A 51,807-nucleotide genomic window follows, 5' to 3' on the forward strand; every position below is an offset into this window, starting at 1 on the left:
CGGCGGAGCTGGCCGATCGCTATATCACCGATCGATTCTTGCCGGACAAGGCCATCGACCTGATCGACGAAGCCGGCGCCAGCCGTCAGTTGTTGCCTGCAAGTCAGCGCAAGAAGACCATCGGCGTGCAGGACATCGAGACGATCGTGGCCAAGATCGCACGGATCCCGCCAAAGTCGGTGTCCAGCTCCGACAAGGAGACCCTGCGCAACCTCGACCGCAACCTGAAGATGACCGTCTTCGGGCAGGACGAGGCCATTGGCACGCTCGCCACGGCCATCAAGATGGCGCGTTCGGGCCTCGGGGACATGGACAAACCGATCGGCTCGTTCCTGTTCGCGGGTCCGACCGGGGTCGGCAAGACGGAGGTGACCCGGCAACTGGCACAACAGATGGGTATTCACCTGGCCCGCTTCGATATGTCGGAGTACATGGAGCGGCACACCGTCTCGCGTCTCATTGGGGCGCCGCCCGGGTATGTCGGCTACGACGAAGGCGGACTGCTGACGGATGCCATCCTCAAACATCCGCACTCGGTGCTGCTGCTGGACGAGATCGAAAAGGCCCACCCGGACGTGTTCAATGTCCTGCTGCAGGTTATGGACCACGGCACGCTAACCGACACCAATGGCCGCGAGGTGGACTTCCGCAACGTGATCCTCGTCATGACCACAAATGCCGGTGCCGAACAGGCGAGCCGTCCGTCGGTGGGCTTCACCCAGCAAGATCACTCCAGTGATGCGATGGAGGCCATCAAGCGCACCTTTACGCCCGAGTTCCGTAACCGCCTGGATGCAACCATCCAGTTCGGACCGCTGGATGAGGCAACCATCCTGAACGTCGTCGACAAGTTCCTGATCCAGCTGCAGGCGCAGCTCGACGAAAAGAAGGTGCACCTCACCGTGGAGCCAGAGGCCCGAGCCTGGCTCGCCGAGCATGGTTACGACGTCAAGATGGGTGCGCGGCCGATGGCGCGTACCCTGCAGGAGCACATCAAGAAGCCACTGGCCGACGAACTGCTATTCGGACGATTGGCGCATGGTGGCGGGGAAGTCGTTGTGCGCCTGGGCGAGTCCGGTCTGGAGCTGGATATCCAGGAAACCGCCGTGTCTTCCTGACGCAGAATCGGGACCAACACATCGGCCACGGAAGGCCCACAAACGAAAAAGCCCCGGTCTGGCCGGGGCTTCTTCGTGGCCGAGGGACTTACTTGTTGCGGTAGACGATACGACCCTTGGTCAGATCATAGGGCGTCATCTGCACGATCACCTTGTCACCGCGCAATATCCGGATGTAATGCTTACGCATTTTTCCGGAGATGTGCGCTGTGATCGTGTGCCCATTTTCGAGCTCCACCCGGAAGGTGGTGTTCGGGAGCGTCTCAACGACGGTACCCTCAAGCTCGATTTCGTCTTCCTTCGCCATACAGTCCCTCTCGTATTGAATCAAGGTGGCGACATTATCCGGATGCACCGCCGGAACACAAGTCATGCCGCGGGCTGCGTTGGTTTCCAGTCGTTCAGGGGCCGCAAATGAATGGGGCCGGGGGCAACCACCCAAGACCTTGGCGGTTTGCCGACCTTTCCCCGACCGCCTACACTACGCGCGCTTTCACGCGCGAGATTATTGACGAATGACGATGACTTCTTGGGCCGCCGTATTTCCAGGACAAGGATCCCAGTCCACCGGCATGCTGGCCGATCTGGGCGATGATCATGCCATTGTCCGAGACACCTTCCAGGAGGCCTCGGACTGTCTCGACGCCGACCTCTGGAGCTTGTGTCAGCACGGCCCGGTGGAGCAACTCAACCAGACCGAGTGGACCCAACCGGTGATGCTGGCCGCTGGCGTTGCCACCTGGCGCCTGCTGTGTGAACACACCGATGCACGCCCGCAAGCCGTGGCCGGCCACAGCCTCGGGGAGTACAGCGCACTGGTCGCTTCCGGCGTGCTCCGTTTCCCGGATGCCGTGCGCCTGGTGGCCGAACGGGCCCACGCGATGCAGGCGGCCGTTCCGGAGGGCGAGGGTGCGATGGCGGCCGTCCTCGGACTCGACGACGATGCCGTGCGAGCCCTGTGCGAGACGCATGCGAATGGCGAGGTCTTGGAAGCGGTCAATCTGAACGCGCCCGGTCAGGTTGTGATCGCTGGCAATGTCGCCGCGGTGGAACGCGCCGTGGGTGCGGCGAAGGATGCCGGTGCCAAGCGCGCCCTGAAGCTGCCTGTGTCCGTACCCTCTCACTGCGCCCTGATGCGTCCGGCGGCCGAGCGCCTGCAGGCCGCGCTGGACAACACCACCTTTAACTCGCCTACCATTGCCGTCTGGCAAAATGCGACAGCGGCACCGGCCGAATCCGCGCAGGCGATCAAGGCGAACCTGGCCGCCCAACTCTATCGTCCGGTACGCTGGGTCGAGACCATCCGCGGATTGCGCGAGCTTGGGACGGGCGTGCAGGTCGAGTGCGGGCCGGGGCGGGTATTGACCGGGCTGGCCAAGCGCATCGACCGCGATCTGGAATTGTTCGACGTAGCCGACCGCGACACGCTGCGGGCCACGATCGACCGTCTTGCGGCGAACTGACCGCAAGCGACCGCTCATACCGACTATTCAATTACGTAAAGGCGAACCCCATGTCCGACAGCAAACGTGTAGCCCTAGTGACTGGTGCGAGCCGCGGGATTGGCGCGGCCATCGCGCGACGCCTGGCTGAACAGGGTCTGCAGGTGGTGGGCACCGCGACCAGCGACGGCGGCGCAGACCGCATCACCGAGGCCCTGCAGGCGTGGGGAGGGCGTGGTATCGCGATGGATGTAACCGACGCGGAATCGGTCGCCGCAGGGTTGAAGGCCGTCCAGGAGCAGGAAGGGCCCATCGAAGTGCTCGTGAACAACGCGGGTATTACGCGCGACAACCTGTTCATGCGCATGAAGGACGAGGAATGGGATGCGATTATCGAGACCAACCTCTCCGCCGCCGTGCGTCTCACCCAGCGATTGATGAAGGGCATGATGAAGCTGCGCCGCGGGAGAATCATCCTGATCGGGTCCGTGGTGGGCTCCTCGGGCAACGCCGGGCAGACCAACTACGCTGCGGCCAAGGCCGGGCTGGCCGGTTTTGCCCGCTCCCTGGCCCGTGAGGTGGGCAGCCGCAACATCACGGTGAACACGGTGGCGCCGGGGTTCATCGATACCGACATGACCCGTGAGCTGGGTGATGACACCAAACAGGCCCTGTTGGGCCAGATCCCGCTGGGACGCCTCGGCGCTCCGGAGGAGATTGCTGCCGCGGTGAATTTCCTTGCGTCAGAGGAGGCCGGGTACATCACCGGCGAGACCATGCACGTGAATGGCGGCATGTTCATGCACTGATCACGGCGGGTCGGCCGAGGGCCGCCCGCACGTCCCGCGGCGCTTATCGCTAGATCGCGGCGGGGCTTTTCTCTAGAATGGCGGACCTTTCAACGAAGCCGCCTCACACCGAAGGGGATTTCTGAACCATGAGTAGCATTGAAGAACGCGTCAAGAAAATCGTTGTCGAGCAACTGGGTGTCAAGGAAGAGGACGTGACCAACGCGGCCGCCTTCGTCGACGACCTGGGCGCCGATTCGCTGGACACGGTGGAACTCGTGATGGCGCTCGAAGAGGAATTCGAGACGGAGATCCCCGACGAGCAGGCGGAGAAGATCACCACCGTGCAGCAGGCGATCGATTACATCAACGAGCACATGAAGGATTGATCCCCTTCGCCTTCGGGCGTTGGGATAGAACGCGAACGGGCCTTCCTGTGCGCAGGGCGGCCCTTCGTCGTTTCGCTGACCGCGTATTTCAGTCTTTCGAGGAGAACATCATTGGCTAAACGACGTGTCGTGATTACCGGATTGGGGATTGTCTCCCCGGTCGGATCCACCATCGACAAGGCCTGGAACAACATCAAGGCCGGCAAAAGCGGCATTTCCTCCATCGATGTATTCGATGCCTCGGAAATGCCGGTAAAGATTTCCGGCGCCGTCCGGGACTTCGAGGCCAACGACTACGTTCCGACGAAAGACCAGAAGAAGATGGACACCTTCGTCCTGTACGGGATCGCGGCCGGGCTACAGGCCCTGGACGATTCCGGACTCGAGGTGACCGAGGAGAACGCCGATCGAATCGGAGTCGCGATCGGCTCCGGCATTGGCGGTCTGCCGTACATCGAACGTTCCTATGGGGCATACCTGAAGGGTGGGGCCCGAAAGATCTCTCCCTTCTTCGTGCCCAGTGCCATCATCAACATGGTGGCGGGCAATCTTTCCATCATGCGTAACCTGCAGGGGCCGAATATCTCCATCGTCTCGGCCTGTGCGACGGGTACCCACAACATTGGGGACGCCGCGCGCATGATCGCCTATGGCGACGCCGACGCAATGGTGGCGGGTGGCGCCGAGATGGCCACCACCCCGCTGGGCATTGGCGGCTTTGCCGCCGCGCGGGCGCTCTCCACGCGCAACGATGACCCGCAACGCGCCTCGCGTCCCTGGGATCAGGAACGCGACGGGTTCGTGCTCAGTGACGGGGCCGGCGTGATGATGCTGGAAGAATACGAGCACGCGAAGGCACGCGGGGCCCATATTTACTGCGAACTGGCCGGGTTCGCCTGGAATGCGGATGCGCATCACATGACACAGCCGATCCAGGATGGCTCGGGTGCCGCCAAGTGCATGCACCGCGCGCTGAAGGATGCTGGCGTCAATCCGGAAGAGGTCGGGTATATCAATGCCCACGGCACCTCGACCCCGGCCGGCGACCTGGCGGAGACGCAAGGCTTGAAAAAGGCTTTTGGCGACCATGCCCGCAAACTCCTGGTGAACTCCACCAAGTCGATGACCGGGCATCTTCTCGGGGCTGCCGGGGGCATCGAAGGCGTCTTTACCGCCCTGGCGCTGCGCGATCAAGTGTCACCGCCGACAATCAACCTGGAAAACCCCAGCGAAGGGTGTGACCTGGATTATGTGGCCAATGAGGCACGTGACATGAACACCAAGGTCGGCCTGTCCAATTCCTTCGGGTTTGGCGGCACCAACGGCACTCTGGTGTTCCGCAGCATCTGACGGCGGGTCGCCGCCATGGCGGTCCATCGGCTGGCCGCCGGGGTCGATCTCGCGACCCTGGCGCAGCGGTTTCCTGAACGCTACCCACACCTGCTTGAATCGGCCCTGATTGGGCAGGCGCCGGCGCGCTTCTCGATCCTGTTCGCGTTCCCAGGTTGCACGCTGTCGACTGCAGATGGGGACGACGTCCTTGGCGCACTGGACCAAGACCTTTCAGTCTCCAAGGCGTTGGCGCCGGAATTCGCCGCACATGCCCATCTCCCGTTCCTTGGGGGGTGGTTTATCTATGCCGGGTATGAACTGGCCTGGCGTCTGGAGCCGGCTTTAGGCCGATGCCGCCCGGACCCATGGCTCCCGGATGCCCTCGTGACCTATTTCCCCGCCGCGGTCATTCGGGATCACCACGAGGACGTGACGTGGTTTGTCGATGAGGACGCGACAGACCATAGGTTCGAACAGGTGAGCCAGGACCTGTCGATGCTGCAGCAACTGCCCGATACGCTCGACCAGCCGCTGCCCTCGTTGCGTCTGACGGAAGACAATCCACAGGTCTATCGTGACGCCGTCAGCCGGGCGCTGGAATACATTGTCGCCGGGGACACGTTTCAGGTGAATCTCTCGCGCGAATGGCATGGGGTGGCCGAAACTACCCTGGAGCCGGCCGTGCTATACGCGCGTCTACGGGAGGCCAATGCGGCCCCGTTTGCGGCCTGGCTTCAGTTGCCGGGCGCCGACGTGATCAGCTCATCGCCAGAGCGATTGGTATCGGTAGATGCAGGCATCGTAGAAACGCGGCCCATCGCCGGAACCCGGCGGCGTGATGCCGACGAAATTGAAGATCAAAAGCTTTTCAGTGAGTTGGCCTTCAACATTAAAGAGCGTGCTGAGCATGTAATGCTGGTGGATCTGGAACGTAACGATGTCGGGCGGGTCGCGGAGATTGGTAGCGTCCGGGTCGCCGAACTCATGACCATTGAAAGCTATCGCCGCGTGCATCACATCGTTTCGAGCATTGTCGGTCAACTCCGGCCCGGCATCACGGCGGCCGATATCCTGCGCGCGGTCTATCCGGGGGGCACTATTACCGGTTGCCCAAAGATCCGCAGCATGCAGATCATCCAGGAACTGGAGGGTCATGCCCCCCGTGGCGCCTATACGGGCGGCTGCGGCTACGTCAGTCGTCACGGAAGGATGGACACCAATATCTTGATCCGCACGTTGGTGGTGAAAGGCCACGAACTGCGTTTTCGTGCCGGGGCCGGGATCGTCGCCGATTCGGACCCGCAGCGTGAACTGGAGGAGACGCGGCACAAGGCGCGGGGGCTGGTAGAGGCGCTGCGCGGTGACCGGGAGACGATTGGATGATCCTGATTAATGGGGAGCCAGGAATGGCCATCCGAGCGCAGGACCGGGGCTTGCTGCTGGGTGACGGTCTGTTCGAGACCCTGCGCGTGCAGGCTGGACGTCCCCAGTTATGGCGCTATCACTGGCAACGCCTGACGCAGGGCCTGAACCGGCTCGGCTTCCCGGAATTGGCCGAAGGCCAGTTGCTCGAGGAGATCGCCCGGGTGGGCGGCAATGCGGATTGCATGGTGCGGCTTACCGTGACCCGCGGCGAAGGCCCACGCGGCTACGCGCCGCCCGAAAACCCAACAGTGACCCGAATTGTGAGCGGCGGCCCCGCGCTGGAGATGCCCAAGCCAAAGAGTATCCGATCACTGACGCTGGGGTGGGCGGACGTGCCGATCGGCATCAATCCGGCGCTGGCCGGGCTCAAGCACACGAGCCGACTTGAGCATGTGTTGGCCCGTCGCAGCTGGAGGTCCGGCTGGGACGAGGCCATCCTTTGCGATGCACTGGGGCGAGTGGTTAGCGCGACGCAAGGAAACCTCTGGCTACGCAGGGGCCAGAAGCTGATTACCCCACCAGTGCGCGAGTCGGGCATCGCCGGGACACGGCGCGCCTGGGTGCTCGACCATGCCGCCGACTTCGGATTTGAAGGGGTGGAGGCCTATCCCGATCCGGCCGAGGTTCGTGGTGCGGACGCTCTGTATGTAAGCAACGCCCGGATCGGGATGACCCCGGCCAACCTGGCTGAAGCGGACAAGGCGGTGCCCGCGTGGCAGGATGATCCGCTGTATCCAATGGGAATCGCACTGCATGAAGCGGATTAGTCTCGCCGTCCTGACCCTGGTGGTGGTCTTGGCCCTGGGCGCTTCCTGGTGGCTGAGCGAGCACTATCGCGCCCAGCTCAATGCGCCGGTCGAGCTTGAGATGGCGGAGCGCTTCGAACTCGCGTCCGGGCAGGGCCTGCGCCAGGTCAGCCGCCGCTTTGCCGAGCGTGGCTGGGTGGAATCCGCTTGGGCGCTGGAGTTGTACGGCCGGCGGCAGGGCATCGCGCCCCGGCTACAGGCGGGCGAGTACGCTGTCACCCCGGGTATGACGCCACGCGACCTGATCCACGCCATGGCTCGTGGGGATGTGGTGCAGCACCGCCTTACCATTCCCGAAGGATGGACGGTGCGCCAGGCACTGGCCGCCCTGCGCAGCCACCCCGAGCTCGTGGGTCCGCCTGAATCGGTGGGAGTACATAACCTCCTGGAGGTCCTCGAGCTGGACGATTTGGAGCACCCGGAAGGCTGGTTCCTGCCGGACACCTATTTCTTCGGCTCTGCAACGGACGCGCTGACGGTGCTGCAACGCGCCCATCGTTCGATGCGCATGCAGCTGGAACGCGCCTGGGAAGATCGCATTGAGGATCACCCGGTGGAGTCGCCCTACGACTTGCTGATTCTGGCCTCGATTATCGAACGCGAGACCGGCCGTGGTGACGAGCGTGACCGAGTGGCCGGGGTCTTCGTGAACCGCTTGCAACGCGGCATGCGTCTGCAAACCGACCCGACACTGCTCTATGTACAAGAACCGGGAGTGCAACGCCTGACCCGAGCCGAGCTGGATCGTGACCACCCCTACAATACCTATACCCGTGCCGGACTACCGCCCACGCCGATCGCATTGCCTGGGCGTGCCGCCCTGCAAGCCGCGGCCCGGCCCGCCGAAACCGATGACCTGTTCTTTGTCTCGCGCGGGGATGGCAGTCATCATTTCTCGGAGACCTATCGCGAACACCGCGAGGCCGTGATCCGCTATCAGCTGGGCGGTGATGGCACTCGCTACGGTATTCGCAACCGCCGCTAACCGGAGTCGTGCTGACCATGGAATGCCCGTCCGACCCTGGCCGTTTCCTGGTCCTCGAAGGCATCGAGGGCTCGGGCAAAACCACCCAGATTGAACGACTGGAGACGGCACTGGGTGCCGCTGGGCGGTGCGTACGCAGTACCCGAGAACCCGGTGGAACCGCTCTGGGCGAACGTTTGCGGGGTCTGCTGCTGGACCCGGACCTACCGGGGATGTGCGCAGAATCCGAGCTGCTTTTGATGTTCGCTGCTCGCGCACAGCATCTGAGCGAGGTGATCCTTCCTGCCCTGAACGCGGGCGAGTGGGTCCTCAGTGACCGTTTCACCGATGCCTCCTACGCCTATCAGGGAGCCGGACGCGGTCTGGGCCTGGAGCGCATTGCGCCGCTCGAACAGTGGTTGCAGGGGGAGCTACGCCCAGATCTGGTCATTCTGCTGGACATTGATGCCGAGACGGGGCTCTCGCGTGCGGTGCAGCGGGGGCGCAGAGACCGGATTGAGCGCGAGGCACTGGATTTCTTCGAGCGCGCCCGCCAGGCCTATCTGAAGCGGGCCGCCGAGACCCCCGATCGGTACCTGATCGTGGATGCAGCAGCCGATCCGGATACGGTGGCCGGGGACATTATTGCGGGCGTTCGCGAGCGCCTGCCGCTACCCGCGTTGCGAGGGTAGGGCGACCATGGATGCACCGGTCGTCGTGGAGGCGCTACCGCCCTGGCTGGAGAAACCGTGGGAGGGCCTGGTTCAACGCGGGCGCCAGGGCCGCTTGCCGACCGGCTTGCTGATCCACGGTGCCACCGGGGTGGGTAAGTCGCTCCTGACGCGGGCCCTGGTCCAGGCACTGTTGTGCCAGCGTGCCCAGGGCTCCGAACCCGCTTGCGGGGAATGCAATGGCTGCCGCAGCTTTCTGGGCGGCGTGCACCCCGAGGTGATGAGCCTGGAACCGGAGGAGGCGGGCAAGGAGATCCTCATTGCCGCGGCCCGCGAGGCAATCGAATTCTTGGGGCTCTCCGGATCCGGTGACCTTCGCAGCGTGATGATCCGCCCCGCCGATGCATTGAACAGCAACGCAGCAAACGCCCTGTTGAAGACCCTGGAAGAACCCCCCTCTGGTGCGGTCCTGATCCTGGAGGCGGCGCAGCCGGCCCGCTTGCCCGCCACCATCCGCAGCCGTTGCCAGATGATCGAGGTGCCCACGCCAAACCCTGGCGAGGCCAAGGCGTGGTTGCGGGGATTCGCCGAGGACCCCAATGCGGTGGACGAGGCCTATGCGGCCAGCCTCGAGAGACCACTCACCGCCCGCGACGTGCTCGTCGACCCCGAACGCATGGCGCAATGGGCACAGGACCGCGAGGCCCTGATCACGCTCTTGCGCGGCCCCGGGATGACGGCGATGGCCGCGGCGATGCAGCGCTGCCTGCCCGAATCTTTGATTCCCCGGCTACAGGCCTTGCTGGTTGCCGCTCAACGTCTGTTGGTGACCGGCGAGCCGGATGCCTTCGGCCAGCAGTTTCCGCGCGAGCTGCTGGAGCCATTCGCTCGTCACAAGGGGGCGCGTCGCCTCGCCCAACTGTCGGCCGAGGCGCTTGTATGGCAACGCCAGGCCTCTCGCCAGCTGAACCCGCAGCTGCGTATGGAGGATATCGCGCTCGCGATCCTGCGGCGGTAATACCCCCATCTCACGCCGCCTGTCGGGCCGGGGTGGCGCGCGGTTGGTCCGATGGGTGATACTCATCGACCCAGCAGTTTTCTGGTCACTCAGGAGGGTCTATGGCCGGGCAGGGCATGCTCACCTTGGCAATCAAGGAAAAACCCGCGCTGTATGCCGCGTACATGCCGTTCGTGACCAATGGGGGTCTGTTCATCCCTACGGACAAGGCCTACAAGCTGGGAGACCAGGTGTTCCTGCTGCTGTCGTTGCTGGAAGACTCGGACCGGCTGCCGACCCCATGCACCGTCGTCTGGATCACGCCACCCCGGGCCCAGGGCAATCGCCTCCGGGGAATCGGCGTGCAATTCAACAAATCGGACAAGGGAGTGACCCATCGTCGGATCGAGGAACACCTGGGCGGGATGCTGAATTCCGACCGCAAGACTCATACCTTCTAATTCTCGCTTTGTCTGGGGGCCGCACGGGTTCCGTGGTCCCCATTCGGTCAGCTTGTACGAACCGTCCTAGTCGTGCGCAGCGATTCCCTCAGAAACTCCAGCGCGTGATCAATCTGCTCCCGCGTCAGATAGAAATGAGGAGAGAAACGGATGCCTCCGCCGCGCAGGGCACAGAGAATGCCGTGTCCCTGCAACGATGCGTAGAGGGCGTCGAGATCCTCCACCGGGGGGCGGAAGGTCAGGATGCCGGCCCGCCGACCCTTCGGTGTCAGAATGTGACAATCCAGCGAACGCAGACCATCCTCCAGGTGGAGCCAGTGTTCGCGGATATCGTGGTCGACCGTGTCCAGGCCGGTCTCCAGCAGCAATGACAAGCTCGCGTGCAGGGCATGAATACCGAGCATGTTCGGGCTACCCGGTTCGAAGCGCCGTGCACTGGCTGCCGGTTCGATCTCCGGGTTCGAGAAATCACCCGCGTGGGCCAGCATGTTCCAGCCATACTCCTGCAGCGTCAGCCGTTCACGGATCTCGGGGTTCACGTAAAACACCCCGATACCCTCCGGTGCCAACAACCACTTGTGCGCGTCGGCCATGACGAAATCGGCGTGGCAGCCCGGCGCATCAAAGGGCAGGGCGCCAAGATGCTGAATCGCATCGACACAGAACAGAATGCGGCGCGCACGGAGTTCCGCCCCCAGCGCCTGGATATCAATCCGCATCCCGCTGTCGTAACGCACCGCGCTGGCGGCTACCAGCTTTGTCTGAGCATCGCAGGCGGCGAGCAGATCGCGCTCCGGTTCTTCACCGATCGGTACTTCCCGCGCCTCGATTCCGAAGCGTTCGGCGGCGGCTAGCCAGACGACACGGTTGGAAGGGAATTCCCCAGCCGGAAACACGACATTGTCTCCCGGCTTCCAATCCAGCCCGAAGGCCACCATGGAAAGGGCCTCGGAGGTGTTCTTCACGAATGCGATGTCGTCGGCAGCGGGCGCGCCAATCAGGGCCCGGGCGAGTTCCCGTGTGGCATCTACGTGTCGCATCCACTGCAGGTAATCACGGGAACCATGCCCCACGTTCTCACCCGCAAAACGGCAAACGGCCTCTTCGGTACGCCTGGGCCAAGGGCCGACCGCGGCATGATTCAGATGGATAATCCCTTCCTGCGGAAATTCGGGGTGCATGCGTTCCTCCTGTGCGGGAGCAAAAGGGTAACCCACTCGAAATCGTGTTGGGAGCGCACGAACCCATCCGACCAGACGGTTTGGCCGGAGAAGGCCATGTGATCCGGACTGGTCACTAGACAGACAAGCCGTTCCGATCCCGCGCATTCGGTGTCCGATTGTCCGTCCAAGCGGCAAAATCCGCCGATGAACGCCGCGTACCCAGCCTGCTTTGGCACAATACCCGCCATGGACAACGAGACCCTCAAGAAGCGCGACCTGCGTGCCCTGTGGCACCCCTGCACCCAGATGAAGGATTACGGAGAAGAAGGGACGCTGCCACTCCTTCCGATCCAACGCGGGGAGGGCGTCTGGCTCTACGACTTTGATGGCAACCGTTACCTCGATGCCATCAGCTCCTGGTGGGTCAACCTGTTCGGCCACGCCAACCCCCGCATTGGCGATGCGGTGAAGGAACAGCTGGATCAGCTCGAACACGTGATCCTGGCGGGATGTACTCACGAGCCCGTCGTCGAGTTGTGCGAGCGCCTGATCGATCTCACTCCGGAAGGCCTCGACCGCGTGTTTCTGGCCGACAACGGCAGCGCCGGCGTCGAGGTTGCGCTCAAGATGAGCTTTCACTACTGGCTGAATATCGGCAAGCCGGAAAAGACCCGCTTTATCCGCCTCTCCAACAGTTATCACGGGGAGACTCTGGGGGCGCTGTCGGTTAGTGATGTACCGCTTTACAGTGCGACCTACGAACCCTTGATGCTGGATGTAATCACTGTGCCGGCCCCCGATTGCTTCGAGCGCGAGGCCGGCGAGAGCTGCGAAGATGTCGCGCGGCGTCAGTTTCACCACATGGAAGACGCGCTCGCGCGCCACGCCGACGAAGTCTGTGCCGTGATCGTCGAACCCCTGGTGCAATGTGCCGGCCACATGCGCATGTACGACCCGGAGTATCTGCGCCTGTTACGCGAGGCCTGCGATCGCCACGGTGTCCATTTGATCGCCGACGAGATCGCGGTGGGGTTTGGCCGCACGGGAACGTTGTTCGCCTGTGAACAGGGACCGATCACGCCCGATTTCATGTGCCTGTCCAAGGGTCTGACCGCGGGCTACCTCCCAATGGCCGCCGTACTTACCACTGAGACGGTCTATCAAGCGTTCTATGACGATTACGAACGTCTTAACATGTTCCTGCATTCCCATTCCTATACCGGCAACCCATTGGCCTGCAGAGCGGCACTGGCCACGCTTGATATCTTCACGACGGATCCCGTTATCGCGAATAATAAGCGACTTGCGCAGCATATGCAGAAACGACTTGAACCATTGCACGATCATCCTCATGTGGCCGACGTGCGCCAGCATGGGATGATCGCCGCCGTTGAGCTCGTACAGGATAAGTTCCGCAAGACCCCATACCCATGGCAGGAGCGTCGCGGCCTGCATATCTATCGCCACGGTCTGACGCGCGGGGCGTTGCTACGGCCACTCGGAAACGTCAGCTATCTGATGCCGCCGTACGTGATTACCGAGGAACAGATCGATTTTCTGGTCGAGGTCATGACCGAGGGGATCGAACAGGCCGTACGGGCCTGATCGAAGCGCGCCGAAAGGCCGCACAGAGAGTGGATGGGACGAGAGTTCAGTACCGACAACACGCCTCTTGGCCCATCCTTAACGACGCATAATACATATTATGTTAAATCGTATGTTTGGGATTGGGTATGGCACGTCCGCGACGCTCCGGTACCGCGCGTCTGGCCCCCACTGCTCCGATTTGCGGCGCTCTTTTCAGGACAGGCTGTCGATGACGTGAGTCAGGATCTGTTTCACCCGTGCCATGCCAACATCAAGATTGGCGGCAATATCTTCCATGGTGATTTCCCCATCGGCGCGACCCGCCGCCCAGTTGGCGATCACCGCGCAGCAGGCGTAGTTCAGGCCGAGTTCTCGAGCCAACGCTGCTTCCGGCATACCCGTCATGCCGACCAGGTCGCAGCCATCTCGCTCCAGTCGGTCGATCTCTGCCGCGGTCTCGAGCCGTGGACCCTGGGTGGCGCCGTAGGTCCCGTGGTCGACGGCTGCAATGTCCAACTCGTCGATGGCATGGATCAGGGTCTGTCGGACCGTCTCGCTATAGGGCCAGGTCATGTCGATATGGGTAACACCCTGCTCGTCACCCCCGTCGAAGAAGGTGTTGGCCCGTGACCAGGTGTAATCAATAATCTGATCCGGAATGGCCACCACACCGGGTTTCATCTCCTCGGCAATCCCACCGACGGCGGCCACCGCCACCACGTAGTCGACTCCCGCATTGCGCAGGGCCCAGATATTGGCGCGGTAGTTCACCTGATGTGGTGGAATCGTATGACGCGCACCGTGGCGCGGCAGGAACACGATCTCGATCTCGTTCAGGCGGCCGAATACCAGGGGGCCGGAGGGCTCGCCATACGGGGTATGCATCACCTGTCGACGTGTAATCTCAAGATCTTTCAGCTGTGTCAGGCCTGTTCCGCCAATCACGGCAATACGGGGTGAAGACATGGGTGCCTCGGGCGGGGTTAGTGATCGGCCACGGCGAAAATGCCGGGGGCGTTTCGCAGGTAATCCTGGTAGTCCATGCCGTACCCGAACAGGTAGCGGTTGGGCGCCTCCAGGGCCGCGTAATCCACGGTGATCGCCGGATCACGCTCTGGATTGTGTTTGTCGACCAGTACGATGGAAAGCACTTGTTCGGCACCCTGCTCCATGCAGAACGTCTTGATGCCTTCCAGGGTAATGCCACCATCGAGGATGTCGTCGACAATCACCACCGTCCGGCCCTTAAGCGGTGCCTGCGGTCGCGCCAGCCAGTGCAAGTGGTCCCCGCCGTGTGTAGCACCGCGATAACGAGTCGCATGCAGGTAATCGACTTGCATGGGGAACGACCAGCGAGTCAGCAACCCGCCCAGGATCACCACGCCGCCATTCATCACACCCAGTACCAACGGGTTGCGGTTTTTGAGCACCGCCGCCGTACGTTCGGCTAGCCGATCAATCGCCGTCTCCACCGCATCGCGACTGAAGAGACAATCGGCATCGCGCAGTGTGGCTCGGGCCTGTTCCGGGCTCATGGCATGTCCTAAGGGCATCGGTGCGGAGAATCATGTCCGAGCGGCCGGAGCGAGGCAAGCGCGCGGGTTCCGAACCTCGGAAACGCAACCGGCCGGCACAAGGGCCGGCCGGCTGGCAATCAAACGACGGTAACCTTAGTAGGTAAAGGTAACCGTGTCGTCGTCCATCGCTTCGGAGATGACGTAGGCGCCGCCCACGGTTTCTTCGATCTCCGGAATCAGGTCGTTGCCCCACAGGTCCAGCGTCGGGGTGCAGACCTTCATGACAACGCCCGCCTCGTGGGCATCTTTCATGAAGTCGTAGACGCTCTTGCTGGAGCCTTCCTGCACGAACAGGTTTTCGGCAACACCCTTCTTGGCCAATTCGCCGGCACGGCCGGTCATCACGACTTCAACGTCGTATTCCATGGCGGCGGCCACAGTGGCCTGGAAGAACGGGGCGCCCAGCTCGGACGGGTTTGTCGGGTCAGTGTTGACCATGACGATCAGGAGCTTATCGGCCATTTTTTATCTCCAACTCAAGTGGTGAATGTGAATATTAATAGCTGCTCAACCGCAATCCGGTGGCGCATTATAGGCGGGTCGGCCCGCGGGCGCCAATGGACCCCCAAAGGCACCCTTTGCGGCGCTCATGCCGTGGCCAGCAAGCAGCCCTGTATCCAGTGATCCAGCTGTGCACGCAAGGCGTTGATTCGTTGTGGGCTGGCCTCCGTCGGTCGTGCTCGCAGGCGCTCGATGCGGTGAAGCGAATCGGACGATAACGGGCGGTCTGCCTGGGCCTCTAGAATCGCGTCGGCCTGCTCCGGCTGGTTGCAGATCAAGACCATGTCGCAACCGGCCTCGCGCGCGGTCGCCGCTCGCTGGTCCGGGGTCCCCGCCCCTTCGGCGCCGCACATGGCCAGGTCGTCGCTGAGGATCGCCCCGCGAAAACGCAGCTCACGGCGAAGAATGTCCTGCAACCAGATACGGGAAAAGCCCGCTGGCTGCGGATCGACCTGGGGATACACCACATGGGCGGGCATCACGGCTTCCAGATCGCCAAGCACCGGGCGGAAGGCCTCCAGATCCTCGTTTTCGATCTCGGACAGCGGCCGCTCATCGACTGGCAACGCTACATGGGAATCCGCCGCGACCGCCCCATGCCCGGGAAAGTGCTTGCCGACCGCCGCGACCCCGGCCTCGGAAAGACCCCGGATCAGTTCGCAGGCCAGGCGGGCGATGACGTCCGGGTCATGGTGGAAGGCCCGGTCGCCAATCACCTCGCTCACACCGATGTCTCGGTCCAGAACGGGGGTAAAGCTGAAATCGATATCCACCGAGCGCAGTTCGTGACCCAATAATTCGCCCGTAGCATGGGCCAGTTCGCAGGCCTTGTTGCGATCGTAATCGTAGACGTGGCCCAACTGGCGCATGGGCGGAATGCGGGTAAAGCCCTCCTGGAGACGCTGGACGCGCCCCCCCTCCTGGTCTACCGCCACCAGGATGCCCGGGCGTTCGGCTCGGATTGCGGCGACCAATGCCCGGACCTGCTCCGGCGTCCCGACATTGCGGGCGAACAGGATGACCCCGCCGGTCGCGGGATGACGCAGACGTTTGCGATCTTCCGGCGTGAGTTCCAGCCCGGCGACATCCAGCATCACCGGGCCGAGCGGCAAATCGGCATTTTCTGTCATGACTCGAAGCTCGAAGTGGCGCTCACGCAGGAGCAATCCCTTCAGGATAGCGAGGCTTCGGGGAGAAAGGCGAGTGCCTTCAGCTTTTCGATTCGGTCGCGAATGCGGGCGGCCTCTTCGAACTCAAGGTCGCGAGCCTTGGCGAACATCTCCTGTTCCAGGCGCTCGATCTCTTTAGCCGCTTTCTCTGGGGTGCCCACATAGTCGGCGCCCTCCTCCGCGACCTTGCGACCGCGGCGGCCACCGGAACCGGGCGTTGCATTCCGCGCCTCGAGGATGTCCGCAATGTTTTTCTGGATGCCCTTGGGGGTAATGCCGTTGGCCTCGTTGTGCTCGATCTGTTTCGCCCGGCGGCGCTCGGTTTCGTCAATCGCACGCCGCATGGAACCGGTCACCTTGTCGGCATACAGAATGGCCTTGCCATTCACGTTGCGCGCGGCGCGCCCAATGGTCTGGATCAACGAACGATCGGAGCGCAGAAAGCCTTCCTTGTCGGCATCAAGAATCGCCACCAGGGAAACTTCGGGCATATCCAGGCCCTCGCGCAGCAGGTTGATGCCGACCAGTACGTCGAATTCCCCCAGGCGCAGGTCGCGGATGATCTCCATGCGCTCCACGGTATCGATATCGGAATGCAGGTAGCGGACGCGCACCCCGTGTTCCGTCAGGTAATCCGTTAGGTCTTCCGCCATGCGCTTGGTCAGCGTGGTGATCAGTACCCGCTCGTTGCGTTCTACTCGATCGCGAACCTCGGACAGGGCATCGTCCACCTGGGTCCCGGCCGGGCGGACTTCGAGCTCCGGGTCCAGCAGGCCCGTCGGGCGCACCACCTGGTCGACAATCGCTCCGGCATGTTCACGTTCGTAGGGACCGGGCGTTGCCGACACGTAGATCGTCTGTGGTTGCAGGGCCTCGAACTCCTCGAAGCGCAGCGGCCGGTTGTCCAGGGCCGAAGGCAGACGGAAGCCGTATTCCACCAGGGTCTCCTTGCGCGATCGGTCACCCTTGTACATCCCGCCTACCTGCGGCACGGAGACGTGCGACTCGTCGATCACCAGCAGCGCATCCTTGGGCAGGTAATCAAAAAAGGTCGGCGGTGGCTCGCCCGGGGCGCGCCCGGAGAGATAGCGCGAGTAGTTCTCGATCCCGTTGCAATAACCGATCTCCAGGATCATCTCCAGGTCGAACAGAGTACGTTGTTCCAGGCGCTGCGCCTCGACCAGTCGGTCTTCCTTGCGCAGGAAGTCCAGCCGCTCCTTCAGCTCGTCACGGATGTGATCCACTGCGCCGAGCAGGGTTTCACGCGGCGTCACATAGTGCGTTTTTGGATACACCGTCAGGCGCGGCACGGTACGTAGCTGTTCACCCGTCAGGGGGTCGAAATACGAAAGTCGCTCCACCTCGTCATCGAATAGCTCGATGCGCACGGCTTCGTTGTCCGATTCCGCCGGGTGGATGTCGATTACCTCGCCACGCACGCGGTACGTCGCACGGCGCAGCTCGGTGTCGTTGCGGGTGTACTGAAGTTCGGCCAAACGCCGCAGCAGGTCGCGCTGATCAATGCGGTCGCCGCGTTCAATGTGCAGCACCATCGAGAGATACTTCCGGGGATCGCCCAGGCCGTAGATTGCGGACACTGAGGCCACGATGATTGCGTCACGACGTTCCAGTAGCGCGCGAGTAGCCGAAAGACGCATCTGTTCGATGTGGTCGTTGATCGACGCGTCCTTCTCGATGTAAGTATCCGACGAAGGGACGTAGGCCTCCGGCTGGTAGTAGTCGTAGTACGAAACGAAGTACTCCACCGTGTTGTGGGGGAAGAACTCCTTGAATTCGCCGTACAATTGCGCCGCAAGCGTCTTGTTGGGGGCCAGGATAATGGTGGGGCGCTGAATGTTCTCGATGACGTTCGCAATGGTGAAGGTCTTGCCGGAGCCGGTTACGCCCAGCAGCACCTGATGAGCCAGCCCCGCGTCGATGCCATCCGTCAGCGCCTGGATCGCGGCCGGTTGATCGCCCGCCGGCTGGTACTCCGATACGACCTTGAATTGCTCACCCTCGCCTGGTTGCACCTTATCCTCCGCGCCTGATTTCAGTATCATTTCGCACCAAGCCGCCCACGCGGACCATCGACCCGATCACACAGAGGCCCCCACCTTGGAAATCGAGCTCTCCGACCGCGTCCAGCGCATCCAGCCCTCCCCCACTCTCGCCGTCAGCGCCTTGGCCGCCCAGCTGCGATCGGAGGGTCGGGATATTGTCGGGCTGGGGGCCGGAGAGCCGGATTTCGATACCCCCGAGCATATCAAGCAGGCCGCAGTGGATGCGCTTGCCCGCGGAGAAACCAAGTACACTCCCGTCGACGGAACGGCCAGCCTGAAGGCCGCGATTATTCGGAAGTTTGATCGCGACAACGGCCTGACGTTCACCCCCGACCAGATCCTGGTTTCCTCCGGCGGCAAGCAGAGCATCTTCAACCTCTGCCAGGCCCTGCTGAATCCGGGTGACGAGGTCGTCATTCCTGCCCCCTACTGGGTCTCCTACCCTGACATTGCCCTGCTCGCAGGCGCTCGCCCGGTTGTCGTCAGTGCCGAGCAGGAGGCGGGGTTCCGCATCACCGGAAAACAACTGGAGGCCGCGATTACGCCGAACACGCGGCTCGTGTTTCTGAACAGTCCATCCAATCCGACGGGTGCAGCCTATACCGCAGACGAGCTGAACGATCTTGCCGATGTGCTTCGGCGCCACCCACGGGTGGTGATTGCGACCGACGACATGTATGAGCATATCCGCTTCGGGTCAGCCCCGTTCGTCAACATCGTGAATGTGGCCCCGGATCTCCTGGAGCGCACGGTGGTACTGAATGGTGTCTCCAAGGCCTATGCGATGACCGGCTGGCGCATCGGTTATGCCGCCGGGCCTAAGAACCTGATCGCCGCGATGAAGAAGATCCAGTCGCAAAGCACGTCCAACCCGACCTCCATCGCCCAGGCGGGTGCCGAGGCGGCACTGGAAGGTGATCAGGGCTGCGTGGTCGCCATGTGCTCCGCATTTGCTGAGCGTGCTCGCCACGTGGTGGACGGCCTTAACGCCATCGACGGCATTGACTGCCTGATGCCGGATGGCACCTTCTACTGCTTTCCCCGGGTTACGGGGCTAATGCAAGCGGCGGATATCGATACCGACGTTGCCCTGACCAAACAACTCCTGGACGAGGTCGGCGTGGCCCTGGTCCCGGGCAGCGCTTTTGGTGCCCCCGGTCATGTCCGCGTCTCCTTTGCCACCAGCGTTGACCAGCTGGACAAGGCCCTGGATCGCCTGCGCGAGTTCGCCGCTCGCCACCGGTAATGACCAGCGATGGGGGCATGAGGCCAGATTTTCCTTGACGCCCCTGCCCCGCCCGATTAGGATTTGCGCCCAATTCCCCGGTAGCTCAGTCGGTAGAGCGGGTGACTGTTAATCACTAGGTCGGCGGTTCGAGCCCGTCCCGGGGAGCCAGATACAAAGAAAGGCCAGATCAACGTGATCTGGCCTTTTTTTTGTGGCGACCAACAAGCCATCCGGCTAATCCGGGTCGTGGGCGATCGGTTCCAGAGATTTCAAATAGACGGCGATGGCGCGTCGATCTTCGTCGGTCAGGTGCGATGTACCGTGATCGATGACATCCGCCATACCACCGCCAGCGAAGTCACCATCCCGAGTCAGTCCCATCTCCAGATAACGCGCGATGTGGCGCTCGCCCCAGCGCCCGATACCGGTTTCCCGGTCCGGGGTGATGTTGCCGGCGACATCGTCATCCGGTAGCCGGGCACCCGCCCCAAGACGTTCCAGGTCGAGCCCGCCGGTGCGTGTACGTGGGGTATGGCACTCCATGCAGTGTCCCAGTGCCAGGGTCAGGTAGGCCCCGCGATTCCACTGCTCGGATTGATCCGGGTCCGGTTCGAAGGTACCGGGTTCGAAATGCAGCCACTTCCAACCCATCAGAGAGGGCCGGAACCGCGCAAACCACACCAGATCGTGCGGTGTGTTCTCCCGCGCCTCAGGCTCCACTTCAGACTGCAGGAAGGCCCATAACGCCTCCACGTCCTGCGGCTTCATCTTGGTGTAGGACGTGTATGGGAATGCCGGGTAATAATGCCGGCCATCCGGGCCACGGCCCTCGAGCATGGCGCGTTTGAAGTCCGCCTCCGACCAGCGGCCGATCCCGTATTCTTCATCAGGCGTGATATTGGGTCCGTAGAAGACACCGAATGGGCTTTCGATCGGGCGCCCACCGGCCAGAAACTCGCCATCTTGGGCGGTGTGGCAGGTGACACACCCCCCCGCTCGCAAGACATACTCACCATAGGCAATCTGTTCATCGCCACCCGCAGCGGGGTCATGCTCGCCAATGGACACATCGGCTTGTACCGAAGGCATCCATAAAAACAGGGCTGACAGCAAAGCTGTCAGCCCCTTGGGTTGCAGACCAAGCATGACTTAGTCGCGGCGGAAATCGTCGTGACAGGCCTGGCAGGACTGGCCAAGGTTGCGGAACCGGATGGCGTATTCGTCTTCGTCACCGGCCTCAACGGCCGCATGCAGGGTCTCGGCGGCCTCACGAGTGTCGTTCGAAAGCTCTACGAAACGGTCCCAGTTATCCCAGATTTCTTCTTTCGCATCGGTATCGGGGAAGTCGCTCCCTTCCGGAAACAGGCTGGGGATATCCTGGGTCAGCGCGACCAACTGACTGGTGTGCATCTTCAGGTTGTCGCCGAAATCGGCACCGTCCACGACGACGGCGGCAAAGGCACCCACGTTCCCACCAATGGCGCGCATGACACCCTGACGGTAATCGATGGTGGCCTCATGTTCATCGAATGCATGGACCGTGCTGCCCGCACTTAGACCAAGCGTCAGCGCGGCAGCGACAGAAGTGGCGGTAACGAGGCGTGCAATGTTCTTCATGGTGTTTCCTCCCTGTACTGATCCCAAAAAGCGAGCCCCCTCGCAGACGGCGACTCGGATATCCGACCTGACTATAGAGAGACGGTCCGCTTCTTGCCATGCAGAACCGTCATCACCACACCCGCTACGGGGGCTTATGTGATGGACCTCAAAAGCCCCCCGGTGTTCCCGTTCCAAAACGGTACAATCAGAACACCTCCACCTCCAGTTCACGATTCATGTCCCACGCCTCTGCCTGTTCGCCTGAAGAGACCCGACTCCGCGACGCGATCATCCATACAGGACTGGAGACGAACCGCCGCGGCTTGAACCAAGGCACCTCTGGCAACATCAGCGCCCGGCTTGGGGCCGGCATGCTGATCACGCCATCCGGCGTTCGCTACGAGGACCTGGAGCCCGACGACCTGGTGTATGTGGATGCGAATGGGCGCTGGCTGGACGGACGCAAGCCTTCCAGCGAGTGGCATTTCCATCGTGCGATCCTTCAGGCCCGGCCGGAACTTCACGCGGTGGTTCACGTGCATTCGGTTTATGCCAGTGTGGTCGCAATACAGGGCCGCGATATCCCTGCCCTGCACTATATGGTGGCCGCCGCCGGCGGAAACTCCATCCGTTGTGCACCCTATGCCACCTTCGGGACCGAGCACCTGTCGCAGCAAGCGGTCACGGCACTCGAAGGGCGCACGGCCTGCCTGCTGGCCAATCATGGGATGATTGCGGCTGGACCGTCGCTGGAACGGGCCTTGTGGCTCACCGAAGAAGTCGAACTGCTGGCGCAACAGTACGTGCTCAGCCTGCAGATCGGCGGACCGCAGCTCCTGGACGACGCGGAGATGGAACGAGTGGTGGAGAAGTTCAGGGACTACGGTCCCCGGCGCGGGGAATCATAGTGTTTTCCTAGAGACCCGCGGACTCGGCATCCACCACCGGCAGCGGTGCGGAACGCGGGGCGAAATCGGTCTGATCCCGGGTCTCGAGGTAGTGCTCCAGGGCCCAGGTGACCGAAGGGAACGCCAGATCCGTTGGCAAGTCATCGAACCGGAACAGGCCGACTTCCTCCGATTCCGGGCCCGGTGCAATGGCATCGGTTAGCAGCCGGGCACGGTAGATCATCTGGACATGCCCGATGTGCTGCACGCTGTAAACCCCGAGTAGCTGCTCGGTCTCCAGGTTCGCGCGGGCCTCTTCCCAGGCCTCGCGACGCGCACCCTGATCGGGCGTTTCACCCCGTTCCATGAAACCGGCCGGCAGGGTCCAGTAACCCTTCCGTGGTTCGATGGCGCGCCGACAGAGCAATACGCGGTCCTCCCAGATGGCCACGCTGCCGACGATGATTCGCGGATTCTCATAGTCGATGAAGCCACAATGGTCACAGACGCGCCGCTCGCGATCATCACCCTCGGGGACGAGGCGTTGAAATTGGGGGCTCAGGCCTGAAGGCTCGTGACTCATGACGGTACCGTAGGGGCAATAGGCAAGAAAAATCGCCGGTTTGTTGATGGATGGGAATTGAGTCCGGGCAACCGCGAACACGCACCACCCAGCGTGGTCCATAGTAAAGACCGATGCACCAAGGCCGTACAGAGGCTGACATGACCACACGCACACGCTTTACCATTGGTGAGCTCGTCCACCATACCAAGTTCGATTACCGTGGTGTGATCGTCGACGTCGACCCGGTATACGCCGGCTCCGACGAATGGTACGAGACCGTCGCGAAGAGTCGCCCACCCAAAGACCAGCCGTGGTATCACGTGCTGGTAGATGGCTATTCGCACAGCACCTACGTCGCCGAGCGTCACCTCGAAGCCGACACCCGTGGTGAGCAGATCGAGCACCCCACCCTGGGTCGTTTCTTCGATCGTTTCATGAACGGCCGCTATTTGCGCCACGGGGATCCGGGCGCCCACTAGCTTGGGCACCCATTGGCGTCGTGTCGCCTTAACTCAAACCACAGGGAAGACCATGGCACAGGACAACCGCCGCAGTCGCGTCGTCACCGAAGGCCCGCGCCGCACGCCTAACCGCGCCATGTTGCGCGCCGTCGGGTTTGGCGACGAGGATTTCCAGCGTCCGATCGTGGGCATCGCCAATGCGCACAGCACCATCACCCCCTGCAACATGGGGATTGGCGCCCTGGCCGAACGTGCAGAGCAAGCCGTGCGCCGTGCCGGCGGGATGCCACAGACCTTCGGCACCATCACGATCTCCGATGGCATCTCCATGGGCACCCCAGGCATGAAGTACTCGCTGGTGTCCCGTGAGGTCATTGCCGATGCCATCGAGACGGTGGTCAATGGCCAGAGCATGGACGGCATCCTGGCCACCGGAGGCTGTGACAAGAATATGCCCGGCGCGATGATCGCCCTGGCCCGTCTAAACGTGCCGGGCATCTTTGTCTATGGTGGCACCATCAAGCCCGGCCATTACAAGGATCAGGACCTGACGATCGTCAGCGCCTTCGAGGCCGTCGGCCAGCATGGCGCGGGGAAGCTTTCGGACGAGGATCTGCAGGGTGTCGAACGCAACGCCTGCCCAGGAGCGGGTTCCTGTGGCGGCATGTTTACCGCCAACACCATGTCCAGTGCCTTCGAGGCAATGGGTATGAGCCTGCCTGGTTCGTCCACGCAGGCGGCCGAAGACCCGGAAAAAGCGGAATCCGCCGCCCGATCGGCCGAAGTCCTGCTGGATGCCATCCACGCGAATCGTCGCCCCCGCGACATCCTGACCCGCGAGGCCTTCGAGAATGCCTTGGCCGTGGTCATGGCCGTGGGAGGCTCGACCAATGCCGTCCTCCACCTGCTGGCCATTGCGCATGCGGCCGAAGTCCCGCTCGACATCGACGACGTCGAACGCATCCGCCGCAAGGTCCCGGTGTTATGTGACCTGAAGCCCTCCGGACGTTATGTGACCACCCAGTTTCACCAAGTCGGCGGCACGCCCCAGGTGATGAAGATGTTGCTCACTGCCGGCCTTCTGCATGGGGGTTGTCTGACCATTAGCGGCCAGACCCTGGCCGAAACGCTGGCCGAGATCCCGGATGCCCCGCTCTCCGACCAGGACATCATCCGACCGCTGAACAATCCTTTGTACGCCCATGGCCACCTGGCCGTGCTCAAGGGGAATCTGGCCGAAGAGGGAGCGGTTGCCAAGATCACGGGACTCAAACGAACGGCGATCTCCGGCCCTGCCCGCTGCTTTGATTCCGAGGAGGAATGCCTGGATGCGATCCTTGCGGGCAAGATCCAGGCAGGTGACATCCTGGTGATTCGCTACGAGGGGCCACGGGGCGGACCTGGCATGCGCGAGATGCTCGCACCCACTGCCGCCATCATCGGGGCAGGCCTCGGCGATACCGTCGGTCTGATTACCGACGGGCGCTTTTCCGGGGGAACCTACGGCATGGTCGTCGGGCATGTCGCGCCCGAAGCCGCCGCGGGCGGGACCATTGCCCTGGTGCGCGATGGCGACACCATCGAGATCGACGCGAACGCCAATCGCCTTTCGCTGGAAGTCGACGAACGCGAGCTGGAGAGCCGCCGCGCCGCCTGGCAGGTCCCGGCACCCCGCTTCGATCGCGGGGTGCTGGGCAAGTATGCGCGAACGGTCGGATCCGCCAGTCGGGGTGCCGTAACCGACGACTTCACCTAATGCCCGAGAGACGCACAGGGCAATGACTCATCCCGACCCCCGCCATCCGGACTTCCGCATGATGCCACCGGTGATCGGCTTCCTGCTGATCACCAACGTCGCCCTGTTTCTGTCCATGCCCTGGCTGGGCGACTGGCTGATCAGCCATTTCGGACTGTGGCCTATTGGGACACCGGCCACTGTCCATCAGGATGGGGCGTGGATGCGGGTGCCCGATTTCCAGCTCTGGCAGCTGGTGTCGTACGGCTTTTTGCACGGCGGGACGATCCATCTGTTCGTGAATCTGTTCGCCGTCTGGATGCTGGGGGTTCAGATCGAAAACGCCTGGGGCTCGCGGACCTTCGCGACCTATTTCCTGCTCTGCGTGATTGGTGCCGGGCTGGTCCAACTGGTGGTGACGGCCTACGGCAACGGCGACATGATCTACCCCACCATTGGAGCTTCGGGCGGGGTCTTCGGCGTTTTGCTGGCATTCGGGATGATGTTTCCCAACCAGCGCTTGTTCCTGATCTTTCTGCCCATCCCGATCAAGGCGAAGTACTTCGTGATGGCGTATGGAGCCCTGGAGTTGTATCTGGGGATATCGGGCACCCTGGCCGGGATCGCCCACTTCGCCCACCTGGGTGGGATGGCCTTTGGCTTCCTGCTGATCCAGTACTGGCGTGGGCGCTTGCCGATTCGGCCGCGCGAGCGCCGCTTCTGGTGGTGAAGCCCGCTATTAGCCCGCCGTACGCGTGCGCAGATAGTCCGCGAAATCGTCTTTGAGTTCCGGGTGGTTAAGTGCGAACTCGACCGTCGCCTCCAGATAGCCCAGCTTGCTACCGCAATCGAATCGGCGGCCCGCGAAGTTGAAGGCAGTCACCCGTTCCAGTTCGAGCAAACGAGCAATGGCATCGGTCAGCTGGATCTCTCCGCCCGCACCCGGCTCCTGAGTGGCCAGCATCTCGAAAATCTTTGGCGTCAGGATATAACGCCCGACGACGGCCACGCTGGAAGGGGCTTCGGACGGTTCCGGCTTCTCCACAATCCCTTTCACGTCCCAGCTGCGCGGCCCGGTCTGAACCGGATCGATGATGCCGTACTGGTGGGTGCGATCTTCCGGGACCTCTTCGACGCCTAGCACGCTACAACCGTGTTGATTGTACTGCTCGACCATCTGGCGGGTGGCGCCCCCGTTGGTCGATTCAATCAAGTCGTCCGCCAGGATCACCGCGAAAGGCTCATTGCGCACAATAGGATGAGCGCAAGCGACGGCGTGCCCCAAACCCAGCGCATCCGACTGACGTACGTACACGCAAGTCACCCGCGGCGGCACGATATTGCGCACCTGTTCCAACAGCTCGGTCTTGCCGCGCTCCTCGAGTTCCATCTCCAACTCGTAGGCCTTGTCGAAATGATCCGGGATGGACCGCTTGTTGCGACCGGTTACGAACACGAGCGTCTCGATCCCCGCCGCAACGGCCTCCTCGGCCGCGTACTGGATCAGCGGCTTATCGACGACCGGAAGCATTTCCTTTGGATTCGCCTTGGTTGCAGGCAGAAAACGCGTACCCATCCCGGCAACGGGGAACACGGCGGTACGGATTGGGGCGTGATTCTGGCTCATTCAATCTCCGGGGCACTCAAGGAAAAAGCGATCAAGGGATCCTTAACCATAAACCCCCAGCCCATGCGTCCTGCCGGACCCATCGACCGGGGGCTGCAATCAGGCGGCCACGTGTGCCGCCGCGACTAGCTACTCGACAACGATACGGTCGAGATTCATCTCCACCGTGCGTTCGCCAATGCCGGATACCTCCGACAGCGCCTGCACCGAGGCAAAGTCACCATGCGCCTCGCGATGTTCCACGATCGCCTGTGCCTTGACCGGACCCACGTTGTCCAGCATGGACAGCTCGTCGGCGGATGCGGCATTCAGGTCGATGGGTTGCCCACCGGACGCGGTGAGCATCACCAACGGCAGTACGCAGAGTGCGGCCAGGGCCCAGCATTTGGCGCATTGAAAAATCGGTTTCATGAAAATCCTCCTTATCTTCGCTAAGTCATCGGTGCGTCCATGCACCAACGGCATCCTAGCGGGATCGATTCCATCCGAAAAGCCCCTGGACCCACAGGCGTTATCCGGCGGACCCCAGACGTGAGACGAAAGTCTCCATTGCGGCCGCCGGATCCGCAGCCCGGGTAATGGGCCGGCCGACCACGATTGCGCTGGCCCCGGCCGCAATCGCCCGCTCCGGGGTCATTACCCGTTTCTGGTCGTCGTCTCCGGCTCCTTCCAGTCGGATTCCGGGCGTCACCAGCAGGGCCTCGTCTCCCAGCTCCCGTCGTAAAGCGCTTGCCTCCTGGGCCGAGCACACCAGACCCTCAAGCCCGGCCTGCTTGACGGCCAACTCCCCCAACAGGCTGACCTGATCGGCGGGCGATCGGCTCACGCCTGTTTCGCGCAGGGTCTCGGAGTCGCTGGAGGTAAGCACGGTCACGGCGAGAAGCGCGGTGGTGTCATTCGTCTCACGCACAGCCTCATGGGCAACCCGCATCATCTCCAGGCCACCACTGGCGTGGACGTTGATCAGCCACACTCCTTTGCGTGCGGCCGCGCGACAGGCGGCGGCCACCGTGTTCGGGATATCGTGAAACTTCAGGTCCAGAAAAACCCGGAATCCCAGGTCATGCAGCCGCTGCACAAGGTCGGGGCCGGCGACCACAAAGAGCTCGAATCCCACCTTCAGCGCGCATTGCCGCGGGTCCAGCTGTCCAGCAAAACGCAGGGCGGCGTCCGCATCCGGAAAGTCGAGAGCTACGATCAAGCGGGTCGCAGGTTCCAGGGATGGGTTCATCAATTGGAGCTCCCTTCGCGGATGAGCGCCTCCTCGGCGGCCTCCGTCGTTTGATCAATGTCGAAATCCAGGCCGCGCAACGTGTCCCAACGACGACAGCTGGGGCACTGCCACACATGCGCCCGCCCCTGATAACCGCAGTTCACACACTGGTACAGGTGCTGACTACCCAGTTGGTCCGCCAATGCCTTTTCAAACGCCGAAAATTCGGCGCTGTATTGCTGCACCGCTGGAAGGATCTTCATCCAGCGTACCGCCTCGAGCAGGCCCGATGTCGGGACCGGACGCTGCGACAGGATCATACCCAGTTCGGCCAGTGCCGCATCCAGGCGACCGGTGCGGCGGTAAAGTCGCATCAACGCAATACGGGCCATGGTGATACCACGGGCCCGTGCAAGCTCGTCCAAAAGCTCTTCCAATTGACCGAGGCGATTCTCGCCCGGGAGTGCCTGGTGAAGCCGCTCCAGGCGCGGCACCAGCAAAGGAGCCAACTGCGGGGTCCGAGCCACCGCATCGCGCCCGAAACGGATTGCCTCTCGAACCTCGTCCCGCCGTGCAGCGATCTCCGACTGGATTAACAGTGCCCGCGACAGACCGGGAACCAGGGCCTCTGCCTGCGCGGCCCGTGACCGGGCCGCGTCCCAATCCTCTTTCTCCAGCGCGATCTGTGCGAGCTCGCAATGATAGTGAGCAATCCGCTGTTGCTCATGCGGAACGCCATGAGCCTTTAGACGATCCCCTACCTCAATCGCCCTTTCCCACTCCCTTTGCGTTTCGTACACCTGCCGCAACCCTTCCAGAGCGGCGACCGCCTGGTGGGGAGAGTCGGCCAGCTCTCGGAAAACTGCCTCCGCCCGGTCAAGCACTCCGGCAAGAAGGAAATCCTCTCCCAACTCACACAGGGCTTGGGCACGTTGGGATGCCGGCAAGGTGGGGCGAGCAACGAGGTTTTGATGAATCCGTATGGCGCGGTCGACTTCTCCCCGGCGCCGAAACAACCGGCCCAGAATGACGTGCGTCTCGAAGGTCTCGTGATCCACCTCCACCATCTCGATGAAGGCCTGCAGGGCATCATCGGTACGATCATCCAGCAGGTGCCGCACCCCTTCCAGATAGCGGTCCAGCGAAGGTTCCGGTTCCTCACGGTCTTCCGGGACGCCATAGCGCGCCAGCCACCAACCGCTTGCGGCCGCGATGGGGAGCAGCAGCCAAAACCAGTCGTCAATCATGGGGTGGGGAATTCCCGGGTGCGAGCAACACGATGAGTGTGACCACGGATCGCATGCAGCAACGCGCGACTAGTAGAAGTCCCGCATGGGAGCGGTACGCAGTTGTTCCACCTCAACCTTGAGGGCGTGGTTTTGTTCACGCAGCTGGGCAATCTTCTGCCGCAGGCGACGCAGACGCAGCCAAAGGATCAGCGAAGCAATGGCGACCCCGAACAGGGCCGAGATACCAAGCAGCACCACCAAGGGTGCCTCGATGCGGACACCCGGCAGGGCCAGTGTGACCAGCTCTTCATTCAGTACAACGAGGATGCCCACCGCCGAAGAAATCACGATGAGCGCGGCAAAAGCCACGATATTGCGGATCTGCTGACGACGACGATCGTCCATCGACGGTCGCCTAATCGTTTCCGTCTGCCGAACCGTTTACCCGTTCACGCAGTTCCTTGCCGGGCTTGAAATGAGGGACATGTTTGCCGGGCAGGGCCACGCCCTCTCCCGTTTTCGGATTGCGTCCCAGCCGCGGGGGCCGGAAATGCAGGGAAAAACTACCGAAGCCACGGATCTCCACCCGTTGACCATTGGCCAAGGCATGACTCATCCGTTCGAGTAATGCCTTCACCGACATCTCGACATCCCTGGCAGGCAGGTGCGGCGATTTACGGGCGAGGTTCTCGATCAATTCCGATTTGGTCATCTGGCACTCGTCACAGACTAGGAAATTATCCGGTTTCCCGGTACAAAATGGCCCACGACACCCCGCGGCGTCGTGGGCCTGATCAGAGCGGGCTTTAGTCGTTCTTGCCCATCTGTTCCTTCAGCAGATCGCCCAGGGTCGTACCACCACCCGCGTTGCTGCCGTAGTCGGAGACCATTTCGGCTTCCTCGGCACGATCCTTCGCCTTAATCGAAAGGCTGATGGCACGGGTCTTCTTGTCGACACCCATGAACTTCGCCTCGACCGTCTCGCCGACCTTCAGCACGGTGCTGGCATCTTCCACACGGTCCTGGGAGATATCCGACGCACGCAGGATGCCGTCGATCCCATCGGCCAGCTCGATCACGGCGGCCTTGGCGTCCACTTCCTTGACGGTACCGGACACGATACTGCCCTTGCTGTGTTCCGCCACGAAGTTGGCAAACGGGTCACGATCCAGCTGCTTCAGGCCCAGGGAGATGCGCTCACGCTCGGGATCCACGGACAGGACCACCGCCTCGACCTCGTCGCCCTTCTTGAAGTTGCGGATCGCCTCTTCACCGGCTTCATGCCAGGACAGGTCGGACAGATGAATCAGGCCATCGATGCCGCCGTCCAGGCCGACAAACACACCGAAGTCGGTGATGGACTTGATCTGGCCATGGACCTTCTCGCCACGATTGTGGTTGGCTGCGAAGTCGTCCCACGGGTTGGACTGGCACTGTTTCATGCCCAGCGAGATGCGGCGACGCTCTTCGTCCAGGTCCAGGATCATGACCTCGACCTCGTCGCCGATTGCCACCATCTTGCCCGGATTCACGTTCTTGTTGGTCCAGTCCATCTCGGACACGTGCACCAGGCCTTCCACGCCGTCTTCGATTTCTACGAAGCAGCCGTAGTCGGTGATGTTGGTGACCTTGCCGAAGATGCGGGTGCCGGTCGGATAACGGCGGGTGATGTTCTCCCACGGATCCTCGCCCAGCTGCTTCAGGCCCAGCGATACGCGCATGCGCTCGCGGTCAAACTTCAGCACCTTGACTTCGACTTCCTGGCCGATCTCGACCACGTCGGACGGATGCTTCACACGCTTCCAGGCCATATCCGTAATGTGCAGCAGGCCGTCGATACCGCCCAGATCCAGGAACGCACCGTAGTCGGTGAGGTTCTTGACGATGCCCTTGACCTGCGCGCCTTCCTGCAGATTCTTCAGCAGTTCTTCGCGTTCGGCGCTGTATTCCTGCTCGACCACGGCGCGACGCGACACGACCACGTTATTGCGGCGACGGTCGAGCTTGATGAGCTTGAATTCCAGCTCTTTGCCTTCCAGATACGCGGTATCGCGCACCGGGCGGACATCCACGAGCGAACCCGGAAGGAATGCACGAATGTCACCCAGCTCGACGGTGTAGCCGCCCTTGACCTTGCCGGAGATCTTGCCGGTGACGTACTGCTCTTCTTCCATGGCCCCTTCAAGACGGTCCCAGGCCTTGGCCCGCTTGGCCTTCTCGCGCGACATGCGCGTCTCGCCGAAACCGTCTTCCGGGGTCTCGAGAGCCACTTCGACGACATCGCCGACCTTGACCTCGAGCTCACCCTCGTCGTTCATGAACTGCTCGGTGGGAATGACCCCCTCGGATTTCAAGCCGGCGTTCACCACGACGACTTCCGGGGTGACCTCAATGACGGTAGCACTGAGGATGGCACCCGGCTGCATCTGGGTGTAGGCCATGCTCTCTTCGAGCAGTTGCGCGAAACTTTCACTCATGGATTTGTGAACCTGTGGTTTAACAAATGCTTGCAGAAACTTCCTGCAACCAGTTCTAGACGTTTATGATCCCGCTTCCGACGGCTTATTCCGCGGGGCGGGGGCTTGGTTCCGGGAGTACGTCCCGGAGGCGCTCCAGGATCATGTCCACCACGCCAACGATGTCGAGGTCCGTGGTATCCAGTTCCCAGGCATCTTCGGCGGGCTTGAGGGGGGCCACGCTACGCTCGCGGTCGCGGCGGTCACGCGCCTCCATCTCGTCCTGAAGGGCGGAGAGATTAGCACTAAGTCCTTGTTCCTTCAACTGCATGTAACGTCGCCGGGCACGCTCCTCGGCGGAGGCCGTCAGGAACACCTTCAGGTCCGCGTCGGGGAAGACCACCGTGCCCATATCGCGCCCATCGGCCACCAGCCCTGGGGCCTTTGCAAAGCCCCGCTGACGCGCCAGTAGCGCCTCGCGAACCGCCGGAATGGCCGCGATTTGAGAGGCGTCGCTTCCCGCCTGTTCCGTCCGCAGAAGCTGATCCACCGAGGCCCCTTCCAGCAAGGTATTCACGGCGGTCGCGTCCTGATTGACCTCGAAATCGACATCCAGGCCGGCGGCAAGCCGCGTCAATGCGACCTTGTCGGTCAATTCGACCCCGTGCTGGCGCGCGGCCAGTCCGACCAGACGATAAAGCGCACCGCTATCCAGTAGATGCCAACCCATCGCGGCCGCCACGCGCATGCACACGGTGCCTTTGCCCGCCCCACCAGGGCCGTCGATGGTCAGGATAGGAATCGCGGCACTCATACCACCTCCAGCTGCAATCCGGCCGTGCGGGCCAATTCGACAAAACCGGGGAATGAGGTCCCCACGTTGGAGCAATCGCGGATGCGGATTGGCGCGTCAGCACGCAACCCCGCCATCGCGAACGACATCGCAATGCGGTGATCGCCATGGCTGTCCACGTCGCCTCCGGTGAAACCCTTTCCGCCCTGGATGCGAATCCCATCCGGCTGCACTGCGCACTCCACACCCAGTGCGGCCAGGCCGTCTGCCATCACCTGGATGCGGTCACTCTCCTTCACCCGCAGTTCTTCGGCCCCGGTCAGCACCGTCTCACCCTCGGCACAGGCGGCCGCCACGAAGAGCGCGGGGAACTCGTCGATCGCCAGGGGTACCAGGTCCTCGGGAATCTGGATGCCTTTGAGCGCGGCGGCCTCGACTTCCAGATCGGCCACGGGCTCACCACCTGCCTCGCGCTCGTCGAGCACTCGGATTTCCGCGCCCATCAGGCGCAGAATATCGATCACACCGGTGCGGGTCGGGTTGATCCCAACATGCTCCAGGCGCATCCGCGAGCCAGCAGCGATGGAGGCCCCGACCAGGAAGAACGCCGCCGAGGAGATGTCCGCCGGCACATCTACGGGACTCGCGACCAGCTGGCCGCCGCCCTCGACACAGGCCCGCGGCCCGTCCCGCTCGACGGGATAACCGAAGCCGGCCAGCATCCGCTCGGTATGATCGCGAGTCGGTGCGGGCTCGGTGACGCAGGTGCGACCCTCCGCCCACAACCCGGCGAGCAGGAGCGCAGATTTCACCTGCGCACTGGCCACCTTGAGTACATGATCCGTGCCCCGCAGCGGCGCACCGCCGTGGATCCGCAGCGGCGGCGTACCGGCCTCGCTGGTATCGATCCGCGCGCCCATTAACGCCAGCGGATCGGTGACCCGTCGCATCGGCCGCCCGGTCAGGGAGCGGTCCCCAACCAATTCGCTGTCAAACGCCTGACCGGCCAGCACACCGCATAGCAGGCGCATCGCGGTTCCCGAGTTCCCCATGTCGAGGGCCACCGCTGGTGCCTGCAAGCCACGCAGACCGGCACCTTGGATACGCACATCGCCAGGCCCGGTACGCTCAATGGTTACGCCCATGGCACGAAAGGCCTCCAGCGTGGCGATGCAATCCGCCCCTTCGAGAAAGCCGGTCACGCGCGTTTCGCCCTCTGCCAGGGCCCCCAGCATGATCGAACGATGAGAGATGGACTTGTCGCCCGGCACGCGGGCGCGGCCCGCGAGCTGCCCACCGGGCTGTACGGTAAAGGTATTCATTGGTTATCAGGTATCCAGTTGTGCATCCGCAGGGTCGCAGAGGCGATCGCGGGTTTCCTTGGCATGTTCGAAGTTTTGTTCGATTTGGGCGGCATCGCCTCGCTCGATCGCGGCGCGCAACGTCTCCAGATCGGCCTGATAATGGCGGATGACCTCGAGTATGGCCTCGCGATTGGCGAGGCAGATATCACGCCAGACCACCGGGTCACTGGAGGCGATGCGGGTAAAGTCGCGAAAGCCCCCGGCTGCGTAATGAAAGATCTCGTCACGCTCGCTCATGTTCGAAAGCGAGGACACCAGCGTAAAGGCCAGGACATGGGGCAGATGGCTGGTCGCGGCCAGTACCCGATCGTGGTGCGCCGGGGTCATGTATTCCACCCGAGCCCCCGCAGCCTGCCACATCGCCGCGACCCGGTCGGTCGCGAGGGGATTGGTGGCATCCGCCGGGGTCAGGATCACTAGGCGCTCGCGGAACAGGCTGGAAAATGCCGCCCCTACCCCGCTTTTCTCCGTGCCCGCGATGGGATGCCCCGGGACAAAGCCACGCGGGACCTCGCCAAACCCGGCACCGACGGCGTCGATCACCGCCTGCTTGCTGCTACCCACGTCGGTCAAAGGGCTGCCCTCCGGCCAAGCGTCCGCGAGATCACGGGCCAGTGGTTCCATCGCGCCCAGCGGCACCGCCAAGACGCCCATGTCGGCGCCTTCGGCGGCCTCCGCCACGTCGGTGGTCCAGCGATCAATAACGCCTAGGCGCTGCGCCTCGCGCAGGTTGTCGGCATTGCGCGAACAGCCAACGACTTCGCGCACCGCCCCCGCCTCGCGCAGAGCCAGCGCAAGCGATCCCCCGATCAGCCCCACACCAAAGATGACGAGCCGTTCGATCACGCCAGGGCCTTCTTCAGTGCCATGAGAAACCGATCATTGTCCTCCGGCGTTGAAACCGTCACGCGCAGATGCCCAGGAAGACCGTAGTTCTCGACCGGGCGCGTGATGACCCCTTCGCGCAGCATCACGTCGTATACGGGGCCGGGGTCTCGGCCGGTGTCGAAAGTCACGAAATTGCCCACCGAAGGGATCACACGCAGCCCCATCTCGCGCAGGGCCTCGCTCACCTGGCGCACGCCCGCCCGGTTGATGGCGACCGATTTTGCCACGTGTGCGGCATCATCCAGGGCCGCCAAACCGGCTGCCTGGGCCACTGCGTTTACGTTGAACGGCTGACGAACCCGATTCAACAGCTCTGCAACGCCCGGTGAGCTGACCGCGTAGCCGAGCCGCAAACCGGCAAGGCCCTGGATCTTGGAAAAGGTTCGCGTCACGATCAGATTCGGAAAGCGATCCAGCCACTGCGTCGTGTCGGGATAGCTGGCTTCTTCAACGTACTCGAAGTACGCCTCGTCGACTACGATCACGGTGGTAGCAGGCATCGCGGCCACGAATGCCTCAAGCGCCGCTGTGTCCAGCCAGGTGCCGGTAGGATTGTTCGGGTTGGCCACGAAGACCACGCGCACATCGGCATTCACGCGCGACTGCATCGCGGCAAGGTCGTGTCCAAAAGGCTGCGCGGGATGATCGGCGGGCAGCGCTGGCGCCACCCGTGCTTCAGCGTTGACCGCCTGTGTAACCAGCGGATAGACCGCGAACGCATGCGCCGAAAACACGGCGGCCCGACCCGGCGCCAGCCAAGTGCGGGCAATCAGTTCCAGCACCTCGTTGGAGCCGTTGCCCAAGGTAATCTGCTCCGGGGCAACACCATGGCGTTCGGCCAGCCGGGACTTCAGTTCAAAACCGTTTCCGTCGGGATAGACATGGGCATCGGCCAGCGCCGCATGGCCAGCCTCCACCGCCAGCGGTGACGGGCCCAGTGGATTCTCGTTGGAGGCCAACTTAATTGCCTGAGTGATCCCCAGTTCACGCTCCAGCGTGGCCACTGGCTTGCCCGGCTGGTAGGGACTCAGCCTCTGGACCCCGGCGACCGCAAGGGTCACCGGATCAAAGTCCACACGGGCCGGGTCGGCCTGACCCGATACGGAAGGATTGGATGCCATTGGGGATGCCTCGGCGTGTCAGGTAGAAGATTCAGGAACGCAATTCAGGTCGCGGCTTGGGGATAACTTCCCAGCACCTTGACCGTGTCCGCGCTTGCGCGCAGCTGTTCCAGGCAATCACGGATCAACGGGTCTTGCTGATGTCCGATCAGGTCGAGGAAGAAGACGTAGTTCCAAGGCGTGCAACGCGAAGGCCGCGACTCAATCCGGGTCAGGCTGACCCCCGCCTCCGCGATCGGCTTCAACAGCGAGTACAACGAACCGGGCCGATTCGCAGTACTCAGCATCACCGAGGTCCGGTCCGCGCCACTGGGCTCGGTGGTGCCGGAGCCAATAATCAGGAAACGGGTGGTGTTGTCGGCGCGATCTTCCACGTGTGGCACACGTACCGGGAGCTGGTAATGATCCGCGGCCGCCTGGCTTGCCAGCGCCGCCACCGTGGGATCGGTCGCGGCGATCTCCGCCGCGCGGGCATTGCTGGACACCGCCTCGCGTTCGGCGTGCGCCAACTCGTTGTCCAGCCATTGTCGGCATTGCGCCAGCGCCTGGGCATGGGCCAGCACCCGCCGCACCTGACCCAACTCCTCCGCATGGGACAGCAGATGATGATGAATCGGGGTAATCACCTCGCCACAGATCTGCAGAGAAGAATCCATGAAACAGTCGACGGTGTGGGTCACTACACCCTCCGAGCTGTTCTCGATGGGCACAACCCCAAACTGGGCGCGCCCCGTCTCCACCGCACCAAACACGGCGTCGATGGAGGCAAGGGGCTGGGTCTCCACCGCATGACCAAAGTGCTTGCGAGCCGCCAAATGGGTAAAGGTTCCCACCGGCCCCAGATAAGCCACGTTAAGCGGATACTCCAGCGCCAGACACTCCGACATGATCTCGCGAAACAGTCGGGTGATGGCTTCCGCCGAAAGCGGCCCAGGGTTTTGCTCTCGCACCCGACGCAGGATCTCGGCTTCCCGTTCCGGGCGGTAGAATACGGGATTGCTCTCTTGGCTACGTTTGACCCGCGCCACCGCCTCGGCACACCGGGCACGCTCGCTCAGATGCACCAGTAACTCACTGTCCAGCGCGTCAATGCGCGCCCGCAGCGCGGCGAGATCGTCCAGTTCCTCGGGGGACTGGTGCGAATGCTGATCTCCAGCCACGATCTACAACACCCGCGCCCGCAACACGCCGTCGATGTCGTGCAGTGCGCTTAGGGTCGCCGGGTCAGGGTGCCCATCCACATCCAGCAAGGTATAGGCCAGATCCCCGCGAGAATCGTTCATCAGATGCAGAATGTTGATATTTGATTCACCCAGGGTGTGCGAGATGCGCCCCACCCGGTCTGGAAGGTTCTGGTTGATGATGGCGATGCGGGTATCGCCCTTGCGGTCCAGGACCAGGGTTGGGAGATTCACCGAATTCACGACGTTGCCGTTTTCCAGGTAGTCGCGTAGCTGATCCGCGATCATTATCGCGCAGTTCTCTTCGGACTCGGTCGTCGAGGCCCCCAGATGCGGCAAGGTGATCACCCGCGGGTGTCCGACCATGCCCTGAACGGGAAAGTCGGTGACGTAGGCGTGCAGACGCTCACTGTCCAGGCCCTCGCGCACGGCCTCGTCGTCCACGATGCCTTCGCGCGCCAGATTCAACACCATTGCCCCAGAATTCATCCCTGCCAGGGTCTTGGCATTGACCAGATTCGCGGTGTTCTCCGTCAGTGGCACATGCACGGTCACCGCATCGGCCCCTTCCAGTGCCGCCTCGACCGATCGGGCGCGTTCGATGCCTGAGTGCAGGCGCCAGGCGTTTTCCACAGTCACCTTGGGATCGAACCCCACGACCTCCATCCCCAGCGCCCGTGCCGCATTGGCCACGCCCACGCCGATCGCACCAAGGCCGAGTACCGCCAACCGGCGTCCAGGCAGTTCAAAGCCGGTGAACTTCTTCTTGCCCTGCTCTACCGCGGACATGAAGTCTTCCTTGGTCGGGTCGAGCTCCCGGACATAGCCAGCGGCCGGCAACAAATTGCGCGCGCCCAGCAGAAGGCCGGCGATCACCAATTCCTTCACTGCGTTGGCATTCGCTCCGGGGGCGTTGAAGACCGCTACGCCACGCTCGGACAGCGCCTGCACCGGAATATTGTTCACTCCGCTACCAGCACGACCGACGGCCAGCACCGATTGCGGAATCTCCACCGAATGCAGGTCGAACGACCGCAGCATCAGTGCATCGGGGTTGTTGAGGTCCGACGCTACTTCGTAATGGTCGCGCGGGAAACGGTCCAGTCCGCGCACCGCGATGTTGTTGTAGGTCTGAATTCGGTACATCACGACCTCCTGGCCCGGTGGTTACGCCGGTGATTGCGGTTCAACGGGATCAGGCGTGGCGGTTCTCAAAATCCGCCATGAACTCGATCAGGCCATCCACTGCGCTCTCCGGCACCGCGTTGTAGATACTGGCGCGCATACCGCCCACGGAGCGATGCCCCTTCAGGGAGGACAATCCTGCCGCATCGGCCTCATTCAGGAACGTACCGTCCAGGGAGTCATCCGCGAGGATAAACGGCACGTTCATCCACGACCGGGCCGAGGGCTCCACCGGATTCCGGTAGAAGGCCGAATTGTCGACGTAATGATAGAGCTTGGCGGCCTTGCGCTCGTTGATCTCCGCCATTTTTTCGAGGCCACCCTGCTCCAGCAGCCACTCAAACACCAACCCGGCCAGATACCAGCCAAAGGTCGGCGGGGTGTTGTACATCGAGTCGTTCTTCGCCTGCAGCGCCCAGTCCAATACCGCCGGCACGGGGGCCTGCCTGTCACGCTCCAGCAGATCGTTACGCACGATCACCACGGTCAGGCCAGCCGGCCCGATGTTCTTCTGAGCCCCGGCGTAGATCACGCCGAACCGCGACACGTCGATCGGCCGCGACAGAATGGTAGAGGACATGTCCGCCACCAGCGGCACGCCCCCGACATCCGGGATGTCGGGGAACTCAACCCCGCCGATGGTCTCGTTCGGGGTGTAATGCACGTAGGCGGCATTCGGATCGAGGTTCCAGGAGGCACGATCCGGGATCGAGTCATACCCGCTGGCCTGCGAGCTGGCCACGATATTGACCGACCCGTACTTCTGGGCCTCCTTGATCGCCTTGCCCGACCAGGCACCGGTGTCGATGTAGTCCATACCCTGGCCATTGGCGAGGTTCAGGGGGATGGCCGCAAACTGCCCGGTGGCACCCCCCTGCAGGAACAAAACGGTGTAGTTGTCGGGGATGTTCATCAGCTTGCGCAGATCCTGCTCGGCCTTTTCGGCGACCGCCATGAACGGCTTGCCGCGATGGCTCATCTCCATCACCGACATCCCGGAACCACGGAAATCCAGCAGCTCGTCGCGGGCGCGTTCCAGCACCGCTTGAGGCAGAGCCGCCGGCCCTGCGCTGAAATTCATCACTCGCGTCATGCCTGTTCTCCATCGTCGCTGGATTCGGGACCCGCATTCGGGTCCGCTTCGGCTTCCATCTCGTCCGAATCGTCGTCCTCACCCTCGCCCTGCAGCTGCGCCACGCGGGCCAGTTCCACCAGATTCTCGTTCTCGTCGAGGCGGATCAGACGCACGCCCTGCGTGTTGCGCCCAATCAGCGGAATCTGATCCACCGGGGTGCGCACCAGCGTCCCGCCGTTGGTAATCAGCATCACCTCGTCATCGTCGAGCACCCGTGAAGCACCCACCAGGAGGCCGTTACGACCCTCGGTTTGAATCGCGATCACACCTTGACCACCGCGGCGGTGGACGGGGAATTCGTCGAACCGGGTGCGCTTGCCGTAGCCATGTTCGGTCGCCAACAGGGCCGACCCTTCGTCTACATTCAGCAGCGCGATCACGCGCTGATCGTCCTCCATGCGCACGCCGCGCACCCCGCAGGCGGTGCGCCCCATGGCGCGAACGTCGCTCTCGTGGAAGCGAACCGCCTTGCCCGCCGTCGTCACCAGCATTACATCCAGCGTGCCATCGGTCAGCGACACGTCCACCAGATGATCGCCCTCGCGCAGATCCACCGCGATGATGCCGGAGGCCCGGCGGCGCGAGAAATCGGTCAACGGCGTCTTCTTGACCGTCCCCTGAGCCGTCACCATGAAGACGTAATGATCCGGATCGTACTCACGCACCGGCAGAATCGCATTGATGCGCTCATCGGACTCCAGCGGCAGCAAGTTCACAATCGGCTTGCCGCGGGCGGCACGCGAACCCTGCGGCAGCTCGTAGACCTTGAGCCAGTAGACGCGTCCACGGCTGGAGAAGCACAGGATCGTGTCATGCGTGTTGGCCACCACCAGGCGATCGATAAAATCCTCTTCCTTGAAGCTGGTCGCGGCCTTGCCCCGTCCGCCGCGACGTTGTGCGCGGTAATCGGCCACCGGCTGGTACTTCACGTAGCCGGCATGCGACAGCGTGACCACGACGTCTTCTTCGCCGATCAGATCTTCCAGCGTCAGGTTGGCCTGGCGTTCGCGCAGCTCGCTGCGCCGTTCATCGCCAAACTGCTCCGCTACCGCCAGTAGCTCGTTGCGGATCTCCAGCTGCAGGCGATCGCCGGATCCGAGGATGTCCAGCAGATCGTCGATCAGTTCCAGAAGCTCGCGATACTCATCGAGGATCTTGTCTTGTTCCAGCCCGGTAAGGCGATGCAGCCGCAGGTCCAGGATCGCCTGGGCCTGGGCCTCGGACAGACGATAGCCGTCCGTACCCACGCCGTATTCAGCTGCCAGGTCTTCCGGCCGCGAAGCGCTGGCCCCGGCCCGGTCGAGCATGTCGCTGACCACACCGAGCGGCCAGCTGCGCGCGAGCAGGCCGGCCTTCGCCTCTGCCGGATTCGGCGCGGCGCGGATCAATTCGATCACCGGATCGATGTTCGCCAGCGCGATCGCCAGGCCTTCCAGGATATGCGCGCGCTCTCGGGCCTTGCGCAGGTCAAAGATCGTGCGCCGGGTCACCACCTCGCGGCGGTGACGCAGGAACGCCTGCAGAACCTGACGCAGGTCCAGCACCTTCGGCTGGCCGTCCACCAGGGCCACCATGTTGATCCCGAAGACGTTCTGCATCTGGGTGTGCATGTACAGGTGATTCAGCACAACCTCGGCCATTTCGCCGCGCTTGAGCTCGATCACCAGGCGCATGCCGTCCTTGTCGGACTCGTCACGCAGCTCGGAGATGCCCTCAATGCGCTTCTCCTTCACCAGCTCCGCGATTTTCTCGGTCAACCGTGCCTTGTTCACCTGATACGGCAGCTCGGTCACCACAATGGCCTCGCGCTGCCCGCCTTCCAGGGGCTCCACGTGCGAGCGGGATCGGATCAGCACCCGGCCACGCCCGGTGCGGTAGGCCTCGCGTACACCATCGACACCATTGATGATGCCGGCGGTGGGGAAATCGGGCCCGGGCACATGTTCCATCAGGCCGTCGATCGAGATCTCGGGATCATCAATGAGCGCCACGCAGGCGTTGATGACTTCGCGCAGGTTGTGCGGCGGGATGTTGGTCGCCATGCCCACGGCAATCCCGGCGGACCCGTTGACCAGCAGGTTCGGGAACTTGCTCGGCAGCACCGCCGGCTCGGTCTCGGAACCGTCGTAGTTGTCGATGAAGTCGACGGTTTCCTTGTCGATGTCGGCCAGCAGTTCGGCCGCGATGCGCGCCATGCGCACCTCGGTGTAACGCATGGCGGCCGGCGAATCGCCGTCGATGGAACCGAAGTTGCCCTGCCCGTCCGCGAGCATGTAGCGCATCGAGAACGGCTGCGCCATGCGCACGATGGCGTCATAGACCGCGGAGTCGCCATGCGGGTGATATTTACCGATCACGTCACCGACCACGCGCGCCGACTTCTTGTAAGGCTTGTTGTAGTCGTTGCCCAGCTCGCGCATCGCGTGAAGCACGCGGCGGTGGACCGGCTTGAGGCCGTCACGGACATCGGGGAGGGCCCGGCCCACGATTACGCTCATCGCGTAATCGAGGTAAGACTGCTGCATCTCGTCTTCGAGATTGACCGGGAAGATTTCCTTGGCAAATTCAGCCATCGAGAGTTACGCCGTCCGTCTGAACAAGCTCGCGATGATACCACAGGGGTGACCACAAGGGACGGCCTTTTCGCCCCTCAAAACGGTTCTCCGAGCCTCTCAGGCCCTTATCGGCTTCATGCAGCCCCGTATTGGGCGGCTGTCAGACAAGCGAGCCGGTCTCCGCAGGCTCCCGCAACACAGCCAGACGCTCCATTGTGGGCGCCTCGACCACGCCGCTTTCGGTCACAATGGCGTCAATCAGGTCCGCCGGGGTGACATCAAACGCCGGGTTGAACCCGCGAGCGCCATCGGCGGCAACACGCTGCCCCCCAAGCGCCAGCACCTCGTCCTCACCCCGCTGCTCGATGGGGATGCCATCACCATTCGGCATATCAAAGTCGATGGTCGCCACGGGCGCCGCCACCATGAAGCGCACCCCGTGGGCACGTGCCAGAACCGCCAGTGCATAGGTGCCGATCTTGTTCGCGGTATCACCATTGGCGGCAATCCGGTCCGCGCCCACAATCACCCAGCCGATCTGGCCAGAACGCAGGAGACTGGCGGCTGCACCTTCGCACAGAACCTGGACCGGGATCCCGTCATGGACCAGCTCCCAGGCGGTCAGGCGACTGCCCTGCAACCAGGGGCGGGTCTCGTCGGCAAAAACCTCTTCGATGCGGCCGGCATCCCAAGCCGCCCGGATCACACCGAGTGCCGTGCCATAGCCTCCGGTTGCCAGAGAGCCGGTATTGCAATGGGTCAGGACCCCGCGCCCCGGCTCAATCAGCTCCGCACCCAGTGCACCCATGTTTCGATTGCCCGCGATATCCGCATCGAGCATTCGCTGGGCCGCCGCTGTGGTCGCGGCTACAGCGGCTTCGGCACTGGCACTGGCCGTCACTTCGGCCTGCATGCGATCCAGGGCCCAGAACAGATTAACGGCGGTGGGTCGCGCACCCCTCAAGGTCTCGACATCACCCGCCACCCGCGCGCGCCAGTCGTCATGTCCCTGGGCCTGCTGACAGGCCAGCACCACCCCAAAGGCCGCGGTGATGCCGATTGCCGGCGCGCCACGCACCACCATGTCGCGGATCGCTTCCGCAACCGCGGGGGCGGCATCGTACGTCTGCCAAAGGGTCTCCTGCGGGAGCCGTCGTTGGTCCAGCAGCTGCAACTGGCCCTTCGCAAATCGGATCGGGCGAATGGTATCGGAGTGTACTTTTTTCATGTGCTCATTCTATCAGGGCGGCCCCGCCGAGCGCCCAGTTTGGCAGCCTTCCCGAGGGATGGGCGTGGTGGGAACGGTGGTATGCCACAGGCGGCGGCTCTGGGCACGATTTCCAGGCGTCACCCTCAATTCCGTATCCGCCTCCAGTCGCAGGGCGCCCTGTACGCCGGTTTCCTGCAACGGGATGCAGGCGGCCACCAGCCGCTGGCGAACCGACTCGGCCAGGCCCCGACGCTGACCATCGGTGCTCGCCCATGCGATTTGCGGCCGGGCATCGTCCAGCCAACCCCGGCTCAAGCTATCCGCGCCGGCCCCACGTGGCACTACCAGTAAGTCGCTCTCCCGGATCGTCGCCGACCGCCGCATCAGGATCGCCTCGCCCAGTCCCGACAGGCCCCCGGTCAGAACCAGCCGTACGCCTCCTGCCGTCTCGACCGCCAGTACACACGACGCGGAGGCCTGGTCATTCCATCCAGGCGGGGGGTGTAGCACCTCGAAGCGCACCCCATCCCACTCCCATTGCTGTCCGGCTCGGCATTGCCGTTCGTTGTGTGTTTCCGGACGACGCCGCAGAACCTCCGTCACGGGCACTGCGTCGCGAACCGCAGGAGCACCCCCGGCATGGGCGGCATGCTCATGGCTTAGAATCATTCGGTCCAGATGCCGTAGCCCCGATGCACGCAGGGCCGGCACAACGATCTGCTCTCCTGCACTGAAACCGTCGTCCCGTCCAAACCCGGCATCGAACAGCAAGGCATGTCCACGGGTCTGCAACAACACAGACTGGCTATTCCCCACATCCAGCAGCTGAGCTCGCAAGGCGCCCTCCGCGATGTCCGGTCGCAACGGCAACACCAGCGCCAGCCCCACCAGCAGAGTCCAGACCGCCCCTAACCGCAGCCGGGGCTGCAAGGCGAGCAGTACCCCCAAACCGCCCAACAGGCTCGCGGCAAGGGGCACTCGCCGCTCGTCAACCAGTACCGGAAGCGCAGACAGTCGCTCCAGCAACACCAGCAGCATGGTCAGAACGCCGTCACCAAGGTAAAGAAACGGGGCACCCAGTGGGGTCCACAACGCACTGAGCCCCGCGCCCACCAACAACACCGGCAACACCAGAAGGCTGATCACGGGTACCGCGACCAGATTCGCAACCGGCGCGATCCAGGACCCCAGCTGGAACCAGGCCAGACTGAGAGGCAACATGGCGAGGGCCAGCATCACCTGGATGGTCCCGGCCTCGCGCCATCCCGGCCGGCGAGTGCGTCCCTGCAATAGCAGCAAAATGACCGTGACCGCGCCGAAGGAGAACCAAAAACCGGGCGCCAGAACGCTGGCCGGCTGCCAGACCACCACCGCAATGGCCGCCAGCATTAATCCGCGCCAGGCGAAGGCCTCACGGCGCCACAACAAGGCCGCCATGAAGGCGCCGAGCATGATCACGGCGCGTTGGGTGGGAATACTGAACCCTGCCATGGCCGCATAGATCACAGCTCCAAAGAGACCCGCGAGCGCCATGAAAGCGGCCTTTCTGGCCACGCCCTGAAGGGCTCGCGACACGGACCACAAACCACCCGCCAGCAAACCCACGAACCCCGCCACCAGGCCCACATGAAGCCCGGAAATCGCCATCAGGTGGTTGGTCCCGGTGCGCAGAAACGCCTGCCACTCTCGAGACGTCATGCCCTGGCGATCACCAATGACCAGGGCCTGGATCAAGCCTGGATGATTCAGACTTGGCGCCGCGCGCTCCATGCGGTCGCGCAACCAGCCCCGCCCATGGTGCAGACGTGCCCGCCAACGGATCGTGGTCGATAGTGGAACGGCCTCCTTAAGGGGTGTCCATTCCAATAGGGTTCCGGAACCGTGCAACCCCTCACGGTAATACCAACCCGCACGATCAAAGCCTCCGGGATTCGAGCGGCCAGCGGCAGGCCGCAAGCGCAGGGCCATTCGTGCCCGAGTCCCTGCGACGATCTCCGGTCGCCCAGGATAGGCCGTCACCAATAAATCGCGGGCGGATACGTCCTCCGGCCCCGACAGCACTGCATCCACCGTGATCCGAAAGCGGCTGCGATGCTCGAGATGTTCCGGCAAGCTGGTGACCGTTGCCGAAACGACGATCTCCTCACCCGCAAGCGAGGGCTTCACCACCTGTTTGAGCCAAGTGCCGGCCGTCACGAAAACCAAGGCCCAGGCCAGGAGGGCACCGGCTGCGGTGGCGACGAACACCCGGATCGGAAGCTTCAAATGCCGCGCGGCGGCGAGGATGAACAAACCCGTCAGCGCAAGAGCCACGACGTGCGATGCAGTCAGCTGGGGTAGCTCCGACTGACGGTGCAGCCACCAGGCGACCAGTAGCAACCCCAACGTAAAGCCTTTCATTGCGGGGCACCGGACGCCGTCGCGTGGGTGTGACCCAAAATCGGCACAGGGACATCGCCGCGCAGCGGCCAGGCAAAATCGGCGAGAATGCAGGGAACGTGCGTGGCAGCGTGCCCGCGCCAGGCGTACCATCGGCAGCGCGGAACATGGCAAGACACATCTTCAAGAGAATGTTTCCCGGCATGGAACACATGCGCGGGCACAAGGCCCTCGCCCCGCTGGGCCCACGCCTGGGGTCGCCTGATCTTTGGCATCTGAACCGCCGCTCCGTGGCTGGTGCGTTTGCCGTTGGGCTTTTCGTGGCCTTCCTGCCACTGCCCATGCAGATGCTGATCGCGGCCGCCATCGCCCTCGTGGTCCGCGTCAATCTGCCGATATCGGTGATCCTGGTATGGATTTCCAACCCGGTCACCATGCCCCCCATGTTGTATACGGCCTACACGATCGGCCGCAAGCTGCTGGACGAACCGCGGCGGGATATACACCTGGACTGGAACTGGGAGTGGTTCACCACCGAACTGCTGACGATCTGGCAGCCCCTGTTGTTGGGCAGTGTTCTGCTGGGAGCCGTCGCGAGTCTATCCGGATACCTGTTCGTACGATTCTTGTGGCGCCTGAACGTCGCCCAACGCATGCGTAGCCGGCGCTACCTGCGACGCCTTCGAAAGGAACTCGCAGAACGCGAAACCGCGGAACAAGACCGCCAACGGCAAGCGAAGGATCAGGAACCGCCTTCGTTCAAGTAACCCGCCTCACCGAAATGCGTCGGGCCTAGCCGCTCGCCAGTTGCCCATCCAGGGGCTTTTGCTCGAGATGCCCCTTGACCAGTTGCACCGATCGATCAAGCTCGCGAGCCAGGGTGATGTCATGCGTCACGAGCGCCAACGCCGTCCCGGTCGAACGGTTCATCGCCCGTAGCAGCTCGAACACCTGGGCCGCGCGTTCCTGATCGAGGTTGCCGGTAGGCTCATCGGCCAGAATCGCCGATGGCCGGGTAACCAAGGCTCGGGCAATCGCCACGCGTTGGCGCTCCCCTCCCGACAGCTCGGAGGGCTTGTGGTCCAGGCGATGCCCCAAATCCACCTGTTGCAACCAATGCTGCGATTCCTCGCGCGCGCGGCGGTTGCTCATCCGCCGAATGAGTAGCGGCAAAGCGACGTTTTCCGCCGCCGTAAGCTCCGGCAGCAGATGATGGAACTGATAGACGAATCCAAGGTGCTTGTTGCGCAGGTGTCCGCGACGCGCTTCGCTCATTCGGGTCCAGTCGGTCCCGAGCAGCCGCACCTCGCCCGCTGTCGGCCGGTCCAGGCCGCCAAGCAGATGCAGCAACGTGCTCTTGCCACTGCCCGAGGCGCCAATAATTGCCGTCTGGTCACCCGGCTGCAGAGCAAAGTTGACGCCACTGAGCACCGCAACATCCAGTTTGCCGTCGCGAAAACGTCGCTCGAGCCCGCGGGCCTCGAGCACTGGGGTCTGGGCCTCAGTCATAGCGCAAGGCCTCCGCCGGCTGGGTACGTGCGGCCCGCCACGCCGGGAACAACGTTGCAACGACGGTTATCAGGAACCCAAGCACACCCACCCGCAAGACATCCGCGAGCTTCAGTTCCGAAGGCAAGTCACTGATATAATAGACATCCGCGGACAGAAATTCGACGCCGGAAACGCGTTCGATAAACGGCACGACCACATCGATATTACTCGCGAGCGACACCCCGGCGAGCGTACCCAGAAGGATGCCGATCGCGCCAATCACCACGCCCTGGACCATAAAGATCACCATGATCCCACCTGGCGACAGGCCCAGGGTTCGCAGGATTGCAATATCGCCCTGCTTGTCCGTGACCAACATGATCAATGTGGAGACGATATTGAACGCCGCCACCGCGACGATCAGCGAAAGGATGATGAACATCACCATCTTTTCCATCTGAATCGCCCGGAAAAGGTTCGCGTGCTGACGGGTCCAGTCCGATACCCGGAACAAACCATCCAGCTTGGCCGCCACATCACGCGCCACCACACCCGCCTGCATCATGTCGGTGAGGCGCAGACGCAGCCCGGTTACCTGATCCCCCAGCTGGAAAACCGCCTGGGCATCCTCCATGTGGATAAACGCAGTACCGCGGTCGTATTCGTACATCCCGACCTCAAACAGCCCGGATACCTCGAAGCGCCGCATGCGGGGCATCACGCCGGCCGGGGACACCGATGCCTGTGGCGCCATCAGGATGATGGAATCGCCCACCCGAACGCGTAGTTCGGCCGCCAGTTCGCGTCCCAGCACAACGCGATAGGCACCCGCCTCAAGGCTTCCCAGTTCGCCTCGGATCATATGCTCGCCAATCCGTGCGACCCGCTCTTCGGCTTCCGGCTCGATCCCGCGAACCAACGCCCCGGAGATATTCCCGCGGGCGCTCAGCATCGCCTCGCCTTGCACGTAAGGCGCCGCGGCCACCACACGCTCATCAATCTCCGGCGCCTCACGCTGCAGGCGCTCCCAGTCCCGCAACCCTCCATTGGCCTCCTGGATCGTGGCATGGGAGGCCATCCCGAGGATGCGTTCGCGAAGTTCACGCTCAAAACCATTCATCACCGAAAGCACCGTGATCAGTGCCATCACACCGAGCGCCAACCCGATAATCGAGACGACCGAGATGAACGAAATAAAATGATTGCGTCGTTTGGCGCGCGTGTAGCGCAAGCCGATCGCAAGGGTCAGGGGGCGAAACATCGGGAAATCATGCCAGAGATCCCCTGCCCCGCCTATCCCCAGACGGGCCTTCGCGCCCACCCGAACGTCGAGGGGAGGCATGCCGCCCCAGTTGACGCTACCATGGAGATATCCAGCAAACGGAGAGTTGGCGATGCCAGGGAAATGCGACGTGTTCAATCCCACCCCGAAGGTCACCCGAAGCCGGGTGTATCAGCTTTCGGCCCGCGCCTGCATGGTATTCGCGCTCGTCCTGCTCAGCGGGGCCTTGGCCACTGCGTCGGCCGACATCTTGCGCAGCCCCGATGGTGGTTTCACCGTGCAGGAACGCGACGGACTCCCGACCCGTGGACAGTCGCAGTCTGCCGTGACCCGGCAGCATGGCGAGCCCGAGCAACGCCATCCGACCGTCGGCGATCCGCCCATCACCCGTTGGGACTACGGCGATTTCTCCGTCTTCTTCGAAGGCGAATACGTCTTGCATAGCGCGGTGCGCGACGGATCCCACTCCGACCGTCCATGACGGCCGGGGATCCATCCCCTGCTCGGCGACGCCTGCCTGCCGAGTGGGAACCCCAGGGCGCGATTCAGCTGACTTGGCCACACGACGGGACCGACTGGGCCCCGGTGCTGGACACGGTCCACCCGGTCTTTGCCCGCATCGCCGCGAGCATTAGCCAGTACGAACCGGTCATTATCGTCGCCCGTGATCCCGAGCACATCGAGGAGATCTCCGGCTTCTTGACCGAGACCGCCATCCGGCCGGACCGCCTATGGTTCGCCCTGGCCCCCAGCAACGACACCTGGGCGCGCGATCACGGCGCGATCAGCGTATTCGAGGACGACCAACCACGGCTGCTGGATTTCACCTTCAATGGCTGGGGCGGCAAGCACCCTGCGGACCTGGACAACGCTATCACCCGGGCACTGGCCAGCCAGGGGGTATTCGGCCTCTGCACCCCGGAACCTACTGGAGTGGTCCTCGAAGGTGGCTCCATCGAATCCGATGGTAATGGAACCCTCCTCACCACCAGCCGCTGCCTCCTCTCCACGACCCGCAACCCGGATCTCGATCGTGCCGGAGTCGAACAGCGTCTCGGGCTATGGCTGGGTGCCCAACGCGTCCTGTGGCTGGAGCATGGCCAGCTTGAGGGCGATGACACCGACGCCCACATCGACACCCTGGCCCGCTTTTGCAGTCCCGACACCATCGCCTACGTCCAGTGCGACGACCCGAATGACACCCATTACCCCGAGCTCAAGGCCATGGAAGCCGAACTGCTGGCCCTGCGCCAAACCTCGGGAGAACCCTACCGGCTGATCGCGCTGCCGTGGCCAAAACCGGTTATCGAAGATGGCCAGCGCCTCGCCGCGACCTACGCGAATTTCCTGATCCTCAACGGCGCGGTCCTGCTGCCGGTCTACGACGACCCGGCCGACGCAGTCGCCCGCGACCGTCTGACCGCGGCATTTCCAGGTCGCGAGATCGTAGAGATCGACTGCCGCCCCATCATCCGGCAGGGTGGCAGCCTTCACTGCCTGACCATGCAATACCCTGCCGCCATCCTCGGCATCCCGCAGGAAGAATTCCCGAGCGAGCCCGAAGAATGACCCAAACGACGCTGCCCGTCGCCCTGATCCAGCACCACGATGCTGGCAGTTTTGAGGACAACCTCGATGCCACCGCGAAGGCGGTCGCGGCGGCCGCGGCGGTCGGGGCGCGCCTGGTCGTGCTCGCCGAGCTGCACACGGGTCCCTACTTCTGCCAGACGGAGGATCTCGCCACCTTTGATCGCGCCGAGACGATCCCCGGCCCGGCGTCCGAACGCCTGGCCGCAATCGCGCGGGAAAACGAAGTGGTACTGGTTGGCTCCCTGTTCGAGCGCCGCGCACCCGGGCTCTATCACAACACCGCGGTGGTTTTCGAGACCGACGGACAGCAAGTCGGCACCTATCGCAAGATGCACATCCCGGACGATCCGGGCTATTACGAGAAGTACTACTTCACCCCGGGCGACACCGGATTCGTGCCCATCGATACCTCCGTCGGCCGCCTGGGCGTGCTCGTGTGCTGGGATCAGTGGTACCCGGAGGCCGCGCGAATCATGGCCCTCTCCGGCGCTGAAGTGCTGATTTATCCCACCGCCATCGGCTGGGACCCACAAGACACGCCCGAGGAGCAATCGCGTCAACGCGAAGCCTGGATCACCGTGCAGCGCGGCCATGCGGTCGCAAACAACCTGCCGGTCATTGCCTGCAACCGTGTCGGGCACGAGCCCGACCCCTCCGGCCACTCGCCAGGCGCCACCTTCTGGGGCCACAGCTTCGTCGCCGGACCGCAGGGCGAGTTTCTCGCCCAGGCCAGCCAGGACCAACCAGAGATCCTGACCGCCTCCCTGGACCGCGGCCGTACGGAGGCGGTACGCCGCCAATGGCCCTTCCTGCGCGACCGCCGCATCGACGCCTACGCACCCATCCTCAAGCGCTACATCGACCCCGACTAAGCGAAGAAAAGCAATTCACAGGAAGATGTGAAGATTGGAAGATTAATGATGTGGTGAGCTGGTCTAATTTCCGTGGACACCTCGTTAGGTGGGACGATACCCCCTGGACGAGGAGAACAACCATGGCACGCAAGCGCCGAAGTTTTTCAAGCGAATACAAGGAGCGCGTGGCCCGGATGGTGGTCGATGACGGTCTGGAGGTCTCGGTCGTATGCCGGGATCAGGATCTAGGCGAGACGGCCGTTCGCCGCTGGGTCGATCAGCTCAAGGCGGAGCGCAAGGGGCAACCGGGCGAGGGTCGGCCGCTGACGGCGGAACAACAACGGATCCGCCAGCTCGAGGAGGAGAACCGGCGGTTGAAGGAGGACAAGGAGCTGTTAAAAAAAGCGTCGGCCTTCTTCGCCCGGGAACTGAAGTGATGCATCGCTGCATCACGCGGTTGAGCGGAGAAGGCCCTGTCCATCGTCTTTGTCGGCTGCTGGGAGTGAGCCGGGCCGGCTATTACGCGGCGCGGGCGCGGGCCGAACGTCCAAGCGTGCCCTGCGCCGCTGGCGCTCACCTTGAGCGGGTGTTCGCGGCTTCCGGGCGAACCTACGGCAGCCGGCGTTTGGCAAAAGCCTTACAGGCGGATGGCACCGCCATGGGCCGTTACCGGGTGCGGACGCTGATGCGCGAGCGCGGCCTGCGGCCCGTCTGGCGGCGGCGCTTTGTGACCACCACGCAACGCGACGACCGGGCCCCTGTCGCCGAAAACCATCTCAACCGCGAGTTCACCCCGGCCGGACCGAACCAGGCGTGGGCGTCCGACATCACCTATATCCCAACCGCGACCGGCTGGAGCTACCTGGCGGTCATCCTCGACCTGTACTCGCGCAAGGTCATCGGTTGGGCCCTCGATCGGCAGATGCCGGCGAGCCTGACCTGCGAGGCGCTGCGCATGGCGCTGGAGCAGCGCCAACCGGAGCCGGGACTGCTGCTGCACTCCGACCAGGGTTGCCAATACACCAGCGCCGCCTGGCGGCGGCTACTGGCCCGGCACCAGATCCAGGCGAGCATGAGCCGCCGGGGTAACTGCTGGGACAATGCCGTCGTCGAGCGCTTCTTCCTGAGCCTCAAGACGGAACGCGTCTGGCAGCGCCGCTACGCGAACCACGGCGAGGCGCGGCGGGATATCGCGGACTACATCGCTCGGTTCTACAACACCGTTCGCATCCACTCGACGCTGGGCTACCTGCCTCCCAGCGTCTACGAGCAACCAACGGCAGCCAATCCACCTAACGCGGTGTCCGAAATCACTTGACCGCCACA

The 51,807-nt window shown here is 63.1% G+C and carries 51 protein-coding genes and 1 tRNA gene (1 of these 52 running past the window's edge); 23 read left to right on the forward strand and 29 right to left on the reverse strand.

The window, feature by feature from the left end:
• Positions 1 to 1,118, forward strand: the 3' portion of a protein-coding gene (gene clpA / locus D002_RS0101200) for an ATP-dependent Clp protease ATP-binding subunit ClpA (protein ID WP_018140092.1). It extends 1,156 nt beyond the left edge of the window; the window shows 1,118 of its 2,274 coding nt (coding positions 1,157–2,274); its start codon lies beyond the left edge, outside the window; its stop codon occupies positions 1,116 to 1,118.
• Positions 1,119 to 1,206: 88 nt separating this feature from the next.
• Here clpA and infA read toward each other — a convergent pair whose 3' ends face one another.
• Complete coding sequence (gene infA, locus D002_RS0101205) at positions 1,207 to 1,425, reverse strand: translation initiation factor IF-1 (protein ID WP_012982660.1); 219 nt, start codon at positions 1,423 to 1,425, stop codon at positions 1,207 to 1,209.
• Positions 1,426 to 1,633: 208 nt separating this feature from the next.
• Here infA and fabD point away from each other — a divergent pair, with 208 nt between their 5' ends.
• From fabD to D002_RS0101255, 10 genes are all read left to right on the forward strand, one after another.
• Entirely contained in the window at positions 1,634 to 2,581 is a 948-nt protein-coding gene (gene fabD / locus D002_RS0101210; protein ID WP_081610797.1) for an ACP S-malonyltransferase, read from the forward strand.
• Between the two features lie 50 nt (positions 2,582 to 2,631).
• Complete coding sequence (fabG, locus tag D002_RS0101215; RefSeq protein ID WP_018140094.1) at positions 2,632 to 3,369, forward strand: 3-oxoacyl-ACP reductase FabG; 738 nt, start codon at positions 2,632 to 2,634, stop codon at positions 3,367 to 3,369.
• Positions 3,370 to 3,497: 128 nt separating this feature from the next.
• Positions 3,498 to 3,737, forward strand: a complete 240-nt coding sequence (gene acpP, locus D002_RS0101220) for an acyl carrier protein (RefSeq protein ID WP_017941560.1) — start codon at positions 3,498 to 3,500, stop codon at positions 3,735 to 3,737.
• A gap of 129 nt (positions 3,738 to 3,866) precedes the next feature.
• On the forward strand, positions 3,867 to 5,087 hold the full coding sequence (gene fabF / locus D002_RS0101225; RefSeq protein ID WP_018140095.1) for a beta-ketoacyl-ACP synthase II: 1,221 nt from the start codon (positions 3,867 to 3,869) through the stop codon (positions 5,085 to 5,087).
• Between the two features lie 15 nt (positions 5,088 to 5,102).
• Positions 5,103 to 6,452, forward strand: coding sequence for an aminodeoxychorismate synthase component I (locus tag D002_RS0101230; RefSeq protein ID WP_018140096.1), 1,350 nt, complete (start codon positions 5,103 to 5,105; stop codon positions 6,450 to 6,452).
• On the forward strand, positions 6,449 to 7,261 hold the full coding sequence (pabC, locus tag D002_RS0101235; RefSeq protein ID WP_018140097.1) for an aminodeoxychorismate lyase: 813 nt from the start codon (positions 6,449 to 6,451) through the stop codon (positions 7,259 to 7,261). The genes D002_RS0101230 and pabC overlap by 4 nt, the downstream gene beginning before the upstream one ends.
• Complete coding sequence (mltG, locus tag D002_RS0101240; RefSeq protein ID WP_018140098.1) at positions 7,248 to 8,285, forward strand: endolytic transglycosylase MltG; 1,038 nt, start codon at positions 7,248 to 7,250, stop codon at positions 8,283 to 8,285. Before pabC ends, mltG begins: the two co-directional genes overlap by 14 nt.
• A 17-nt stretch (positions 8,286 to 8,302) precedes the next feature.
• Positions 8,303 to 8,956, forward strand: a complete 654-nt coding sequence (tmk, locus tag D002_RS0101245; RefSeq protein ID WP_018140099.1) for a dTMP kinase — start codon at positions 8,303 to 8,305, stop codon at positions 8,954 to 8,956.
• 7 nt (positions 8,957 to 8,963) lie between these two features.
• Positions 8,964 to 9,953, forward strand: coding sequence for a DNA polymerase III subunit delta' (locus D002_RS0101250; protein WP_018140100.1), 990 nt, complete (start codon positions 8,964 to 8,966; stop codon positions 9,951 to 9,953).
• 101 nt (positions 9,954 to 10,054) lie between these two features.
• Entirely contained in the window at positions 10,055 to 10,393 is a 339-nt protein-coding gene (locus tag D002_RS0101255; RefSeq protein ID WP_017941553.1) for a PilZ domain-containing protein, read from the forward strand.
• 47 nt (positions 10,394 to 10,440) lie between these two features.
• Here D002_RS0101255 and D002_RS0101260 read toward each other — a convergent pair whose 3' ends face one another.
• Positions 10,441 to 11,574 carry an aminotransferase class V-fold PLP-dependent enzyme gene (locus D002_RS0101260; RefSeq protein WP_018140101.1) on the reverse strand — a complete coding sequence of 378 codons (1,134 nt, stop codon included), beginning with the start codon at positions 11,572 to 11,574 and terminating at the stop codon, positions 10,441 to 10,443.
• 228 nt (positions 11,575 to 11,802) lie between these two features.
• Between D002_RS0101260 and D002_RS0101265 the strand changes: the two genes are divergently transcribed.
• Entirely contained in the window at positions 11,803 to 13,161 is a 1,359-nt protein-coding gene (locus D002_RS0101265; RefSeq protein ID WP_018140102.1) for an adenosylmethionine--8-amino-7-oxononanoate transaminase, read from the forward strand.
• Between the two features lie 195 nt (positions 13,162 to 13,356).
• Here the strand turns inward: D002_RS0101265 and D002_RS0101270 are convergent, their stop codons facing one another.
• From D002_RS0101270 to uvrB, 5 genes are all read right to left on the reverse strand, one after another.
• On the reverse strand, positions 13,357 to 14,109 hold the full coding sequence (locus tag D002_RS0101270; RefSeq protein WP_018140103.1) for an S-methyl-5'-thioinosine phosphorylase: 753 nt from the start codon (positions 14,107 to 14,109) through the stop codon (positions 13,357 to 13,359).
• Between the two features lie 17 nt (positions 14,110 to 14,126).
• The gene (locus D002_RS0101275) at positions 14,127 to 14,678 is read right to left on the reverse strand and encodes a hypoxanthine-guanine phosphoribosyltransferase (RefSeq protein WP_018140104.1); all 552 of its coding nucleotides are present in this window, start codon (positions 14,676 to 14,678) and stop codon (positions 14,127 to 14,129) included.
• 135 nt (positions 14,679 to 14,813) lie between these two features.
• Positions 14,814 to 15,182, reverse strand: coding sequence for a DsrE family protein (locus D002_RS0101280; RefSeq protein WP_018140105.1), 369 nt, complete (start codon positions 15,180 to 15,182; stop codon positions 14,814 to 14,816).
• A 125-nt stretch (positions 15,183 to 15,307) separates the two neighbouring features.
• Positions 15,308 to 16,351, reverse strand: a complete 1,044-nt coding sequence (gene nagZ / locus D002_RS0101285; protein ID WP_018140106.1) for a beta-N-acetylhexosaminidase — start codon at positions 16,349 to 16,351, stop codon at positions 15,308 to 15,310.
• Positions 16,352 to 16,392: 41 nt separating this feature from the next.
• Complete coding sequence (gene uvrB / locus D002_RS0101290; RefSeq protein ID WP_018140107.1) at positions 16,393 to 18,423, reverse strand: excinuclease ABC subunit UvrB; 2,031 nt, start codon at positions 18,421 to 18,423, stop codon at positions 16,393 to 16,395.
• 85 nt (positions 18,424 to 18,508) lie between these two features.
• On the opposite strand from uvrB, the gene D002_RS0101295 reads away from it, so the two are divergent.
• Together D002_RS0101295 and D002_RS0101300 are read left to right on the forward strand one after the other, a co-directional pair.
• On the forward strand, positions 18,509 to 19,699 hold the full coding sequence (locus D002_RS0101295) for a pyridoxal phosphate-dependent aminotransferase (protein WP_018140108.1): 1,191 nt from the start codon (positions 18,509 to 18,511) through the stop codon (positions 19,697 to 19,699).
• 74 nt (positions 19,700 to 19,773) lie between these two features.
• A tRNA-Asn gene (locus D002_RS0101300) sits at positions 19,774 to 19,849 on the forward strand.
• A 66-nt stretch (positions 19,850 to 19,915) separates the two neighbouring features.
• Here the strand turns inward: D002_RS0101300 and D002_RS0101305 are convergent.
• Positions 19,916 to 20,770, reverse strand: a complete 855-nt coding sequence (locus tag D002_RS0101305) for a cytochrome c (protein WP_018140109.1) — start codon at positions 20,768 to 20,770, stop codon at positions 19,916 to 19,918.
• Positions 20,771 to 20,830: 60 nt separating this feature from the next.
• A complete protein-coding gene (locus D002_RS0101310) occupies positions 20,831 to 21,298 on the reverse strand; it encodes a cytochrome c (protein WP_018140110.1) in 468 nt (155 codons plus the stop codon).
• 218 nt (positions 21,299 to 21,516) lie between these two features.
• On the opposite strand from D002_RS0101310, the gene D002_RS0101315 reads away from it, so the two are divergent.
• Positions 21,517 to 22,188 carry an L-fuculose-phosphate aldolase gene (locus tag D002_RS0101315; protein WP_018140111.1) on the forward strand — a complete coding sequence of 224 codons (672 nt, stop codon included), beginning with the start codon at positions 21,517 to 21,519 and terminating at the stop codon, positions 22,186 to 22,188.
• Between the two features lie 7 nt (positions 22,189 to 22,195).
• On the opposite strand, the gene D002_RS0101320 is transcribed toward D002_RS0101315, so the two are convergent.
• The gene (locus tag D002_RS0101320) at positions 22,196 to 22,750 is read right to left on the reverse strand and encodes an NUDIX domain-containing protein (protein WP_018140112.1); all 555 of its coding nucleotides are present in this window, start codon (positions 22,748 to 22,750) and stop codon (positions 22,196 to 22,198) included.
• A gap of 140 nt (positions 22,751 to 22,890) precedes the next feature.
• Here D002_RS0101320 and hspQ point away from each other — a divergent pair, with 140 nt between their 5' ends.
• The 3 genes from hspQ to D002_RS0101335 are packed head-to-tail and all read left to right on the forward strand — an operon-like array spanning position 22,891 to position 25,658.
• Positions 22,891 to 23,211 (forward strand): heat shock protein HspQ, encoded by a 321-nt coding sequence (gene hspQ / locus D002_RS0101325; RefSeq protein WP_018140113.1) that lies wholly within the window; start codon positions 22,891 to 22,893, stop codon positions 23,209 to 23,211.
• Between the two features lie 52 nt (positions 23,212 to 23,263).
• Positions 23,264 to 24,949, forward strand: coding sequence for a dihydroxy-acid dehydratase (ilvD, locus tag D002_RS0101330; RefSeq protein ID WP_018140114.1), 1,686 nt, complete (start codon positions 23,264 to 23,266; stop codon positions 24,947 to 24,949).
• A 22-nt stretch (positions 24,950 to 24,971) separates the two neighbouring features.
• Positions 24,972 to 25,658, forward strand: a complete 687-nt coding sequence (locus D002_RS0101335) for a rhomboid family intramembrane serine protease (RefSeq protein ID WP_018874920.1) — start codon at positions 24,972 to 24,974, stop codon at positions 25,656 to 25,658.
• A gap of 9 nt (positions 25,659 to 25,667) precedes the next feature.
• Here D002_RS0101335 and galU read toward each other — a convergent pair whose 3' ends face one another.
• The 17 genes from galU to D002_RS0101420 form a co-directional block, all read right to left on the reverse strand.
• A complete protein-coding gene (gene galU, locus D002_RS0101340; RefSeq protein ID WP_018140116.1) occupies positions 25,668 to 26,555 on the reverse strand; it encodes a UTP--glucose-1-phosphate uridylyltransferase GalU in 888 nt (295 codons plus the stop codon).
• 129 nt (positions 26,556 to 26,684) lie between these two features.
• Complete coding sequence (locus D002_RS0101345) at positions 26,685 to 26,966, reverse strand: helix-hairpin-helix domain-containing protein (protein WP_018140117.1); 282 nt, start codon at positions 26,964 to 26,966, stop codon at positions 26,685 to 26,687.
• A 100-nt stretch (positions 26,967 to 27,066) separates the two neighbouring features.
• Positions 27,067 to 27,786, reverse strand: a complete 720-nt coding sequence (pyrF, locus tag D002_RS0101350; RefSeq protein ID WP_018140118.1) for an orotidine-5'-phosphate decarboxylase — start codon at positions 27,784 to 27,786, stop codon at positions 27,067 to 27,069.
• Positions 27,786 to 29,015, reverse strand: a complete 1,230-nt coding sequence (locus D002_RS0101355) for a tetratricopeptide repeat protein (RefSeq protein WP_018140119.1) — start codon at positions 29,013 to 29,015, stop codon at positions 27,786 to 27,788. The genes pyrF and D002_RS0101355 overlap by 1 nt, the downstream gene beginning before the upstream one ends.
• A gap of 69 nt (positions 29,016 to 29,084) precedes the next feature.
• On the reverse strand, positions 29,085 to 29,402 hold the full coding sequence (locus D002_RS0101360) for a lipopolysaccharide assembly protein LapA domain-containing protein (protein WP_018140120.1): 318 nt from the start codon (positions 29,400 to 29,402) through the stop codon (positions 29,085 to 29,087).
• A 10-nt stretch (positions 29,403 to 29,412) separates the two neighbouring features.
• Complete coding sequence (locus D002_RS0101365) at positions 29,413 to 29,709, reverse strand: integration host factor subunit beta (protein WP_018140121.1); 297 nt, start codon at positions 29,707 to 29,709, stop codon at positions 29,413 to 29,415.
• A gap of 94 nt (positions 29,710 to 29,803) precedes the next feature.
• Complete coding sequence (rpsA, locus tag D002_RS0101370) at positions 29,804 to 31,474, reverse strand: 30S ribosomal protein S1 (RefSeq protein ID WP_018140122.1); 1,671 nt, start codon at positions 31,472 to 31,474, stop codon at positions 29,804 to 29,806.
• Positions 31,475 to 31,559: 85 nt separating this feature from the next.
• Positions 31,560 to 32,267, reverse strand: coding sequence for a (d)CMP kinase (gene cmk / locus D002_RS0101375; RefSeq protein ID WP_018140123.1), 708 nt, complete (start codon positions 32,265 to 32,267; stop codon positions 31,560 to 31,562).
• Positions 32,264 to 33,568 (reverse strand): 3-phosphoshikimate 1-carboxyvinyltransferase, encoded by a 1,305-nt coding sequence (gene aroA / locus D002_RS0101380; RefSeq protein ID WP_018140124.1) that lies wholly within the window; start codon positions 33,566 to 33,568, stop codon positions 32,264 to 32,266. Before aroA ends, cmk begins: the two co-directional genes overlap by 4 nt.
• 6 nt (positions 33,569 to 33,574) lie before the next feature.
• The gene (locus D002_RS0101385) at positions 33,575 to 34,456 is read right to left on the reverse strand and encodes a prephenate dehydrogenase/arogenate dehydrogenase family protein (RefSeq protein WP_018140125.1); all 882 of its coding nucleotides are present in this window, start codon (positions 34,454 to 34,456) and stop codon (positions 33,575 to 33,577) included.
• Positions 34,453 to 35,619 (reverse strand): histidinol-phosphate transaminase, encoded by a 1,167-nt coding sequence (gene hisC / locus D002_RS0101390; protein ID WP_018140126.1) that lies wholly within the window; start codon positions 35,617 to 35,619, stop codon positions 34,453 to 34,455. The genes D002_RS0101385 and hisC overlap by 4 nt, the downstream gene beginning before the upstream one ends.
• Before the next feature lie 44 nt (positions 35,620 to 35,663).
• Positions 35,664 to 36,779 (reverse strand): prephenate dehydratase, encoded by a 1,116-nt coding sequence (gene pheA, locus D002_RS0101395; RefSeq protein ID WP_018140127.1) that lies wholly within the window; start codon positions 36,777 to 36,779, stop codon positions 35,664 to 35,666.
• A gap of 3 nt (positions 36,780 to 36,782) precedes the next feature.
• Entirely contained in the window at positions 36,783 to 37,946 is a 1,164-nt protein-coding gene (locus D002_RS0101400; RefSeq protein WP_018140128.1) for a 3-phosphoglycerate dehydrogenase family protein, read from the reverse strand.
• Positions 37,947 to 37,995: 49 nt separating this feature from the next.
• On the reverse strand, positions 37,996 to 39,078 hold the full coding sequence (gene serC, locus D002_RS0101405; RefSeq protein ID WP_018140129.1) for a 3-phosphoserine/phosphohydroxythreonine transaminase: 1,083 nt from the start codon (positions 39,076 to 39,078) through the stop codon (positions 37,996 to 37,998).
• Positions 39,075 to 41,693, reverse strand: coding sequence for a DNA gyrase subunit A (gyrA, locus tag D002_RS0101410; protein ID WP_018140130.1), 2,619 nt, complete (start codon positions 41,691 to 41,693; stop codon positions 39,075 to 39,077). The genes serC and gyrA overlap by 4 nt, the downstream gene beginning before the upstream one ends.
• Before the next feature lie 142 nt (positions 41,694 to 41,835).
• Positions 41,836 to 42,903: an S-methyl-5-thioribose-1-phosphate isomerase gene (mtnA, locus tag D002_RS0101415; RefSeq protein WP_018140131.1), complete on the reverse strand. Its 1,068-nt coding sequence runs from the start codon at positions 42,901 to 42,903 to the stop codon at positions 41,836 to 41,838.
• A gap of 12 nt (positions 42,904 to 42,915) precedes the next feature.
• Positions 42,916 to 45,216 (reverse strand): DNA internalization-related competence protein ComEC/Rec2, encoded by a 2,301-nt coding sequence (locus D002_RS0101420; protein WP_196800100.1) that lies wholly within the window; start codon positions 45,214 to 45,216, stop codon positions 42,916 to 42,918.
• A gap of 215 nt (positions 45,217 to 45,431) precedes the next feature.
• On the opposite strand from D002_RS0101420, the gene D002_RS0101425 reads away from it, so the two are divergent.
• Entirely contained in the window at positions 45,432 to 46,031 is a 600-nt protein-coding gene (locus D002_RS0101425) for a DUF2062 domain-containing protein (protein ID WP_026181434.1), read from the forward strand.
• A 25-nt stretch (positions 46,032 to 46,056) separates the two neighbouring features.
• Here the strand turns inward: D002_RS0101425 and D002_RS0101430 are convergent, their stop codons facing one another.
• Complete coding sequence (locus tag D002_RS0101430; protein WP_018140134.1) at positions 46,057 to 46,773, reverse strand: ABC transporter ATP-binding protein; 717 nt, start codon at positions 46,771 to 46,773, stop codon at positions 46,057 to 46,059.
• Complete coding sequence (locus tag D002_RS0101435; RefSeq protein ID WP_018140135.1) at positions 46,766 to 48,016, reverse strand: lipoprotein-releasing ABC transporter permease subunit; 1,251 nt, start codon at positions 48,014 to 48,016, stop codon at positions 46,766 to 46,768. The genes D002_RS0101430 and D002_RS0101435 overlap by 8 nt, the downstream gene beginning before the upstream one ends.
• Before the next feature lie 214 nt (positions 48,017 to 48,230).
• Between D002_RS0101435 and D002_RS0101440 the strand changes: the two genes are divergently transcribed.
• From D002_RS0101440 to D002_RS13250, 4 genes are all read left to right on the forward strand, one after another.
• On the forward strand, positions 48,231 to 48,518 hold the full coding sequence (locus D002_RS0101440) for a hypothetical protein (RefSeq protein WP_231362905.1): 288 nt from the start codon (positions 48,231 to 48,233) through the stop codon (positions 48,516 to 48,518).
• Positions 48,515 to 49,606 (forward strand): agmatine/peptidylarginine deiminase, encoded by a 1,092-nt coding sequence (locus D002_RS0101445; protein ID WP_018140137.1) that lies wholly within the window; start codon positions 48,515 to 48,517, stop codon positions 49,604 to 49,606. Before D002_RS0101440 ends, D002_RS0101445 begins: the two co-directional genes overlap by 4 nt.
• Positions 49,603 to 50,499 (forward strand): carbon-nitrogen hydrolase, encoded by an 897-nt coding sequence (locus tag D002_RS0101450; RefSeq protein WP_018140138.1) that lies wholly within the window; start codon positions 49,603 to 49,605, stop codon positions 50,497 to 50,499. Before D002_RS0101445 ends, D002_RS0101450 begins: the two co-directional genes overlap by 4 nt.
• A gap of 122 nt (positions 50,500 to 50,621) precedes the next feature.
• Positions 50,622 to 51,799 (forward strand): IS3 family transposase gene (locus D002_RS13250; protein WP_155996075.1). Its coding sequence is split into 2 segments (ribosomal slippage): positions 50,622 to 50,889 and positions 50,889 to 51,799, totalling 1,179 coding nucleotides; the frame shifts between segments, so codons are not numbered across the junction.
• Positions 51,800 to 51,807 lie beyond the last annotated feature (8 nt).

Origin of the sequence: Thioalkalivibrio sp. ALJ7 (assembly GCF_000376865.1) — a bacterium.
Classification (GTDB): Bacteria; Pseudomonadota; Gammaproteobacteria; order Ectothiorhodospirales; family Ectothiorhodospiraceae; genus Thioalkalivibrio.

Excerpts from the sequence above, each read along its gene's own strand:
- infA (WP_012982660.1), bottom strand. The coding sequence starts at position 1,425 with ATGGCGAAGGAAGACGAAATCGAGCTTGAGGGTACCGTCGTTGAGACG.
- fabD (WP_081610797.1), top strand. The coding sequence starts at position 1,634 with ATGACGATGACTTCTTGGGCCGCCGTATTTCCAGGACAAGGATCCCAG.
- fabG (WP_018140094.1), top strand. The coding sequence starts at position 2,632 with ATGTCCGACAGCAAACGTGTAGCCCTAGTGACTGGTGCGAGCCGCGGG.
- acpP (WP_017941560.1), top strand. The coding sequence starts at position 3,498 with ATGAGTAGCATTGAAGAACGCGTCAAGAAAATCGTTGTCGAGCAACTG.
- D002_RS0101230 (WP_018140096.1), top strand. The coding sequence starts at position 5,103 with ATGGCGGTCCATCGGCTGGCCGCCGGGGTCGATCTCGCGACCCTGGCG.
- pabC (WP_018140097.1), top strand. The coding sequence starts at position 6,449 with ATGATCCTGATTAATGGGGAGCCAGGAATGGCCATCCGAGCGCAGGAC.
- mltG (WP_018140098.1), top strand. The coding sequence starts at position 7,248 with ATGAAGCGGATTAGTCTCGCCGTCCTGACCCTGGTGGTGGTCTTGGCC.
- tmk (WP_018140099.1), top strand. The coding sequence starts at position 8,303 with ATGGAATGCCCGTCCGACCCTGGCCGTTTCCTGGTCCTCGAAGGCATC.
- D002_RS0101250 (WP_018140100.1), top strand. The coding sequence starts at position 8,964 with ATGGATGCACCGGTCGTCGTGGAGGCGCTACCGCCCTGGCTGGAGAAA.
- D002_RS0101255 (WP_017941553.1), top strand. The coding sequence starts at position 10,055 with ATGGCCGGGCAGGGCATGCTCACCTTGGCAATCAAGGAAAAACCCGCG.
- D002_RS0101260 (WP_018140101.1), bottom strand. The coding sequence starts at position 11,574 with ATGCACCCCGAATTTCCGCAGGAAGGGATTATCCATCTGAATCATGCC.
- D002_RS0101265 (WP_018140102.1), top strand. The coding sequence starts at position 11,803 with ATGGACAACGAGACCCTCAAGAAGCGCGACCTGCGTGCCCTGTGGCAC.
- D002_RS0101270 (WP_018140103.1), bottom strand. The coding sequence starts at position 14,109 with ATGTCTTCACCCCGTATTGCCGTGATTGGCGGAACAGGCCTGACACAG.
- D002_RS0101275 (WP_018140104.1), bottom strand. The coding sequence starts at position 14,678 with ATGAGCCCGGAACAGGCCCGAGCCACACTGCGCGATGCCGATTGTCTC.
- D002_RS0101280 (WP_018140105.1), bottom strand. The coding sequence starts at position 15,182 with ATGGCCGATAAGCTCCTGATCGTCATGGTCAACACTGACCCGACAAAC.
- nagZ (WP_018140106.1), bottom strand. The coding sequence starts at position 16,351 with ATGACAGAAAATGCCGATTTGCCGCTCGGCCCGGTGATGCTGGATGTC.
- D002_RS0101305 (WP_018140109.1), bottom strand. The coding sequence starts at position 20,770 with ATGCCTTCGGTACAAGCCGATGTGTCCATTGGCGAGCATGACCCCGCT.
- D002_RS0101310 (WP_018140110.1), bottom strand. The coding sequence starts at position 21,298 with ATGAAGAACATTGCACGCCTCGTTACCGCCACTTCTGTCGCTGCCGCG.
- D002_RS0101315 (WP_018140111.1), top strand. The coding sequence starts at position 21,517 with ATGTCCCACGCCTCTGCCTGTTCGCCTGAAGAGACCCGACTCCGCGAC.
- D002_RS0101320 (WP_018140112.1), bottom strand. The coding sequence starts at position 22,750 with ATGAGTCACGAGCCTTCAGGCCTGAGCCCCCAATTTCAACGCCTCGTC.
- hspQ (WP_018140113.1), top strand. The coding sequence starts at position 22,891 with ATGACCACACGCACACGCTTTACCATTGGTGAGCTCGTCCACCATACC.
- ilvD (WP_018140114.1), top strand. The coding sequence starts at position 23,264 with ATGGCACAGGACAACCGCCGCAGTCGCGTCGTCACCGAAGGCCCGCGC.
- D002_RS0101335 (WP_018874920.1), top strand. The coding sequence starts at position 24,972 with ATGACTCATCCCGACCCCCGCCATCCGGACTTCCGCATGATGCCACCG.
- galU (WP_018140116.1), bottom strand. The coding sequence starts at position 26,555 with ATGAGCCAGAATCACGCCCCAATCCGTACCGCCGTGTTCCCCGTTGCC.
- D002_RS0101345 (WP_018140117.1), bottom strand. The coding sequence starts at position 26,966 with ATGAAACCGATTTTTCAATGCGCCAAATGCTGGGCCCTGGCCGCACTC.
- pyrF (WP_018140118.1), bottom strand. The coding sequence starts at position 27,786 with ATGAACCCATCCCTGGAACCTGCGACCCGCTTGATCGTAGCTCTCGAC.
- D002_RS0101355 (WP_018140119.1), bottom strand. The coding sequence starts at position 29,015 with ATGATTGACGACTGGTTTTGGCTGCTGCTCCCCATCGCGGCCGCAAGC.
- D002_RS0101360 (WP_018140120.1), bottom strand. The coding sequence starts at position 29,402 with ATGGACGATCGTCGTCGTCAGCAGATCCGCAATATCGTGGCTTTTGCC.
- D002_RS0101365 (WP_018140121.1), bottom strand. The coding sequence starts at position 29,709 with ATGACCAAATCGGAATTGATCGAGAACCTCGCCCGTAAATCGCCGCAC.
- rpsA (WP_018140122.1), bottom strand. The coding sequence starts at position 31,474 with ATGAGTGAAAGTTTCGCGCAACTGCTCGAAGAGAGCATGGCCTACACC.
- cmk (WP_018140123.1), bottom strand. The coding sequence starts at position 32,267 with ATGAGTGCCGCGATTCCTATCCTGACCATCGACGGCCCTGGTGGGGCG.
- aroA (WP_018140124.1), bottom strand. The coding sequence starts at position 33,568 with ATGAATACCTTTACCGTACAGCCCGGTGGGCAGCTCGCGGGCCGCGCC.
- hisC (WP_018140126.1), bottom strand. The coding sequence starts at position 35,619 with ATGGCATCCAATCCTTCCGTATCGGGTCAGGCCGACCCGGCCCGTGTG.
- D002_RS0101400 (WP_018140128.1), bottom strand. The coding sequence starts at position 37,946 with ATGTACCGAATTCAGACCTACAACAACATCGCGGTGCGCGGACTGGAC.
- serC (WP_018140129.1), bottom strand. The coding sequence starts at position 39,078 with ATGACGCGAGTGATGAATTTCAGCGCAGGGCCGGCGGCTCTGCCTCAA.
- gyrA (WP_018140130.1), bottom strand. The coding sequence starts at position 41,693 with ATGGCTGAATTTGCCAAGGAAATCTTCCCGGTCAATCTCGAAGACGAG.
- mtnA (WP_018140131.1), bottom strand. The coding sequence starts at position 42,903 with ATGAAAAAAGTACACTCCGATACCATTCGCCCGATCCGATTTGCGAAG.
- D002_RS0101425 (WP_026181434.1), top strand. The coding sequence starts at position 45,432 with ATGGCAAGACACATCTTCAAGAGAATGTTTCCCGGCATGGAACACATG.
- D002_RS0101430 (WP_018140134.1), bottom strand. The coding sequence starts at position 46,773 with ATGACTGAGGCCCAGACCCCAGTGCTCGAGGCCCGCGGGCTCGAGCGA.
- D002_RS0101435 (WP_018140135.1), bottom strand. The coding sequence starts at position 48,016 with ATGTTTCGCCCCCTGACCCTTGCGATCGGCTTGCGCTACACGCGCGCC.
- D002_RS0101440 (WP_231362905.1), top strand. The coding sequence starts at position 48,231 with ATGGTATTCGCGCTCGTCCTGCTCAGCGGGGCCTTGGCCACTGCGTCG.
- D002_RS0101445 (WP_018140137.1), top strand. The coding sequence starts at position 48,515 with ATGACGGCCGGGGATCCATCCCCTGCTCGGCGACGCCTGCCTGCCGAG.
- D002_RS0101450 (WP_018140138.1), top strand. The coding sequence starts at position 49,603 with ATGACCCAAACGACGCTGCCCGTCGCCCTGATCCAGCACCACGATGCT.